Genomic DNA, 54,553 nt, shown 5'->3' with positions numbered 1-54,553 from the left:
CCAAGGCCGACGAGGCAGGGGCCTGACCATGCTCGAGGAGGCGCTGGAGCACCTCGTCACCGGCATCGTCGACCACAAGGACGACGTGGCCGTGAAGCGCAAGGAGCTCCGTCGCGGCGAGATCATCGAGGTCCGGGTCCACCCGGACGACCTTGGTCGCGTCATCGGCCGCTCCGGCCGCACGGCCAGCGCGCTGCGCACCGTGATGACCGCCCTCGCCGGCGGTCGCCCGGTCCGGATCGACATCGTCGACACCGACCGCGTGCGCTGACCGAACACCAGCACCACGTCACGCGCCGCGTCCCCCAGTGGGGCGCGGCGCGTTCGTGTGTCCGGCCTGAGAGGATCTGACCCATGGCCCGCAGCACCGACTCCCTGCTCGTCGCCCGCATCGGCAAGCCCCACGGACTGCGCGGCGAGGTGACCGTGCAGACGCACACCGACGACCCCGAGCGCCGTTACGTCCCCGGGACGGTGTTCGCGACGCGGGCCGCTGCCGGCACCGGTGTGCCGCGCGCCCTGACCTTGGCCACCGCCCGCAAGCACCGCGAGGTCTGGCTGCTCGGCTTCGACGAGATCCCGGACCGCACCGGCGCCGAGTCGCTGCGCGGCACCCAGCTCCTCCTCGACCTCGACGAGGTCGACGACGTGGAGGACGACGACGAGGGCTGGTACGAGCACGACCTCGTCGGTCTCGCCGTCCACGACCCGGCCGGAGCCGTCCTCGGTGAGGTGCGGGGACTCGTCGTCGGAGCCGTGCAGGACCTGCTCGAGGTGCGCCTGACCGACGGCCGCGAGGCGCTCGTCCCCTTCGTCGAGGCCATCGTCACCGAGGTCGACACCGAGGCCGGACACGTCGTCGTCGACGCCCCCGCCGGACTGTTCGACCTCGACGAGGCGTAGCCCGCATGAGCTCCCTGCGACTCGACGTCGTCACGATCTTCCCCGAGTACCTCTCGCCGCTCGACCTCTCGCTCATCGGCAAGGCGCGGCGCGACGGGCTGCTCGACCTGCACGTGCACGACCTGCGCGACTTCACCCACGACCGCCACCGGACCGTCGACGACTCGCCCTACGGCGGGGGCGCCGGCATGGTCATGAAGCCGGGTCCGTGGGCCGAGGCGCTGGAGCACGTCGTGGCCCAGGGCTCGGCGGGTGGGGCTGAGGGCGACGGCGACGGCGACGGCGCTGCTGCCGCCGACTCTGCGGCCGCCGGCGCGCGTGTGCCGACGCTCATCGTCCCCGGCCCCGGTGGTGAGCCCTTCACCCAGCAGATCGCCCGTGAGCTCGCGGACGAGGCGTGGCTCGCGTTCGCCTGCGGCCGCTACGAGGGCATCGACGAGCGGGTCTACGAGTGGGCCGGTGAGCGGATGCCGGTGCGCGTGCTCTCGCTCGGCGACTACGTCCTCAACGGGGGAGAGGTGGCCGTCCTCGCCATGGTCGAGGCCGTGGCCCGACTGCTGCCCGGCGTCATCGGCAACGCCGAGTCACTCGTCGAGGAGTCGCACGAGGACGGGCTGCTCGAGTACCCCGTCTACACCAAGCCCGCCGAGTGGGACGGGCGCGCCGTGCCCGACGTGCTCCTCGGCGGCAACCACCGGGCCATCGCCGAGTGGCGCCACGAGCAGCGTCTCCAGCGCACCGCCGAGCGCCGTCCGGACCTGCTGCCGCCCACGGCGGTGAGCACCGTGCTCGCCGACCTCGAGGAGCGGGTGGCCACCCCGGCCGACGCCCCGGACCTGCAGATCCTCACCCGGGCCTGCTGGGCGCCCGAGTTCGCCCGCTACGGCATGTTCAGCGCGGGCGAGGAGGACCTCGAGACGGTGCGCACCGGCATACAGGAGTGGGACACGCGGGTCTGGCGCCGCGACGGCCAGCTGCTCGCCTCGGTGCGGGTGCGACCGCACCCCACGCAGGAGTCGACGTGGCAGATCGGCCGACTCATGGTCGCGCCCTACCTCCAGGGCCGTGGCCTCGGACGCGAGCTGCTCTCGTATGCCGAGTCGCTGGCACCCGACGACGTGCGGACCCTGTGGCTCAACACCGGTGCGAAGAGCACCGAGAACCTGCGCCTCTACAAGAAGGCGGGCTACCGGGTGCGACCCGGTGAGGGCGAGTTCCCCGGCACCGTCGACCTCACCAAGCGCCGCTCCGCCGCTAGCCTGCCCGCGTGAGCACCCCGTTCGTGCAGCCGCACGCCCTGTACCCGCCCGACCTCCGTCTCGCCCACGAGGCGCAGGTCCGCCAGTTCCGGATCGGCAAGCTCGTCGCGATCCTCGGCCTCGGCGCGGTGGGCCTGCTCTGCGGGCTCGCCGTCTGGGCCGGGGTGGGTGGATGGTCTGGTTTGGCCGTCGGTGTCCTCGTGCTCGTCGGCGTGGGGCTCCTCCTCTGGATCCCCATGGCCATCTCGGCCGCCAAGGAGAGCAAGCACGCCGGGCCGGCCGGTCGGGGGCCCTCGGCGTTCGGTCAGGTGGTCACCTCCGCGCCGCCCGCGGACGTCTGGAACGCCGTGTATGCCGCCCTGGCGGCTGAGAGGTTCGGCCCACCCCGCACGACCGACCCGCAGACCGTGGTGTCGACCCGGTCCCTGTCGATGGCGAGCTGGGGCGAGACGGTGACCGTGCGCATCCAGTCCGGACCCGACGGGCGGGGTGTGGTCTCGGCGTGGTCGCGGCCGGCATACCCGCTGCAGTGGCTCGACTACGGACGCAACCGCCGCTACGCCAACGCCGTCCTCACCGCCGTCCCCGGAGCGACGCCCGTCCACTGATTCCTCGGCGCCCCGGTCCTCACAAGCGCGTGACGGGCGACGCGTTCGTGAGGACCGTGGAAGCAGCCACGCCGACGGCTGGGCGGCGCTAGCGTTCGGTCATGTCCTTCACGCTGGCTCCCGGGGGCGTGCGGCCGTGGAGGTTCGACCTCGACGCGGCCCGGGCACAGTGGGACCGCACCAACTCGCGTGCACGCTGGTTCGACTGGGCGTTCACGGCTTTGCTGATGGTGGTACAGGGCAACCTCCAGTTCATGGTCTGGGGTGGTGGGCGCAGGGGGCTGGTGGCCGGCGTCATCGCCGGCGTGATCTTCCTGCTGCTCCCGATGCTGGGCAAGGCGTTCGACCGGTGGAAGGAGCGACGACAAGGAGGGCCCGCCGCGGCCGGCCCGTCGAGCGTCACCCAGGTGCTCACGCCGGCCACGGGGCCCGACGTCTGGCAGGCGGTCATCGTGGCGGTGGGTGAGACAGGCTTCACCGGCGCGACGCTCCTCGACCCGCACACACTCCAGGCGGCCCGGATGCGGACGTTCCTGCCGTCGCACCACCTCACGGTGCGTGTCGAGGGTGCCGGCGACCAGCGGGCCCTCGTCACCCTCTGGGTCCGCCCCCACGCCACCCTGCTGGGAGAGGCGAGGGACCTGGGGAGGTCACGCCGCTACGCCAACGCCGTGCTCGCGGCGATTCCCGGGGCCACCGGGGTCCGCTGACGAGGCGGGCGAGCGGGAAGGTCCCACGGATCGCGACCCCTATGCCGCGATGTGTGGGACCTAGGGGCGGAGGCGGGCGTGCAGGTCCTCGGGCAGCAGGCGCGCAGCCGAGATGAGTCGCCCCGCCACGACCGCCGTCGTCGTCTGCGCCGCCATGATCCCGAGCAGCACGAGCACCTGCGCCGCGGCCGCCTGCGCCGGGGAGCCGCCGCCGAGCAGCACACCGATGAACGCGCCCGGCAGCGTCACGACACCGGCGGTGCGGACCTGGTCGAGGCCGGGGATGAGCGCCTCGGGCAGGCGGCGGTGGACGATCTCGTCGATCGCCTGACCGCGCGTGAGGCCGAGCGAGAGCGCGGCGTCGTACTGGCCGGTCTCCTCACGCAGTGCCGCGAAGGCGCGGCGTCCGACGAGCGTGTGCCCGTTCATCGTGTTGCCGAGGACGATGCCGACGACGGGGATGAGCGCGATGCCCTCGAGCGGGACCGTGCGGGTGAGCAGGATGATCGCGACGACCGGCAGCAGCCCGGCGAGCATCGCCAGGGTCGTCCACGGCCAGGCCGGCACCGCCTCGACGCGTCGGGTCGTCGTGACCACCGCGACCGCGAACATGAAGCACAGCAGCAGCACCGACAGCCCGAGGTTGCGCGCCACCGCCGTGATGACCAGCGCCGCGACCCCGAGCTGGACCACGGCTCGCGCGGCCGCGAACAGGGTGGAACCCGGGTTCGGGAGGCGACCCACGGCATACATGGTCAGGGTCAGGGCGAGGAGCGCGACGCATGCCAGCGCGACGGGCCAGCCGGGATCGATGCTCACGACGCACACGCTAGGCGTCGCTGCCGACGACCCGTCGGACCGGGTGCCAGAATGTCGGCGGGAGGCTGACATGGAGTGGTGGAGCGCCGCGCTCGCGTTCGTCGGGGCAGGGCTGGGGTCGACCGTGTCGTGGGTCGTGGCCCGTCGCGACATCGCCCAGCGCGAGGCCGCGGCCCGCGCCGACGTGGGCCAGCGCATCGAGCAGTCCAACCTCGAGGAGTGGGGGCGCCGCTTCACCGCCGCGCTCGCGGGCGTGAGCAGCGAGAGCACGCGGCAGCGGGCCCTCTCGCGGGTCCTCCTCGTCCAGCTCGGCCAGAGCGACCTCGCCACCGCCGAGGAGAAGCAGCTCGTCCTCGCCGTGCTCGACGCGGGTGCCCGGATCGACGGCGACGGGGAGGACGTCACCCGCTTCCGGGCCGGGATGCTGGTGGACGAGGTCGTCTACGTGGAGGACACTGAGGACGACCCCGACAGCGAGGGAGGCGCCCCGTGAAGGACAAGCACGTCGTCAAGGTGACCCGCGACCAGATCCAGTCCGCCCGCGCCCTCATCGACTTCGCCGGTGGCGAGGACAAGGTCGACCCGGTCATCGTCAAGATCGCGCACGCGCTGCGCCCGTCGGCCTCGCAGAGCCGCGCCTCCTGAGGCGGATTTCGCACGGGGGCGGGTGCTCTGGCAAACTTGCTCCTTGCGTCCGTCGACACAACGCCCCCGCCACAGGGGGAGTGCGCATCGCCCGAGTTCTGCTCGAGCCGCCGCGCATGAGGCCACGACGCACGCACCACCATCGACAGCAAGCACCACCTTCCCGTGGGTGACCTGTGGCACCGCACAAGAAAGCGAACAGTCATGCAGCGTTTCGACGAGATCGACAAGGCGTCCCTCCGCGACGACATCCCCGCGTTCCGCGCCGGTGACACCGTCAACGTGCACGTCAAGGTCATCGAAGGCACGCGCTCGCGCGTCCAGGTCTTCAAGGGCATCGTTATCCGTCGCCACGGTGGTGGCCTCGGCGAGACGTTCACCGTCCGCAAGGTCTCCTTCGGCGTCGGTGTCGAGCGCACCTTCCCGCTCCACACGCCGGTCATCGACCACATCGAGGTCGTCACCCGCGGTGACGTGCGTCGCGCGAAGCTCTACTACCTGCGCGACCTGCGCGGCAAGGCTGCCAAGATCAAGGAGAAGCGCGAGACCCCGGCCAGCTGATCCGCGGAACGCCGCACACCGGTCGGGCGGCTAGCATCATCACGATGACAGCCCCGGCCACCCACGACTCCGACCCGGTCCCCGCCTCCACGGCGGCGGCCGGGTCGCGTCGTGCCCACCCGGTGCCGGTGCTCCTGGCCGTCGGCGTGCTCGCGGTCCTCCTCGTGCGGGCCCTCCTCATGCAGCCGTATGCCGTGGCGAGCGACTCGATGTACCCGAGCCTCGCCGAAGGCGACCGGGTCCTCGTGGCGAAGGTCGGGGAAGCCGGGCGCGGCGACCTCGTCGTCGCCGACGTCACCGCTGCCTGGCCGGGCCCGGACCGGTCGACCCACGTCGACGACGGTGCCATCGGGCGGGCGCTCGGCGCCGCATCGGGCGCGTTCGGCATCGACCTCGGCGAGAAGTCCGTCCTCGGACGCGTCGTCGCCACCGGGGGAGACGAGGTCGAGTGCTGCACCGACTCGCGGGTGCGGGTCAACGGCACCGCAGTGGGACCGAGCCTGCCCGAGAACGCCGCGCCCTTCCGGCTCACCGTGGACCAGGGGCGGGTCTTCCTGCTCAGCGACAACGCCTCCACCGCCATGGACTCCCGCACCCACGTGGGTGCCGGCTCCGAGACCTCCGACGGGACGGTGCCCGCCGATGCGATCATCGGTACCGTCGTCACGCGCATCTGGCCGCTCGGCCGGCTCGGCGCCCCGACCTCTGCAGTCCACCACCCAGCCTGAGAGCACGGATACCAGTGATGACGAGCCACGAGGCCCGGTTCGACCCGGGCCAGTACGACCCTGACGCGCACCAAGGGACCGTCGACGACGACGGACTCGGTGCCGAGGGGCAGGCCTCGGCCTCGGGCGACGGCTCCGGTCCGGGCCGGGGACGCTCCGCGGCGGGTGCCGCCGGTGCGGCCATCCGCGAGTTCGTCGTCGTCGTCGCCATGGCCCTCGCGCTGTCGTTCGTCGTCAAGACATGGCTGATCCAGGCGTTCTACATCCCCTCGGGGTCGATGGAGGACACCCTCATCGTCAACGACAGGGTCGTCGTCAACAAGCTCGTCCCCGACGTCGTCGACCTCCAGCGCGGCGACATCATCGTCTTCCAGGACCCGGGCGAGTGGCTCGCGGCCGTGCCCACGGTGAGCCACGGTCCGGTGCGCGACGGCCTCGAGCGCGTCCTCACCTTCGTCGGCCTGCTGCCGGACACCTCGGACAACCACCTCATCAAGCGCGTCATCGGCCTGCCCGGTGACCACATCGTCTGCTGCGACGCCCAGGGCCGCCTCACGGTCAACGGCGTCCCGCTCACCGAGCCCTACATCAAGCCCGGCGACGTCGCGAGCTCGATCACCTTCGACATCACCGTGCCCGCCGGCAAGGTCTGGGTCATGGGTGACCACCGCAGCGACTCCGAGGACTCGCGCTTCCACGACCCTGCCGGCACGGGCGCCGAGGGGTCGGTCCCGATCGAGGACATCACCGGTCGGGCCGTCGCCAAGGTCTGGCCGTTCGACCGGGCAGGATGGTTGAGTCGTCCCGAGTCGACGTTCGTCAAGGTCCCGGCCCCGGACGCCGCGCCGTCCGGGTCCACGAGCCCCACGCCGTCGACCACCCCCTGACCAGCCCCTGACCGCCGTACCCTCCAGAGAGACGCGCACCACCCGTCATGGCACCACCTGCCCGTTCCCGCAAGCCCAACCTCCGGGTGGAGCGCGCCCTGCAGCGCGAGGGCTACCGGCTGCTCGCGGGCATGGACGAGGTCGGCCGGGGTGCGCTCGCCGGACCCGTGACGGTGGGCGTCGTCGTCATCGACGAGACCTGCCGCTCGGCGCCGCAGGGCGTGCGTGACTCCAAGCTGCTCCAGCCGCACGCGCGCGAGTCGATGGTGCCGAGGATCCGCCGCTGGTCCCTCGCCCACGCGGTGGGCCACGCCTCGCCCGCCGAGATCGACGAGATCGGCATCATCGCGGCCCTGCGCCTGGCCGGTCGCCGGGCCCTCGCCTCGCTCGACGTCGTCCCCGACCTCGTCATCCTCGACGGCAACCACGACTGGCTCACCGCACCCGACGAGGTCGGCCTGCTCGCGTTCGCGGCGGACGAGGTCCACACCCCGCCCGTGACGACGATGATCAAGGCCGACCTCAAGTGCTCGTCCGTGGCGTCGGCGAGCGTGCTCGCCAAGGTCGAGCGCGACGCGATCATGGTCGACCTCGCACCGGAGCACCCGGCATACGCGTGGGAGCTCAACAAGGGCTACTCCGCACCGGAGCACCTCGACGCCCTGCGGGAGCACGGTCCGTGCGACCTGCACCGACGCTCGTGGCGGCTGCCCGGGACGATGACCGATGATGGTGGTGCCTTCGCCGCGCTCGAGGATGCCGAGGTCGCACCCGAGCTCGTGTCGGCGAACGCCGGACCACCCGCCGCACCACATGACAACGGAGATGCACACGCATGAGCGCTGAGGACCTCGAGAAGTACGAGAGCGAGATGGAGCTCGCCCTCTACCGCGAGTACCGCGACGTCGTGGGGCTCTTCTCGCACGTCGTCGAGACGGAGCGCCGCTTCTACCTGTGCAACTCCGTCGACGTGAAGGTCCGCAGCGACGGCGGCGAGGTGTTCTTCGACGTGACGATGCAGGACGCGTGGGTCTGGGACATCTACCGGCCGGCGCGGTTCGCCAAGCAGGTGCGCGTCGTGACGTTCAAGGACGTCAACGTCGAGGAGCTCGCGAAGTCCGAGCTCCAGCTGCCGAAGGGCGACTTCTGACGCGCTGAGCACGCCGCGCCGTCCACAGGCGCGGGTGCGCCCGCGCTCCGTCCACAGGCGGGGTCGGGCACGGTGGCGCCGTCGCCTCGGGCGCACGGATGCTGCTCGGCATGGACGCACACCTGGCCTTGGGCCGCTACGGCGAGGAGCTCGCGAGCCGCTACCTGCGTGAGCGCGGGATGCAGGTTCTCGAGCGCAACTGGCGCTGCCCCGAGGGCGAGATCGACATCGTCGCCCTCGACGGCGACTGCCTCGTCGTGTGCGAGGTCAAGACCCGCGCCGGCACCGGTGCCGGGGACCCGGTCGAGGCGGTGACCTGGGAGAAGGCCAACCGCCTGCGCCGGCTCGCTGCGGCCTACCTGCGCTCGCGGCCCGGCTCGGTCGCCCGAGCGCGCATCGACGTCATCGGCGTCCTCGCCGAGCGTGGTCGGCCACCCGTCGTGCGCCACGTCGTGGCGGTGGGGTCGTGAGCGCCAAGCTGGGGCGCACCCTCGGCGTCGCCCTGAGCGGGCTCGAGGGACGCATCGTCGACGTCGAGGCGCACATCTCGGCCCAGCTCCCGCACTTCAGCGTCACCGGGCTGCCCGACAAGGCCTGCGGCCAGGCACCCGACCGGGTGCGGTCGGCCGCAGCCACGAGCGGCTTCCCCCTGCCACCCCAGCGGATCACCGTGAACCTCTCGCCCGCCTCCATCCCCAAGCAGGGGACCGGGTTCGACGTCGCCATCGCCCTGGCGGTGCTCGGCGCGGCCGGGGTGGTCGACCCGCGGCGCATCGCCGGTGTCGTGCACCTCGGCGAGCTCGGGCTCGACGGCTCCGTCCGAGGGGTGCGCGGGATCCTCCCGGCAGTCCTCGCGGCTGCACGGGCGGGGGTGCGGCACGTGGTCGTGCCCCCGTCGAACGTCGCCGAGGCGCAGCTCGTCCACGGCGTCACCGTGCACTCCGCCCCCACCCTCTCCGACCTCGTGAGCTGGTATGCCGTCCGCTCCGGTCTCGACCCGCTGCCGGTTGCCGGGCCGGTCGAGCAGGACGTCGAGGAGCGGATGCGCGACGTCGACCTCGCCGATGTCGTCGGCCAGCCCGAGGCGCGGCTCGCCCTCGAGCTGGCCGCGGTGGGGGAGCACCACCTGCTCATGAACGGTCCGCCCGGCGTCGGCAAGACCATGCTCGCGGAGAGGCTCGTGACGATCCTGCCGCCGCTGTCCCGGGAGCAGGCGCTCGAGACGCACGCGATCCGCTCGCTCACCGGCGACGCCATCCGGGCCAGTGAGCTCGACCGCACCCCACCGTTCGTGTCGCCGCACCACAGCGCGTCGATGACCTCGATCACCGGTGGCGGCTCCGGGGTCGTCCTTCCTGGGGCGATCTCCCGAGCCCACTGCGGCGTGCTCTTCCTCGACGAGGCCGGCGAGTTCAAGACCTCGGTCCTGCAGCAGCTGCGCCAGCCGCTCGAGTCGGGCGAGGTGACCATCTCGCGGGCCAAACAGCTCGTCCGCTACCCGGCGCGGTTCCAGCTCGTGCTCGCGACGAACCCGTGCCCTTGCGGACGTGCGTGGGGCAAGGGGATCGACTGCGTGTGCACCTCGTTGGAGCAGCGCAGCTATGCCAACAAGCTCTCGGGTCCGCTCATCGACCGGATCGACATCCAGGTGGTGGTGCCGCCCGTGACGCGCGCGGCGTTCGCGGAGGAGCGCGGTGAGTCCAGCGCCGTGGTCCTGCGACGGGTGCTGGCCGCGCGTGGAGCCCAGCAGGAGCGGTGGGCCGAGCGGGGCTGGTCGACCAACGCCCGCGTCCCGGGGCACGCGTTGCGCCGCGGTCCGCTGCGGCTTCCGGGCGTTGCCACCGCCTCGATCGACCGAGCCCTCGACCACGGGGACCTCACGCTGCGTGGCTACGACAGGACACTGCGGCTCGCCTGGTCGTCCGCCGACCTCGCCGGTCGCGTGTCGCCGACCGCGGAGGACGTGGGTCTGGCCTTCACGATGCGCAGCCCGGGGAGGGCGGCCGCATGATGCCGTCGGTCCTGTCCTCGATTCCGGGGGGCGCAGCGCTGTCGGAGGAGCGCTGGGCCCGGCTCGCGTGGAGCCGGATCGTCGAACCGCAGACGGTGTCGGCGAGGAACTCCATCCGCGACCATGGCCCGTCCGAGGCGCTCGAGCGCCTGCTCGCCGGCGGCGACGTCGGCGAGGGCCAGTTCGCCGAGCGAATCGAGACGCTCGACATCGACAGGGCTCGCCGGGTGCTCGACCGCCTGCGCGTGCGGGTCGTCATCCCCGGCGACGACGAGTGGCCGCTCGGGCTCGACCAGCTGCCCGCTCCTCCGATCTGCCTCTACGTGCGCGGGGAGTGCGAGCTCTCGGTCGCGGAGGGCAGCGTCGCCGTGGTCGGCTCGCGAGCAGCCACCTCCTACGGCCTCTCCGTCGCGGCCGACCTGGGGGAGGGCCTTGCCACGCGCGGGGTCCCGGTCGTCTCGGGCGCCGCCTTCGGGATCGACGCTGCCGCGCATCGTGGGTCCCTGGCAGGTGGTGGCCCCACCATCGCCGTCCTGGCACGGGGGCTCGACCGTGCCTACCCGCAGGCCCACGAGGGCCTGCTCCGTGAGATCGCCGGCCACGGCGTCGTCGTCAGCGAGCTGCCGCCGGGCTGGGCGCCCTACCGTGCGCGGTTCATCGCCCGCAACCGGCTCATCGCGGCGATGAGCGTGGGAACCGTCGTCGTGGAGGCCGGGCTGCGCTCGGGCTCGCTCAACACCGCGAAGGAGGCGCGACTCCTCGTCCGGCACGTCGCCGCCGTCCCCGGACCGGTGACGTCGGTGCAGTCGGCAGGGTGCCACCAGCTCGTGCGCGAGCACGGCGCTGCCCTGGTCACGGACACCGGTGAGGTCCTCGACCTCATGGGGAGGTTGAGCCTCGACGCGGTGGGTCCCTCCCGGGCGCCGGAGACGGCCGAGTCCGAGCTGGACCCGATCGGCCGTGCCGTCTTCTCCGCCGTGCCGGTGCGCGAGGGCGCTGACCTCGCCCGTATGCAGGCCCTCACGGCTCTCGACGGCAGGACCCTCCTGGGGGTGCTCGGACGCCTCTGCGTCCTCGGGCTCGTCGCCCGGCACGAGGAGCGCTGGCGCAAGGTCCCGGCGGCGAGGCGCCGGGTGCCGGGAGCGGGGTGAGAAAGGCACAGGACCGGGTCGGTGGTTGATCGTTCCCCCACGTGATGAGACGGTGCTGGGTGTGAGTCCCAGCCGCCAGGCCACGGTCGACGCCTTCGAGCGTCATCTGCGTGCTGAGCGCGGGCGGTCACCACACACGGTGCGGGCCTACCTCGGGGACCTGCGCGACTTCTTCGCCCATGTCGACGGTGCTGCAGCCGAGGGCGCACCCGCCGATGCCGCCCCGCCCGAGCCCACGCCGCTGCGGGACGTGCGCCTGGCCGACCTGCGTGAGTGGCTCGGGGTACTCGCCAGTGGCGGTGCCGCCCGGTCCACCCTCGCGCGCCGGTCGGCCTCGCTGAGGACGTTCTTCGGGTGGGCCGTGCGTGCGGGGCATGTGGACACCGATCCCTCCCTGCGGCTCGTGGCGCCCAAGCGGCACCGCACCCTGCCCCCGGTGCTCGCGAAGGACGACGCCGTCGGCCTGCTCGACGTCGCGGCGGTCGCGGCCGACGACGACGACCCGATGCACCTGCGCAACCGGGCCGTCCTCGAGCTCCTCTATGCCACGGGGGTGCGGGTCGGCGAGCTCACCGGGCTCGATGTCGACGACGTGGATGTCGAGGTCGACGTGATCCGGGTCATCGGCAAGGGCGACAAGGAGCGGCGGGTCCCGTTCGGGCGGCCGGCCCGAGAGGCCATCGACGCATGGTTGCAGCGAGGTCGCCCCCGGCTGGCGATGCCGGGCAGTGGCCCAGCGCTCTTCCTCGGCAGGAGGGGCGGTCGGATGGACCCGCGGCAGGTGCGTACCCTCGTCCACGACATGTTGGCCCATGTGCCCGATGCGCCCGACCTCGGACCGCACGGACTGCGCCACAGTGCGGCGACCCACCTCCTCGAGGGAGGGGCCGATCTGCGCATGGTGCAGGAGCTCCTGGGTCACGCCTCGCTCTCGACGACACAGATCTACACGCATGTATCCATCGAACGGCTCCGCACGTCCTACGCCCAGGCACACCCGCGTGCCTGAGGGCATCGACCTCCCCGACTGGGTGAGCGAGACCTCTCGGGCGCCCTCCCGTCGTGAGGGCGCTCCTCCCACCCGTCGCTCCGAGCGTCGGCGCGCCACCGAGCCGCAGAGTCGCTCGGCCACCCGGCGCGACGGGCGCACGGCGCACATCGACCCGCACACCGCGGCCGCGACCCGGGCCGAGCGACGGCGCGCGGCACAGCCCTCAGGGCGCCGCGCCGAGCCGAGCCGGGCGACACGGCCCGTCGAGATGGTTCAACCGGAGTCATCGGCCGAGGCCCGGCGACGCTCGCAGCGCTACGAGAACGCCCCCGGACGGCGCCGGGCGAGCACGTCCACACTCGCGCGCCGCCGCCTGCTTGCGACCCTCGTCGTCACGACCGTCCTCGCGCTCGTCCTGTGGGCCGTGTGGCCCAGTGCCGAGTCGAGCGGACCCGGCCGCGAGACGGCGGACCTCACGACTGCCGCGGTGACCCGATCCGGAGCCGACCCCATCCCGGCCGCCGAAGACCTGCCCCCGGACCCGACGACCTCTCCCAGCCCCGGCGCCTCCACCGTGCCGACATCGGGTTCCGGGAGGCTCGTCGGCGTCGCCCTGCCGGCGATCGCCGCGCCCACGGTCAACCCCAGCCGGACGGTCCGGGTCGGCCTCCAGGTCGAGCGGGGTGCCGGGGTGAACGCCGACGAGGTCGCCACCCTCGTCTCGAGCACGCTCGGTGACGCCCGCGGCTGGCAGACCCGCGACCGAGTGAGGTTCCGTGCTGTGAGCCCGGCGGCAACGGCCCGCGGCGAGGTCGACATCACCATCGTCCTCGCGAGCCCGACCCTCACCGACAGCCTCTGCAAGCCCCTCGAGACCAAGGGCCAGGTGTCCTGCTTCAACCTCCGCAAGGTCGTGCTCAACGCGGGCCGCTGGGCCGCAGGGGCGACCGGCTACGAGAAGGACCTCACGGCATACCGGCAGTACATGGTCAACCACGAGGTCGGCCACGGGCTCTACCACGGCCACGTCGAGTGCCCCGGCCGGAACGCCCTGGCGCCGGTGATGCTCCAGCAGACCAAGGGGCTCGACGGCTGCCGGCCGAACGCGTGGCCGACCCTGCCCTGAGACCTCAGCGGCGGCCGGGCCCCAGCGGCAGCAGGATCACCGGTCCACCACCGAGCAACGGTCTGGGGTCCACGTAGCCCGCCCCGCGCACGGCACCGAGGTGCAGGCAGCCGCCACCGCAGTGCGTCCGGCCCTCCACCGTCCCGAGGACCCCACCCCGGGCAACTGCGGCACCCACGGTCACGGAGCCACGCACGGGTTTCATAGGTGCTCCGCAGACCGCTCGGGTGGGTCACGCTCACGGTCCCGCGGCCCGCGACCACCCCGACGTGGGTGACGAGCCCGGCATCGACGGCGCGGACCTCTTGGCCCTGGCGTGCGGCGAGGTCGAGGCCGCGGTGGCCCCGGCCGTAGGTGGACCTCGGTGCCACGAACCTCGCCGTCACGGCAGGTCGGGGGTCGAGCGGCCAGGACCACGTCCGCCGGAGCGGGACCGGGTCGCGCTGCGCGGAGACAGTCCCGTGGCCGGAGTCGGGCAAGGGCAGCGCCGCACCGGGCACGAGGCTGCCCGTGACCCCGATGGCGACGACGGCCCGACGGAGTGCGCTGCGGATCGACATGCCGGCCAGCGTCCGCCCTCACCAGCCCCACCGCGAGCCGCACACCCACCACCTGTGGACGACGACGCCACGAGGCAGGGCCTGTGGACGAGCGCCCTCGCCACGTCGTGAACAGCCGCACCCGCGCATCGGCGCCTCCACGACAGGCGGCGGTGCCATGATCGCGGCCATGGCCTACCTCGTGAAGCAGCGCCACCGGGCGCCCGCGGTCACCACGCCCGTCCCCACCGACCCCTCGCTCCCTCGGGCCTGCGTCATCGGTGCCGGCTCGTCGGGCATCGCCGCGGCGAAGGCGCTCGCGGAAGCCGGCGTGCCCTTCGACTGGTTCGAGCAGGGCAGCGTCGTCGGAGGCAACTGGGTGCTCGACAACCCCAACGGGCAGTCGGCCTGCTACGAGACGCTCGAGATCAACACGTCGTGCCCACGGATGGCCTACTCGGACTTCCCGATGCCGGCCGACTACCCGGCCTACGCCCGCCACGACCAGGTCGCCGCCTACTTCGACGCCTACGTCGACCACTTCGCGCTGCGAGACCGGATCACCTTCGAGACGACGGTGGTCGAGGTCGCCCGCGAGCCCGACGGGAGCTGGACCGTGCGCACCGACGGGCCCGACGGCACACGCACCCGGACCTACGACGCGGTCCTCGTGGCCAACGGCCACCACTGGGACCCGCGCTGGCCCGACCCGGCCTACCCCGGGACGTTCGACGGCGAGCAGATCCACGCCCACGACTACCGGTCGGCCGACCAGCTGCGCGGACGCGACGTCGTCGTCGTGGGGTCGGGCAACTCCGCGCTCGACATCTCGGTGGAGGCCGGCCGGGTCGCCCGCTCCGCGGTGCTGTCGCAGCGCCGGGGGCAGTGGGTGCTGCGCAAGTACCTCCTCGGCAGGCCGTCGGACCAGGCTGCGCTCCCGGGCTGGCTCCCGTGGTGGGCGACCGCCCTGCGCCTGCGCATCGGTGCGCTGACCTCCGGCAACGTCGCCCGGCTCGGGCTGCCGCAGCCCGAGCACAAGCCGGGACAGTCCCACCCCGTGCAGTCCGAGGGCATCCGCGAGGCCCTGCGCTCCGGGGCCGTCACGCCGAAGCCGGCGATCGAGCGTCTCGAGGGAGACCGCGTGGTGTTCGTCGACGGGACGAGCGCGCCGGCCGACCTCATCGTCTGGGCGACCGGCTACAAGGTCTCCTTCCCCTTCCTCGACCCGTCGCTGCTGGCCGCGCCCGACAACGAGCTCCCGCTGTGGAAGCGCACCGTCCACCCCGACCTCCCGGGCCTGTACTTCATCGGGCTGCTCCAGCCGGTCGGTGCCGTCATGCCGCTCGCGGAGGCACAGGGGGTCTGGGTCGCCGAGACCCTGGCGGGGCGGTACACGCCACCGCCCGCCGACGAGGTGCGCCGCCAGATGGCCGCCGATCACGAGCGCAACCGTCGCCAGTTCTACGCGTCCCCGCGCCACACGATGGAGGTCGACTTCGACCACTACCTCTGGGACCTGGAGCGCGAGCGACGGCGCGGGGCGTCTCGCGCCACAACCTCCCGTATGCCGGTCGTCCCGGTCCCCGGGTCGCCGGACGACATCTCGGGGTCGCGTCCGTGAGCTCGCGCGGTGGTGCGCTCGTGACGGGTGCGGGTGGAGGGCTGGGACGCGAGATCGCCACCCGACTGGGGGCCGCGGGGTTCCACGTCCTCGTCACCGACGTCGACGGGGCCGCGGCGCACGCCGCTGCCGCCGAGATCTCGGCGGCCGGGGATGCGGCCACCGGCCTCGAGCTCGACGTGCGGGACCAGGGCGCGATGCGACGGGCTGCCCGTGCCGCGGTCGAGGCCGCGGGGTCGTTGGCGCTGTGGGTCAACAACGCGGGCATCCTCCTGACCGGGCCCGTGTGGGAGCAGGACGACGCCCAGCGCCGGCTCATGTTCGAGGTCAACGCTCTCGGCACGATGCACGGCACCGTGGCCGCCCTCGAGGTGATGCGTCCCGCGAGGACCGGGCACATCATCAACGTCGGGTCGCTCGCGGGTCTGGTCTCCGTCCCGGGTGAGGGGGTCTACGCGGCGACCAAGCACGCCGTCGTGGGGCTCAGCACCTCGACCCTGGCCGACCTGCGGGCCGCGGGGGAGCGGGAGGTCCACATCAGCTGCATCTGCCCCGACGGCATGTGGACGCCGATGCTCCACGACAAGCTCGACGACCCGCAGGCGTCGATGTCGTTCTCCGGCCAGCTCCTCCAGCCCGAGGACGTCGCCGACGCCGTGCTCCGCCTCGTCGACCGGCCGCGCCCGGTTCTCGCCCTGCCCCGCTGGCGCGGCGTCGAGGTGAGGCTCTTCGACCTCGTGCCGGGGTTGGCGATGCGGGCGGTGCCGCTCGTCGTGCGGATGAGCCGGGTGCAGCAGCGGGCCGCCGCCCGCCGGCTTCGCAACACCTGACCGATTGGTCGAAAACTGTCGCCCGTGTCGGCGCAGTTCGTGACCAAGTGGTCGAAAGATGTCGGTCCGGTCGGCGCAGTTCGTGACCAATTGGTCGAAAGATGTCGCCCGGGGCGGGGGCGGGCGCGTCAGGGGCGCAGCGCCGACAGCCTCACCGCTGCCTCGCGCAGGACGTCGTCCTGCTTGCAGAAGGCGAACCGCACGAGGGTGCGCGCCGCCTCGACGTCGTCGTGGAAGACCGACACCGGCACCCCGGCGACACCGGCCCGCGCCGGCAGGGCCCGGCAGAACTCGAGGGCGTCGGTCGCACCGAGAGGCGCCGCGTCCGCGACGACGAAGTACGTCCCGCCGGGGACCGACACGTCGAGCCCGATGTCGCCCAGCGCCGTGACGAGCAGGTCGCGCTTGGCCTGGAGCGCTCGGGAGAGACCGGCATACACGTCGTCGCCGAGACCCAGCCCCACCGCGACCGCCGGCTGGAACGGTCCGGAGCCGACGTACGTGAGGAACTGCTTCACCGTCCGCACGGCGGCCACCGCCTCGGCCGGACCGGACACCCAGCCCACCTTCCAGCCGGTCGTCGAGAAGGTCTTGCCGGCCGACGAGATGGTCAGCGTCCGCTCCGCCATGCCCGGCAGCGTCGCCACCGGCACGTGCTCGAGGTCGTCGAAGACGAGGTGCTCGTAGACCTCGTCGGTGACGACCCACGCGTCGTGCTCGCGTGCCAGTGAGCAGATGAGGTCGAGCTCGGCGCGCGTGAAGACCTTGCCCGTCGGGTTGTGCGGCGTGTTGAGCAGCACGAGCCGGGTGCGCGACGAGAACGCCGCCCGCAGCGACTCCTCGTCGACGGCGAAGTCGGGGAAGCGGAGCACCGACGTCCGGCGGACGGCTCCCGCGAGGGAGACCGACGCGGCATACGAGTCGTAGTAGGGCTCGAAGGTGACGACCTCGTCGCCGGGCTCGCACAGCGCGAGGATCGTCGCCGCGATCGCCTCGGTGGCGCCGACGGTGACGAGCACCTCGCGTCGCGGGTCGAGGTCGAGCCCGTAGAAACGCTTCTGGTGGACCGCGATCGCGTCGAGCAGCTCGGGGACGCCGGCGCCGGGCGGGTACTGGTTGCGCCCGCCGTCGATCGCGGCCTTCGCGGCGTCGAGCACCTCCTGCGGGCCGTCCGTGTCGGGGAAGCCCTGTCCGAGGTTGAGCGCGCCGTGCTCGACGGCCAGGCCCGACATCTCCGCGAAGATCGTCGAACCGAAACCCTGCATCCGGTGCACCAGAGGCGAATCCATGATTCGCAGGCTACGCGTCAGGAAGCGGGCTTACGCTCGGCGACATGACCGACGTGGGCACCGAGCTCGTCGACGCCCTGCGTGCTTCGCTCCGCACCGGCGCAGACCCCGAGCGCGCCGTCGGCCAGCAGCGCTACATGAAGAGCGCGATGCCCTTCCTCGGCCTCACGTCACCGGGGCGCCGGCAGCTCGTCCGGCCGGTCCTCGCCGACCCAGGGCTGCGCCTCGACAGCCGCGCGACCTTCGAGTCGGCGGTCCGCTCGCTCTGGGACGAGGCCGTGTTTCGCGAGGAGAGGTATGCCGCACTCGACCTCCTCCGCCACCGCGCCTACCGCTCGTGGCGCGACCCGGACGTCATGCCTCTGGTCGAGCACCTCGTCGTGACCGGGGCGTGGTGGGACCTCGTCGACGAGACCTCCGCCGTCGTGGGCGAGGTGCTCCTCGACGACCCGGAGGGGGAGGGGCTGCGCATGCGCGACTGGTCCGAGCGCGAGAACCTCTGGCTGCGGCGGTCGGCGATCATCAGCCAGCTGCGGCACAAGGACCGCACCGACACCGAGCTGCTCGAGGCGGTCATCGAGCCCAACCTCGACGACCACGAGTTCTTCATCCGCAAGGCGATCGGGTGGGCGTTGCGCCAGTACTCCCGCACCGACCCGGTGTGGGTCCAGTCGTTCGTGGACCGGCACACCCACCGGCTGTCCGGGCTGAGCCGTCGCGAGGCCCTCAAGCACCTCTGAGGCGCGCCGGTCCCGGGTGCTGTCGGGGCCATCTCGCGTCCTCGGGGTCAGATCGGGCCCCGACGACGCGGGGTTGCCCCGACGCCGGCCGCACCGGCCACCGCGACGTGCTCGACGTGGACGGCTCAGCCTCGACGGCGCCTCCGGCCGAAGTCCACCCCCGAGTCGACGAGGACGCGACGCGCCCGCGCCAGCCGCAGCACGAAGAGCACGGCCACCCCGACCACGCCCGCGTCGTCCACGAGTCCCAACGGCCCGAGGACGGCTTCGGGGACGACGTCGACGGGGACGACGAGGTAGAAGCCGGCCATCGTCAGCGCGACCGGGCCGCGCGGGGGGATCCTGTACCGCCACATGAGCAGCCCGACGACGGCGAGGAAGAGGCCGAGGAGCACGGCGAGCGCGACGAGCACGGTCCGCACGACGTCATCCATGACCCGAGTGTCCCTCACCGCCCGAGGGCGTGCCCGCGTCGTGGTCAGCCGGCCTCGGGTTCGGCCGGCACCGGGGTCAGCCGGCGTCGGGGTCGTCGTCGCCGGCGTGCGCGATGGAGTCCAGCTGGCGCCACACGAGCGCGAGGATGAGCGCGGTGCCGACGAACGCGAACCAGAACGGCGCGGTGAGCCCCCACTGCTGCGCGATCGGCCCGCCGATGGCCTGACCGACGACGAGCCCGAGGAAGAGTCCCGTCACATAGACGCTTCCGACCCGACCCTGGTATGCCGTGGGCACGGCTCGCTGGCGCACCGTCACGCTCACCGTCCCCCAGGTGAAGGCGTAGGCGCCGAAGACGGTCATGATGACGATCGCCACCCACCCGGTCGTGGCGAGGGCCAGCGCGAGGTGGGTGAGGACCTCGGCCAGCAGGCACGCCTTCATGAGCGTCGCCAGCGAGAACCGGCTCGACAGCCGGTCGAAGACCAGGGTGGCGAGGACACCGCCGACCGCGCTCGCCGTCGTGAGCAGGCCGAACCCGACCGGCCCCATGTCGAGGTGGTCGATCGAGTAGAGGACGAGCACCGACCACGCGGCGCCCCACGTGACGTTGAAGGCGAGGATGACGAGCGCCAGGGTGCGCATCGCCGCGTGGTGGCGGACCCAGCGGAGGCCGTCGCGGATGTCGGCGCGGAGGTGCGTGTCCACGCTCCCGCGCACACCGCCGCGCGGCAGCTCCATTCGGGCGATCATCCCGAGGGCCAGCACCACGAGGAGCACCTGGGTGACGAAGGGCCAGACCATGCCGGCGGCGAAGAGGAAGGCGCCGACGGGTGGTCCGACGAGCTGGTTCGCCGTGAGGAACCCGGCCTGCAGGCGCACCTGGCCGGTGCGCACGTCGTCGCGCCGCACGAGCATCGGCAGCAACGTGCTCGCCGTGGAGTCGGCGAAGACCTCGCAGACGCCGTAGGCGAACATCGTCGCCAGCACGACCACGATGGACACGTGCTCGGTGACGATGAAGCCGCACAGGACGAGGACGACCACGACACGCAGGCAGTTCGCCGTGACGATGATGCGCTTGCGGTCGAGGCGGTCGGCCACCGCACCGGCCCAGAGCCCGAGCAGCAGCCACGGCAGGCGCTGCAGGAGAGCGGCCATCGCGACGAGGGTGGGGTTGCGGGTCTGCGAGGCGACGAGAAGGGGGCCTGCGGCGAGGGCGATGCCGTCGCCGATGTTGCTCGTCCACGACGCCGACATGAGCCACCGGAACGGTCGCCCAAGGCGCGACGGCGCGAGAACCTCCCCCAGACGTGACACGAGCGGGGATCCTACGCCGGGGCCCGTCACCCGCGCCCGTCACCGATTTCTCGGCTGGCCCGCCGGAGCGTACGATGGGCCACGGTGTTCGTGTGCTCGCACCCGGACACCAAATTCGCGCGTTCCACTGCCGCTGACTGGATCACCACGAAGCGGGGACGCACCACCACGGTCCGGAGCCACACGGCATACGGCGGGGTGCGTCAGGACGTCAGGCAGGTGCCCACAATCCGTGGGTCACCGACGCAACTGAAACAAGCACAAGGAGAACACGGCATGGCCGTCGTCACCATGCGCCAGCTCCTCGAGAGCGGCGTCCACTTCGGGCACCAGACCCGTCGCTGGAACCCGAAGATGAAGCGCTTCATCATGACCGAGCGCAACGGGATCTACATCATCGACCTGCAGCAGTCGGTGACCTACATCAACAACGCGTACGAGTTCGTCCGCGAGACCGTCGCCCACGGTGGCTCGATCCTCTTCGTCGGCACCAAGAAGCAGGCCCAGGAGCCCATCGCCGAGCAGGCGACGCGCGTCGGCATGCCCTACGTCAACCACCGCTGGCTCGGTGGCATGCTCACCAACTTCCAGACGATCTCCAAGCGTCTGACCCGTCTCGTCGAGCTCGACGAGATCGACTTCGAGGACGTCGCGAGCTCGGGCCGCACCAAGAAGGAGCTCCTGCTCCTCAAGCGTGAGCGCGACAAGCTCGACAAGACCCTCGGCGGCATCCGTGGCATGGCCAAGGTCCCCTCCGCCGTGTGGATCGTCGACACCAAGAAGGAGCACCTCGCCGTCGACGAGGCGCGCAAGCTCGGCCTCCCGGTCATCGCGATCCTCGACACCAACTGCGACCCCGACGAGGTCGACTACAAGATCCCCGGCAACGATGACGCGATCCGCTCCGTCACGCTGCTGACGCGGGTCATCGCCGACGCCGTGGCCGAGGGCCTCATCTCGCGTTCGGGTGGCAACGCCGCCGCGGACACCGAGGACGCCGGCAACGAGCCGCTCGCCGAGTGGGAGCGCGAGCTCCTCGGTGGCGACGCCGAGGCTGCCGCCGAGACCGCTGAGACCGTGGCCCCCGAGGCCGGCGCGACGGCTGCCGCCGACGCGACCGAGGCCGCTCCGGCCGAGGCTGCCCCGGCCGCCGACGCCGAGGCTGCTCCCGCGCAGGACGCTCCGGCCGAGGCCGAGGCTGCTCCCGCCGAGCAGGCCTGAGCCGCACCCTTCTCCCTCCGTCTTTGACACAGAAAGAAGCGCACACACACATGGCGAACTACACCGCCGCTGACATCAAGGCGCTCCGTGAGTCCACGGGTGCCGGCATGCTCGACGTCAAGAAGGCCCTCGACGAGGCCGACGGCGACCAGGCCAAGGCCACCGAGATCCTGCGGGTCAAGGGCCTCAAGGGCGTGACCAAGCGCGAGGGTCGCACCACCTCCAACGGTCTGGTCATCGCCAAGGCCGAGGGTGGCGTGGGCACGCTCGTCGAGGTCCTCTGCGAGACCGACTTCGTCGCCAAGGGCGAGAAGTTCATCGCCCTGGCCGAGCAGGTCTTCGACCAGGCCGTCGCGGTCAAGGCCACCACCGCGGAGGAGCTCCTCGCGAGCACCCTCCCCGACGGCCAGACCGTCCAGGAGCTGCTCGACGCGTCCAACGCGACGATCGGCGAGAAGATCGAGGTCAAGCGCGTCGCACGCGTCGAGGCCCCGAACGTCGCCGCGTACCTCCACAAGACGAGCCCCGACCTGCCCGCGCAGATCGGCGTCCTCGTGGCGACCGAGGGTGGCGACGAGTCCGTCGCCCGCGACGTCGCGATGCACATCGCCGCGTTCAGCCCGACCGTCCTCACGCGTGACGAGGTCGACGCCGAGACGGTCGAGAACGAGCGTCGCGTCGCCGAGGCCACGGCCAAGGAGGAGGGCAAGCCCGAGGCTGCGCTCCCCAAGATCGTCGAGGGTCGCGTCAACGGCTTCTTCAAGGAGAACGTCCTGCTCGAGCAGCCGTTCGCCAAGGAGCCGAAGAAGACCGTCGCCAAGGTCCTCGAGGAGGCCGGCGCCACGGCGACGTCCTTCGCGCGGTTCCGCGTCGGTGGCTGACCTGCTCTGACACCCGCTGGCTCAGCACCAGCACCCGGTATGCCGTCCGCTCACCTGGAGCGGACGGCATACCTGCGTCTGGGGGTCACGACGACCCCCGACTGAGCCAGGGATGGAACAGCTTCGTCATCCTCGGGAGGATGAGGTAGGTCATGAGCGGGGTCGCGACGAGCGTCGAGAGCAGCACGCGCGCCCACGCCGGCCAGCCGCCGGTGAACGGCCCGAACAGGTAGGTCAGCGTCACCGACGTCGGGAAGAACGCGAGCCAGATGACGACCATCTGCTTCCAGCGCGGGGGAGCGGGGGCGACGGTGGGCACCAGCTCCGAGACGTCCTGCTCCTCGGGCTCGTCGAACCAGCCCTCGATGCCGGTGCGGTGCTCGATCCGGGTGTCCTCGACGAGGTTGGTGCCGGCGGTGAGCCAGCGGTTGCGCTCGTTGGACTCCTGCCAGGTCGCGAGCGAGTCACGCGAGTCGAACCGGTAGAGCATGTGCCAGTCGGTCGACTGCCGCGACGGGCGCACCCACCCGGACCCGAGGAAACCGGGGAAGTGGCTGGCCATCTGGGTTCCGGCATCGGCCCACGCACGCATGAGCAGCTCGTCCTCCGGGCGCACCCGGCGGGTGATGGCGACGGTCACGGGACCTGAGCCCGGGGGCGGCGGTGCGGGGGTGTCGGTCACGGGCCCAGTCTGCCAACCCGGAGGCGGCGACCACCCGCCCGGTGTGCGAGGATTCCGGGGCACCGCCCGCAGCGACTGCCGAGGAGGCACGGTGACCACTGACGTCCAGACGCAGCCCACTTCCACCACGACGAAGGCCGGCCCCCGACGGGTCCTGCTCAAGCTCAGCGGCGAGGTGTTCGGCGGCGGCAAGATCGGCGTCGACCCCGAGGTCGTGCGCGGCATCGCGCGTCAGATCGCCGAGGCGATCCGGCAGGGCACCCAGGTCGCCATCGTCGTCGGCGGTGGCAACTTCTTCCGCGGGGCCGAGCTCCAGCAGAAGGGCATGGAGCGCTCTCGCGCCGACTACATCGGGATGCTCGGCACGGTGATGAACTGCCTCGCCCTCCAGGACTTCCTCGAGAAGGAGGGCATCGACACCCGCGTCCAGACCGCCATCGCGATGGGGCAGGTCGCCGAGCCCTACATCCCGCGTCGTGCGATCCGCCACCTCGAGAAGGGGCGCGCCGTGATCTTCGGTGCCGGGGCGGGTATGCCGTACTTCTCCACCGACACCGTGAGCGCGCAGCGGGCGCTGGAGTGCCAGTGCGACATGGTGCTCATGTCCAAGAGCGGCGTCGACGGGGTCTACGACTCGGACCCGCGGACCAACCCGGACGCCCGCAAGCTCGACACCGTGACCTACGGCGACGCCCTGCGCCGCGGCCTCAAGGTCGTCGACGCCGCGGCGTTCAGCCTCTGCATGGAGAACGGCCTGCCGATGCGGGTCTTCGGCATGGAGGGCGAGGGCAACATCACCCGCGCGCTGCTCGGCGAGGCCCTGGGGACGCTCGTCACGGCCTGAGGGCCCACCACTGCGGCGTTGCCGCCATTGTTTGACAAACTGGACCGTGGCCGCCCCACCGGGCGGCACGGCATACCGAAGGAGACCTGCGCCCATGATCGACGACACCATGCTCGAGGCCGAGGAGAAGATGGAGAAGGCCGTCGAGGTCGCCAAGGACAACCTGTCCGGCATCCGCACGGGCCGCGCCCACCCCGGCATGTTCAACAAGGTCGTCGTCGACTACTACGGTGCGCCGACCCCGCTGCAGCAGCTCGCGTCCTTCCAGACGCCCGAGGCGCGCACGATCCTCATCAGCCCGTTCGACAAGGGCGCCATGGCCAACATCGAGAAGGCCCTGCGTGACGCCGACCTCGGCGTGAACCCCTCCAACGACGGCAACATCATCCGGTGCGTCCTGCCGCAGCTCACCGAGGAGCGGCGCAAGGAGTACATCAAGATGGCCCGCAGCCAGGGTGAGGACGCCAAGGTCGCGATCCGCAACATCCGCCGTCAGGCCAAGGAGTCCATCGAGAAGCTCGTCAAGGACGGCGACGTCGGCGAGGACGAGGGCTCGCGCGCCGAGAAGGACCTCGAGTCGACGACGAAGAAGTACGTCGACACCGTCGACGAGGTGCTCAAGAGCAAGGAGACCGAGCTGCTCGAGGTCTGACCTCGGGTGGACGTCCGTGATGAGCGACTTCTCCACGACTGAGGAGCCCACCAAGCCGAAGACCAAGGCGGGCCGGGACCTCCCGGCCGCCATCGGCGTCGGTGTCGGGCTGGCTGCCCTCGTCATCGCCTCGCTCGCCTTCCACCGGGAGCTCTTCCTCCCGGTCCTCGTCGTCGCGATCGTGCTCGGCGCGTGGGAGATGCGCCGTGCCGTCCGGCAGGCCGGCGTCGACGTGCCCTTCGTGCCCGTCGTCATCGGCGCGGTGTCGATGCTGCTGTCGGCCTACTACCGGGGGCCCGAAGCGCTCGTCCTCACCTTCGGCCTCACCTGCATCGGCATCCTCGTCTGGCGGGTCGCCGACGGGCTCGACGGTGCGATGCGCGACATCAGCGGTGCGCTGTTCGTCGCGCTGTACCCGTGCTTCCTCGGTGGGTTCGCCTCGCTGCTCCTCGCGCCCGAGGACGGGCACCTGCGGATCATCTACTTCATCCTCGTCACCGTGGCCTCCGACATCGGCGGCTACGCGTTCGGGGTGTTCCTCGGCAAGCACCCGATGGCCCCCTCGCTGTCGCCCAAGAAGTCGTGGGAGGGCTTCGCCGGGTCGGCCTTCACCTGCGCCGTCGTCGGTGCGCTGGGTCTGACCTTCCTGCTCGACGGGGTGTGGTGGCAGGGCGCCGTCATCGGTGTCGTCGTCGCGGCCGCCGCGACCATCGGCGACCTCATCGAGTCGAGCATCAAGCGCGACCTCGGGATCAAGGACATGGGGACGCTCCTGCCCGGTCACGGTGGCCTCATGGACCGCCTCGACTCGCTCGTCGTGTGCATCCCCGTGGTCTGGGCCCTGCTCCTCTGGGCCGCGCCAGTCGCCTCCGGCTCCTGAACGGGAGCCACCAGCTCCTCAACGGGAGCCTCCAGCTCCTGACCGGGAGCCTGCGCCTCAGGACCGTGCAGCCGCAGGTTGGCCTTGGGCGCAGGCGGCTGAGAGACTTGCGTTCTCATGACCACACTCCCCGAACCCACCGTCGGCCCTCCCGTGCCGGGGCAGCTCACCTTCCAGGCGCCCCGCCGCGGCAAGCCGCCGCGCCACCTCGCCGACCTCACCCCTGCCGAGCGCAAGGCGGCGGTCGAGGAGCTCGGCCACAAGGGCTTCCGGGCCAAGCAGCTGTCGACGCACTACTTCGAGCGACTCGTCGAGTCGCCCGAGGAGATGACCGACCTGCCCAAGGCCGTGCGCGACCAGCTCGTCGCCGACCTGCTGCCGCCGCTGCTCACGCCGGTGCGCACCCTCGAGGCCGACCGGGGCGCCACGCTCAAGTCCGTGTGGCGCCTGCACGACGGCGCCCTCGTCGAGTCGGTGCTCATGCGCTACCCGCGCCGCGTGACGATCTGCATCTCGAGCCAGGCGGGCTGCGGCATGAACTGCCCGTTCTGCGCCACCGGCCAGGCCGGGCTGACCCGCAACATGTCGGCCGCCGAGATCGTCGAGCAGGTGGTCGACGCCAACCGCAAGCTGCGGCACGGCGCGCTGCCGGCCATCGGTGCGACGCACCCGGCGGAGGCGGGGCTCGGTGACGAGTCCGAGGAGGACGCCGACGACGCCGACACCTCGGGCCACGGGCCGCAGCGGGTCAGCAACGTCGTCTTCATGGGCATGGGCGAGGCGCTGGCCAACTACAAGGCGGCGATCGGCGCGATCCGACGCCTCACCGACCCCTCGCCCGACGGCCTGGGCATGTCCGCCCGCGGCATCACGATGTCGACGGTCGGCCTCGTCCCCGGCATCGACAAGCTCACGGCCGAGGGCATCCCGGTCACGCTCGCGCTGTCGCTGCACGCGCCGGACGACGAGCTGCGTGACGAGCTCGTCCCGATCAACACGCGGTGGAAGGTCGACGAGGCACTCGACGCGGCCTACCGCTACTACGAGGCGACCGGCCGGCGCGTGAGCATCGAGTACGCCCTCATCAAGGACATCAACGACCACGCCTGGCGGGCCGACCTCCTCGGCGAGAAGCTCGTCTCCCGCGGCAAGGGCTGGGTCCACGTCAACCCCATCCCGCTCAACCCGACGCCGGGGTCGAAGTGGACCGCCTCGCGCCGTGGTGTCGAGCAGCAGTTCGTCGAGCGGCTGCGCGCCCACGGCATCCCCACGACGGTGCGCGACACCCGCGGCTCCGACATCGACGGGGCCTGCGGCCAGCTGGCGGCGACGACCGCGTAGGCGAGCGGGTTCGACGACCCGCGTAGGCCGGCATGCGGGCACTGCCTCCGTATGCCGGCCGCCCACCTCACGCTCACGTCGTCGGCGCGCCCCGCTGGTCGCGCAGGACGATCGGCGCGGAGAGCCCCTCGCGCGAGACGGCCCAGACATCGACCTGGGTCGGCGCCCACGTGCACATCGTGCCCTCGTCGCGCTCGACGACGAGCCGGAGGCTACCCTCCTGCGCCGTGACGTGTGATGTCGAGGCGCAGTTCGGGTAGACGCCGACGACGATCACCTCCTGCGCGAGGTCGACGGACTGGACCTTGGCGCGCTCCGCCGCCGGGATGGCCGTCGGCAGGAGGCCCAGGAGCTCGCGGCGCTGGCCCTCGTCGTTGACGAGCCGCGTCCGCAGTCCCGGGTTGTCAGGGCCCTCGTGCAGGTCGCGGTAGTTGCCCTGGCTCCACCCCGCGGCGAGCCGGGAGGCCGGCTCGGCGCCGCCCCAGCCGCAGGCCGCGAGCGACCCGAGAACGACGGCGGTGACGGCAGCGAGGGCGGCGGTCCCGCGCGTGGTGCGCAGAAGTGGGGTCACGCTCGTTGGACGCGGGGGCCGTCGCTCCGGTTCCACCGAGTCAGGCGGGAGACGGCGACTACTCTGGGGACATGCACCTGCGCCTGGCCGCGGTCGGCGTCGTCGCCGCCCTCACCCTCACCGCCTGCGGTGGCACCCTCCCCGTCAACCTGCGCGGCGAGGACTCCCACGGCGGCAGCAGCCACGCCGCCTCGGCCACTCCGCAGAAGGCCAAGGCCGAGCCCGAGGCGCCCGAGGTCGCGCTGCGCGCCGGCGAGACCTTCCAGGAGATCTCGATGGCCGCCAAGTACACGCCCAAGGCGCCCTACGGCAGTGGCACCGACGACTACCGCTGCTTCCTCGTCGACCCGAAGTTCGCGCAGGACATGATCGTCAGCGGCGTCAAGGTCGAGCCCGACAACCCCGACGCGGTGCACCACGTCATCCTCTACAAGGTCGAGCCGCAGGACGTCGCCGCTGCGGAGGCGCAGGACGCGCAGGAGCCCGGCGACGGCTGGACCTGCTTCGGTGGCACCGGCATCAAGGGTGGCCCGGCCTCGCAGATCAACAGCGCCGAGTGGGTCGCGGCGTGGGCTCCCGGCGGTGGGGAGCGCGTCATGGCCGACGACATCGGCATCCCGCTCGCCAAGGGGTCGCGGATCGTCATGCAGATGCACTACAACCTGCTCGTCGGCAACGGGGCCGACCAGAGCAGCGCCCGGCTGCGGCTCACCCCCGCGTCCGCGGGGACCAAGACCCCGCTCCAGACGATGCTGCTCCCGGCCCCCGTTGAGCTGCCGTGTCGCAAGGGCACGCCCGGCGAGCTCTGCGCGCGCACCCCGGCGGTCGCCGACATCCGCAAGCGCTTCGGCGAGCAGGTCGCCACCGCGGACCTGCTGCACCTGCTCTGTGGGCCGCTCAAGCCCGGGCCGACGCAGTCCTGCACGCGTCCCGTCACCGAGCCCGGGCAGATCCGGGCGGTCGCCGGGCACATGCACCTGCTGGGCCGGTCGATCACGGTCGACGTCAACAAGGGCACCCCGCAGGCCAGGCGCGTGCTCGACCTGCCCGTGTGGAACTTCGACGACCAGGACGCCGTGGCGCTGCCCAAGCCGGTCGCGGTGAAGAAGGGCGACACGCTCACCGTGACGTGCACCCACGACCAGGCGCTGCGCGACGTCCTGCCCGCCTACAAGGGCACCAAGGAGCGCTACGTCGCGTGGGGCGAGGGCACGACCGACGAGATGTGCCTCGGCATCGTCCTGCTCACCCGCGGCTGAGCACGATGTCGGCGGCCTCGTCGATGTCGTCGACGAGGTGGACCACCCGGCCGAGCCCCCGGTCGCGCCCGAGCGCCTCGATCGCTGGCCACACCGGGACGTCGCGCGACCAGTGGTCGACGCCGACGAGCACCAGCGGCGGCAGCACCCCGCCCTCCGTCGCGTAGTAGAGCGGCGTGATCGACTGGAAGATCTCCTGCACCGTGCCAGCGGCGCCGTGCAGGACGATGAGCCCGGCGGTCGAGCGGGCGAGCAGCCCGTCCTCGCGGATCGCGTTGCTGAAGTACTTCGCGATGCCGTTGCAGAAGACGTTGGGCGGCTCGTGCCCGTAGAACCAGGTCGGGATGCCGACGCTGCGAATGCGGCTGTCCGGCAACGGGACTCGCACGAGCTCGTCATAGGTCTCGAGTGCGACCGTGGCCCAGTCGCGGATCGACGGACGGAACGAGGGTATGCCGGCCAGTCGCCCGAGCGCCGTCGTCACCGCCTCGGGTGACGGGCTGAGGGCGCCGAGGTTCGCGGCCTCCATCGCGCCCGGCCCGCCGCCCGTGGCGACGACGAGCCCAGCGGAGGCGAGCCGGTGTCCGAGACGGGCGGCACCGGCATACGCCTCGCTGTCGCGCGTCAGCGCGTGACCGCCCATGACGCCGACGACCGGTGCGGCGCCGAGGAACTCGCTCAGGGCGTCGCTCACCGAGTCGTCGTGGATGGCGCGCAGCAGAGTGGCGAAGACGTCGTGGTGCAGGTCGGCGTCGCGCGCCCAGGTGTAGGCCCGTGCGTCGGGGGTGCTCTCGTAGCCGTAGCGGGCGAGGCCGGCATACAGGTCGTGCGGCTGGTAGAGGCTCGCGCGGTAGGGGTTGACGGGGGCGTGCGGGTCGGTGGGGAAGACGAGGGCGCCGTGCAGGCGCAGGTGCTCGTCGAGCTCGGGGGAGAGGCGGCCTCCGAGGACGACGAGACCGTCGAGGTCGGTCCGCGAGAGGAGCCGCTCCTCGTGGCGGGTGAGGTCGAGGTCCTGGATCCGCAGGCCTCGCAGGGAGGCCCCGCTCGCGAGTGCCGCGTCGAGGTCGCGCAGCGTCTCGATCTCGTTCTCTCGCATGGCCCCGACTCTAGGTCGCGGGGCGGCGTCAGTGACCGGTGAGGGCCGAGAGCGCGCGCCCGAGGACCGCCGGTCGCCGGGTGATCGACTCCTCTCGGTCCGCGGCGTTCGCGAGGAGCAGCCCCGCGTTGATGCCGAGCCACCGCAGAGGCTCGGGCTCCCACCGTGGGCTGCGGTGGCCGACCCAGGGCAGCTCGGTGAGTGGGGTGCGGCGACCCAGGACGAGGTCGGTCAGGGTGCGGCCGGCGAGGTTCGTCGCGGCGACACCGTCCCCGACGTAGCCACCGGCCCAGCCCAGGCCCGTCCCGGCGTCGTACCCCACGCTGGGGTGCCAGTCGCGGGCGATGCCGAGCGGGCCACCCCATGCGTGCGTGAAACCCACGTCACCCAGCTGGGGCAGCAGGTCGCGCAGCGCGTGACGGAGCCCGGTGAAGACCCGGTCGTCGTGGTCCTGGGCCGGGGTGATGCGCGACCCGAAGTGGTAGGGCGCCCCGCGGCCACCGAAGACCAGCCGGCCGTCGACGGTGCGCTGCCCGTAGGTGATGACGTGGCGGTGCTCGCTGAACACCTCGCCGTCGCGCAGCCCGATGGCGTCCCACATCGGCGCGCTGAGCGGCTCTGTGGCCACGACGAGGGAGTAGACCGGGGCGACGGTGCGTCGCTCGGTGGGGAGTGCGGCGGTCCAGGCCTCGGTGCCCCGCAGGACGTGTCGTGCCTCGACGACCTGCCCCTGGGTGGTGGTGACCCGGCCGGGCTCGATCCGCGCCACCCGCACGCCCTGGTGGATTCGTGCGCCCTGCCGCGTGACGCCGCGCGCGAGACCGTCCACGAGCCGGCGCGGGTGCACCCGGGCGCAGTGGGGGTTGAACGTGGCGCCGTGGAGCTGCGTCGCGGCCAGGTGCTCACGGGTCTCTGCCGCACCGAGCCACCGCGTGCCCGTGCCCCACTCCTGCGACAGCATGACCTCGGCCCGGGCGCGCCGGGCCTGTGCTGCCGTCCGGGCCAGGACGAGCGCGCCACCCTTGCGGAAGCCACAGTCGATCCCGAGCGAGTCGGCAGCCCGTCCGACCTCGTCGACCGTGTCCCGCAGGGCGGCCAGCATCGCCAGCGTCGCCGTCCGCCCGCTGCGTCGGGCCAGAGTCTCGGGGCCGACCGGCCACAGCGCCGACACCCAGCCACCGTTGCGGCCACTGGCACCGAACCCCACGTGCTCGGCCTCGAGCACGACGACGTCCAGGCTCGGCGCGGCGCTCAGCAGGTAGTGCGCCGTCCACAGCCCGGTGAAGCCGGCGCCGACGATGACGACGTCGGCGGACGTGGGCACGCCGGACACGTGGGCGAGAAGCGGGTCCTGCTGTGCGGCATACGATCTCGGCGTCGCGGGGTCCCACCACAACGGGTCTGTGCCCATGGTCACGCGCTGGTCAGAGGTGCTTCTCGGCGTCCTTGAGGACCGAGCGCAACCGGCTCTCGATGTCGTCGAACTCGGTCTGCCCGATGATGAGCGGCGGGGCGAGCTGGATCACGGGGTCCCCCCGGTCGTCGGCGCGGCAGTAGAGCCCGGCCTCGAAGAGCGCCTTGGAGAGGTAGCCGCGCAGCAGCCGTTCGGACTCGGCGTCGTCGAACGTCTCCCGGGTCTCCTTGTCCTTGACCAGCTCGATGCCGTAGAAGTAGCCGGCGCCACGCACGTCACCCACGATCGGCAGGTCGAGCAGCCGGTCCAGTGTGGCCCGGAAGCGAGGGGCGTTCTCCCTCACGTGGTCGTTGAGACCCTCCCGGTCGAAGATGTCGAGGTTGGCCATCGCGACCGCCGCGGAGACGGGGTGCCCACCGAAGGTGTAGCCGTGGGGGAAGGTCGTCGTCCCGGTCTTGAACGGCTCGAAGAGGCGGTCGCTGGCGATCATCGCGCCGATGGGGGAGTAGCCCGAGGTCATGCCCTTGGCGCAGGTGATGATGTCGGGCACGTAGGTGAAGTCGTCGCAGGCGAACATCGAGCCGATGCGGCCGAACGAGCAGATGACCTCGTCGGAGACGAGCAGCACGTCGTACTGGTCGCAGATCTCGCGCACCCGCTCGAAGTAGCCGGGGGGCGGGGGGAAGCAGCCGCCGGAGTTCTGCACCGGCTCGAGGAACACGGCGGCCACGGTGTCGGGGCCCTCGAACTCGATGGCCTCGGCGATGCGGTCGGCGGCCCAGCGACCGAACGCCTTGTCGTCGTCGCGAAGGTGCTCGGGAGCGCGGTACTGGTTGGTGTTCGGGACCTTGAACGCGCCCGGCACCAGAGGCTCGAACATCTCCTTGGCGCCCGGGATCCCGGTGATCGACAGGGCTCCCTGGGGCGTGCCGTGGTAGGCGATGGCCCTGCTGATGACCTTGTGCTTGGACGGCTTGCCGGTGAGCTTGAAGTACTGCTTGGCGAGCTTCCAGGCGGTCTCGACCGCCTCGCCACCGCCCGTGGTGAAGAAGACGCGGTTGAGGTCACCGGGCGCGCCGGCCGCGAGCCTCTCGGCGAGCTCGATGGCCTTGGGGTGCGCGTAGGACCACAGCGGGAAGAACGCGAGCTCCTTGGCCTGCCGGGCCGCGGCCTCGGCCAGCTCGTCGCGCCCGTGGCCGACCTGGACGACGAACAGGCCGGCGAGGCCGTCGATGTACTCGCGGCCCTTGTCGTCCCAGATCCGGTGTCCCTCACCGCGAACGATGATGGGCACCGGGCTCGAGTCGTAGAGCGGGGAGTGCCGCGTGAAGTGCATCCACAGGTGGTCGCGTGCCGCATCGGCGTATGCCGTGCCGGCGGGCGTCCTCGCGGTCTCGGGCGGGGACGTGGTCCCGGAGCCGTGGGTCGAGCTGGGCGTGGAGCTGGTCGTGGTCATCGCGTACCCCAGTTGTAGTGCTGCTTGTTGAGTTTGAGATAGACGAGCGTCTCGGTGGTGCGGACGCCGGGAACGACGCGGATCCGGCGGGTGACGATCTCGAGCAGCTGCTCGTCGTCCTCGCAGACGACCTCGGCGAGCAGGTCGAAGGACCCGGCGGTGGTCACGAGGTAGGACACCTCGGGCATCTCGCTGATGGCGTCCGCCACCGGGAAGACGTCGCCGTCGACCCGGATGCCGATCATCGCCTGCCGCCGGAACCCGACCTGGAGGGGGTCGGTGACGGCGACGATCTGCATGACCTCCTGGTCCAGGAGTCGCTGAACCCGTTGTCGCACAGCGGCTTCGGACAGGCCGACCTTCTTGGCGATGGCCGAGTACGCGCGTCTTCCGTCCTCCTGCAGCTGCTCGATGATCGCCTTCGCGATGTCATCGAGCCGCGTGTCGGTCGGGGTGCTCGCAGTGGGGGCCACGCGGCCATGGTGCCGCTCCGTCCCCACAGATGCAAGCAGGTGGCGACGGATTCCGTTGATTCTGGGCGTACAACCTTCGGATCCATGACAAATCTTCGGAAGAAGCGGTTGAAATCTGCTGTCGCGGGCCTACAGTGCAGGAACGCACCTGCATCGGCACCCAGCCGACGTCCTGCATTGGAGTGTCTGTGACCGCCATGACCACCAGTCCTCGCGTCCTCCGCAACTTCATCGGAGGCGAGCACGTCGACGCGCAGACCGATGCCCGGTCCGAGCTCGTCAGCCCCGTCACGGCCCAGGTCGTGGCCACGGCCCCGGTCTCGGGGGAGGCCGACGTCGACGCGGCCTACACCGCCGCGAGCAAGGCCTTCGAGGAGTGGGGTCAGACCACTCCGAGCGAGCGGCAGCAGGCGCTGCTCAGGCTCGCCGACGCCATCGAGCGACGGTCCGACGAGTTCGTCCGGCTCGAGGCAGAGAACACCGGCAAGCCGTGGGCGCTCACCGCGAGCGAGGAGCTGCCCCCGGCCATCGACCAGATCCGCTTCTTCGCCGGTGCCGCCCGTGTCCTCGAGGGCAAGTCGGCCGGTGAGTACCTCAAGGGTCACACCAGCTGGATCCGGCGCGAGCCCATCGGCGTCGTCGGGCAGGTCACGCCGTGGAACTACCCGCTGATGATGGCGGTCTGGAAGATCGCGCCGGCGCTGGCCGCGGGCAACACCATCGTCCTCAAGCCCTCGGACACGACACCCGAGACCACGCTCCTCCTCGCCGAGATCGCCTCGGAGTTCCTCCCGCCGGGCACGTTCAACGTCGTCACCGGCGACCGCGACACGGGCCGGGCCCTCGTCGAGCACCCGACGCCGTCCCTCGTCGCGATCACCGGGTCCGTCCGCGCGGGCACGCAGGTGGCGGGCAGCGCCTCGCACCAGGTCAAGCGGGTGCACCTCGAGCTCGGGGGCAAGGCGCCGGTGGTCGTGTTCGACGACGCCGACATCGAGGCGGCCGTCGAGGGCATCGCAGTCGCCGGCTACTTCAACGCCGGCCAGGACTGCACCGCCGCGACCCGGGTGCTCGTCGCCCCGCGGATCCACGACGACTTCGTCGCCGCCCTCGCGGAGTACGCGCGCTCCTCGGCCAAGGTCGGCCTGCCCGACGACGAGGACGCCCTCCTCGGACCGGTCAACAACGTCAGCCAGCTCGAGCGGGTGCAGGGGTTCATCGACCGGCTCCCCGGACATGCCAGCGTCGCGGCCGGGGGCAACCGCCGCAGCGACCTCGGCGACGGCTACTTCCTCGAGCCGACGGTCCTGTCCGGGCTCCGACAGGACGACGAGGCGATCCAGGACGAGATCTTCGGGCCGGTCATCACCGTCCAGCAGTTCAGCGACGAGGCCGAGGCGATCCGGTGGGCCAACGGGGTCGACTACGGGCTGGCGTCGAGCGTGTGGACCAAGGACTTCGGCCGGGCCATGCGGATGACCAAGGCGCTGGACTTCGGCTGCGTCTGGGTCAACACCCACATCCCGATCGCCGCCGAGATGCCCCACGGGGGGTTCAAGCGCTCCGGCTACGGCAAGGACCTCTCGCTCTACGGCCTCGAGGACTACACCCGCATCAAGCACGTCATGGCCAACATCGAGTCCTGAACCCGACCCGACAACCCACCCTGAGGGACACGCCGATGAAGCCCCTGCCTCCACCCGCCGACCCCGCCACCCGGCACCTCGTCGACGCCGCGCGGCGCACGGCGCGCGGCTCGCTGTCGCGACGCGGTCTGCTCGGCGGCGCGCTGCTGGGGGCGGGAGCCACCGCGCTCAGCGCCTGCGCCCCGCCCGCGCCACCGGCTGCCGGCGGGTCCACCGCGCCCGCGCTGCCCGAGGACCTGTCGGCGACAGAGAAGACGGTCGACTTCGCCAACTGGACGGCATACCTCGACTACGACGAGGACACGAAGAAGTACCCGACGCTGGAAGCCTTCATCGCCGCCACCGGCATCACGGCGACGTACTCCGAGGACATCGACGACAACGACACCTACTTCAACAAGATCGCCCCCCAGCTGCGGGCCAAGCAGGACATCGGCAAGGACATCTTCGTGTTCACCGACTGGATGGCCAACCGGGTCATCCGCGACCAGCTGTGCCAGCCGCTCGAGCTCATCCGGATGCCGCACGCCGCGAACCTGCTCGACTCGCTCAAGGACGTCTCGTTCGACCCCGGCCGGCAGCACAGCCTCACCTGGCAGAGCGGCTTCGGTGGCATCGGCTACGACCGCAGCAAGGTCGGGCGCGACCTCAAGTCCATCGACGACCTGTGGGCCGACGACCTCAAGGGCAAGGTCGTCGTGCTCAGCGAGTTCCGCGACACCCTCGGGCTCATCATGATGAGCCAGGGCGTCGACATCTCGCGGGACTTCGGCAAGGCGCAGTTCGAGGCCGCCGTCGCCGAGATCGACAAGCGCATCAGCGACGGCTACATCCGGCGGGTCAAGGGCAACTCCTACATCGAGGACCTCAAGTCGGGCAACGCCATCGCCGGGATCGTCTGGAGCGGCGACCTCTTCGTGCTGCGCGCCGAGACCGAGAACGACAGCTGGCAGTTCCAGATCCCCGAGAGCGGCGGCACCCTGTGGAGCGACAACATGATGATCCCGATCACGTCGCGCCACCGTCGCAACGCGATGGCGCTCATGGACTACTACTACCAACCTGAGGTGGCGGCGCAGGTCGCGGCGTACGTCAACTACGTCTGTCCCGTCCAGGGCGCCCAGGCCGAGATGGAGAAGATCGACCCCGAGCTCGCCAAGAGCCCGTTCATCTTCCCGAGCGAGTCCTACATCAAGGACAACAACATCCTGGGCTTCAGGGCTCTCAAGCCCCAGGAGGACGCCGACTACGGCGCCGCCTGGGCGAAGGTGGTGGGCAACTGATGGGCCTCTTCTCCGGCGCACAGGGCAAGGCCGCCAGGGGCTTCCGCGAGGCCCAGGGCGACCTCCACATCGACGGCGTCACCAAGGTCTTCACCGACTTCACCGCCGTCGACGACCTCACCCTCGACGTGCCCCGCGGCTCGTTCTTCGCGCTCCTCGGGCCCTCCGGCTGCGGCAAGACGACGACCCTGCGCATGGTCGCCGGTCTCGAGCAGCCCACGAGCGGGCGGATCCTCATCGGTGACACCGACCTCACCGGGTCACGACCCTACGAGCGCCCCGTCAACACGGTGTTCCAGAGCTATGCCCTCTTCCCCCACCTCACCGTGCGCGACAACGTCGCCTTCGGGCCCAAGCGCCGGGGCGAGTCCGACGCGCTCAGGCTCGCCGACGAGGCGCTCGAGCTCGTGGAGATGACCCGCTTCGCCGGCCGCAAGCCCGGTCAGCTCTCGGGTGGCCAGCAGCAGCGCGTCGCCGTGGCGCGGGCCCTCGTCAACCGTCCGGAGGTGCTCCTGCTCGACGAGCCGCTCGGTGCCCTCGACCTCAAGCTGCGGCGCCAGATGCAGGTCGAGCTCAAGGGCATCCAGACCGAGGTGGGTCTGACCTTCATCCACGTCACCCACGACCAGGAGGAGGCCATGACGATGGCCGACACCGTCGCGGTGATGAACCTCGGACGGGTCGAGCAGATGGGGCACCCCGAGGTCCTCTACGACCTGCCCCGGACGACGTTCGTGGCCAACTTCCTCGGGCAGTCCAACCTCGGCAACGGCCGCGTCGTCGACACCGACGGTGACGACCTCGTCGTCGAGGTCGCCGGCACGACGGCGCGGATCCCGAAGGCCCGCAGCACGGTCAGCAGTGGGGCGGTCACCTTCGGCGTGCGCCCCGAGAAGGTGCGGATCTCCGACGAGCGCCCCCGGGACGCCGGCAACGACGTGCGGGCCACCGTGGTCGACGTGAGCTTCACCGGGGTCGCCACCCAGTACCTCGTGACGGTCCCGTCGGGCAGCACGTGGATGGTCTACGAGCAGAACCTCGACGTCGAGCGCAACCACCTGCGCCCGGGTGACGAGGTCTGGCTCGAGTGGAGCTCCGGGCACGCCTTCGGGGTTGCCACGGACGACGACGCGGCCGCCTCGGGCACCGCGGCGGCGGCTCCCGACGACGCGGACGCTCCCGACGACACGGACGCTCCCGACGACGCGGACGCTCCCGGGGACCCCACCGCGCGACCCGCCGCGAGCGTGGACGCGCCGTGACCGCGGGGGTCGCTCACGTCGCCGGGGCCGGGCCGGACCTGCCCGACCCGGTGCCGAGCGCGGGACGCACACGGTCGCTCACGGCATACCTGCTTCTCCTCCCGGGTGCGCTGTGGCTCATCGTCTTCTTCGTCGTGCCGCTCGCCCAGCTCTTCACCGTGTCGCTGCAGTCGGGCTTCCCGGGCTATCCCGGCTACTACTACCGCGACGTGAACTTCGGCACCTACGCGAGTGCGCTCACCGAGTTCGCCGGCCACTTCGGGCGTTCCCTGCTGTATGCCGGCCTGGCCACGCTGTTCGCGTTCGTCCTCGCCTACCCGCTGGCCTACGCGATGGCGTTCCGGGCCGGTCGGTGGCGCAACTTCATGATGATCTGCGTCATCGCGCCGTTCTTCACCTCGTTCATCCTGCGGACCATCGCGTGGCGCCAGATCCTCGCCGACAACGGGCCGGTGGCGGACACGCTCACCTTCCTGCACCTGCTGCCCGGGGGGCGGATCACCGAGACGTGGATGGCCGTCGTCGCCGGTCTGACCTACAACTTCCTGCCGTTCATGGTGCTCCCGATCTACGCCTCGCTGGAGCGGGCCGACGCGCGGGTCATCGAGGCGGGGGGAGACCTCTACGCCAACGGCTTCACGACCTTCCGCACGGTCACGCTGCCCATGTCGATGCCGGGCGTCATCGCCGGCACGCTGCTCACCTTCATCCCGGCCGCCGGGGACTACGTCAACGCCGAGCTGCTCGGGTCCGACCGCAGCACCAAGATGGTCGGCAACGTCATCGAGAGCCAGTTCTTCAAGGTGCTCGGCGGGTTCCCGACGGCGGCCGCCCTCTCGTTCACCCTCATGGCGATCATCCTCGCGATGGTCTTCCTCTACATCCGGCGCTTCGGGACGGAGGAGCTGCTGTGAGCACCGTCAAGGACTGGGTGCGCACGCGGTTCGCGATGATCTCCGCGATCCTCGTCCTGCTCTACCTCTTCGTCCCCGTCGCCTACACGTTCGTGTTCTCCTTCAACGACTACCGCAAGTCCAACATCGTGTGGAACTCGGCGGCGGGCCCGACGCTCAAGCACTGGAAGGACCCGTGCGGCGCGCCCGGCGTGTGCGACGCCCTGCTCACCTCGATCCAGATCGGGGCCATCGCGACGGTGGTGGCGACGGTCCTCGGCACCATGCTCGCCTTCGCCCTCGTACGGCACCGCTTCCGGGGCCGGGCGACGAGCAACGTGCTCATCTTCATCCCGATGGCCACGCCCGAGATCGTGCTCGGCGCAAGCCTGCTCACGATCTTCGTCCAGGGGTTCTCGCGGTTCGGGCTGCGACTGGGGTTCTGGACCATCGTCATCGCGCACATCATGTTCTGCATCAGCTTCGTGGTGGTGACGGTCAAGGCGCGCCTGCAGAGCCTCGACCCTCGCCTCGAGGAGGCGGGACAGGACCTGTATGCCGGTCCCGGGGGGACGTTCTGGCGGGTCACCTTCCCGCTCGTGCTGCCCGGCATCGTGGGTGCGGCGATGCTCGCGTTCTCGCTCTCCTTCGACGACTTCATCATCACGAACTTCGTGTCCGGGGACGAGACGACGTTCCCGAAGTTCGTCTATGTGTCCTACCTGCGCGGAATCCCCGCTCAGGCCAACGTGATCGGCTTCTCGATGTTCGTCATTGCCGTGGCCCTCGTGGTCGCCGGGCAGACCATCGGCAACGCCCGTCGGAAGTAGGAGCGGTATGCGCATCCTCATGGTCGGTGCCGGTGGTGTGGGCGACGCAGCGGCGCGCATCGCCGTCGCCCGGGACTTCTTCGAGCTGTTCGTCGTCGCCGACTACGACCTCGCCCGTGCCGAGGCGACCGTCGCGGCAGCCGTCGCCCGTCGCGAGGGTGAGTCGCGGTTCGTGGCGGCCCGGGTCGACGCGTCGGACGAGGCCGCCGTGACCGCGTTGGCGCGTGAGCACGACGCCACCCACGTCTTCAACGCCGTGGACCCACGCTTCGTCATGCCGATCTTCCGAGGGGCCCTGGCCGCCGGCGCGGGCTACCTCGACATGGCGATGAGCCTGTCCCGGCGGCACGCCACCGAGCCCTATGCGCGCACCCACGTCAAGCTCGGTGACGAGCAGTTCGCGATGGCAGGGGAGTGGGAGGCGTCCGGACAGCTGGCGCTGCTCGGGATCGGGGTAGAGCCCGGTCTGTCGGACGTCTTCGCGCGCTATGCCGCCGACCACCTGTTCTCGCGCATCGACGAGATCGGGACCCGGGACGGCGCCAACCTCGCGGTCCACGACGACGACGGCAACGAGACCTTCGCTCCCGGCTTCTCGATGTGGACGATCATCGAGGAGTGCCTCAACCCACCCGTGGTGTGGGAGCGCGAGCGGGCGGTCGCGGCCGACGGCACCTTCGACCGCGACGCCGGCTTCTTCACGCTGCCGGCCTTCAGCGAGCCGGAGGTCTTCGACTTCCCCGAAGGCATCGGGCCGGTGGAGTGCGTGCACGTCGAGCACGAGGAGGTGCTGCTCATGCCGCGCTGGCTCGACGCCGGGCGCGTGACGTTCAAGTACGGCCTGGGTGACGAGCTCATCACCATCCTCCGGACGCTGCACACCCTCGGCCTCGACCGCACCGACCCGGTCGACGTCAAGGGGGTGGCGGTGTCACCGCGAGACGTCGTCGCAGCGGTCCTGCCCGACCCGTCGAAGATCGGCCCCCGGATGAAGGGCAAGACGTGTGCCGGGGTGTGGGTCACCGGGCTCGGCAAGGACGGCCAGCCGCGGAGCACCTACCTCTACCACGTGTCGGACAACGAGGAGACGATGCGCGACTACGGCGCCCAGTGCGTCGTGTGGCAGACCGCCGTCAACCCGGTGGTGGCGCTCGAGCTCATCGCCGACGGCACCTGGTCCGGCGCCGGGGTGCTCGGGCCGGAGGCGTTCGACGCGGTGCCCTTCCTCGACCTGCTCAAGGCTCCCCAGCCGGAGGGCTACGGCTCTCCCTGGGGCATCCAGGAACGTGCCTGACCAGGGCGATGGCTAGAGTCGGGTCATGGCGGCAGTGACGCAGAAGTCGGTCCTCTCCTCGGTCCCCACCCAGCTGTTCATCGGCGGGCAGTGGCGGAGCTCGCTCAGCGAGACCACGTTCCCCGTGCACGACCCGGCCACCGGGAGCGTCCTCGTCGAGGTCGCCAACGGCACCGTGGCCGACGGCACGGCCGCTCTCGACGCAGCCGTTGCGGCACAGGCGGACTGGGCCGCGACCGCACCACGTGACCGCGGTGAGATCCTGCGCCGAGCGTTCGAGCTGCTCACGTCGCGCGCCGACGAGTTCGCGATGCTCATGACCCTCGAGATGGGCAAGCCGCTCGCCGAGTCACGGGGCGAGGTGGCCTACGCGGCGGAGTTCTTCCGGTGGTTCAGCGAGGAGGCCGTGCGCATCCACGGCCGGTATGCCGTGAACCCTGCGGGTGGTTCGCGTCTCCTCACGATGCAACGACCGGTCGGCCCGACGTTCATGATCACGCCGTGGAACTTCCCGCTCGCCATGGGCACCCGCAAGATCGGCCCGGCGGTCGCCGCCGGCTGCACGATGGTGGTCAAGCCCGCGCACGAGACACCCCTGTCGATGCTCGCCCTCGCCGCACTGCTCGAGGAGGCAGGCCTGCCGGCGGGCGTGCTCAACGTCGTGACGACCTCGGACACCGCCGTCGTCTCCGAGCCGATCATCCGTGACCCCCGGCTGCGCAAGCTCACCTTCACCGGGTCCACGGCCGTGGGCAAGCGCCTCGTCGAGCAGTCCGCCGAGCAGCTGCTGCGCGTCTCGATGGAGCTCGGCGGCAACGCCCCCTTCCTCGTCTTCGAGGACGCCGACCTCGACGCCGCCGTCGAGGGAGCGATGCTCGCCAAGATGCGCAACATCGGCGAGGCCTGCACGTCGGCCAACCGGTTCCTCGTCCACGAGTCGGTGGCGCAGGACTTCGGCCAACGGCTCGCTCGCCGCATGGGCGCGCTCACCGTCGGCAAGGGCACCAAGGCCGGCGTCCAGGTCGGGCCGCTCATCACCGACAAGGCGCGAGAGGGTGTCCACGAGCTCGTGCAGGACGCGGTCGACCGCGGCGCGCGGCTGCTCACCGGTGGCGACCGGGTCGCCGGCCGCGGGCACTTCTACGCGCCCACCGTGCTCGTCGACGTGCCCGCGGGAGCGCGCGTGCTCGGCGAGGAGATCTTCGGACCGGTCGCCCCCATCACGACCTTCTCCGACGACGCCGACGCCGTGCGCCAGGCCAACGCCACCGAGTACGGCCTCGTCGCCTACGCCTACACCCGCGACCACGCCCGGGTGCTCCGGGTGAGCGAGGCGCTCGAGTTCGGCATGGTCGGGATCAACACCGGCATCGTGTCCAACGCGGCCGCCCCCTTCGGTGGGGTGAAGCACTCCGGGTTCGGGCGCGAGGGCGGGTTCGAGGGCATCTCCGAGTACCTCGAGACCACCTACGTCTCCCTCAACCCCTGACGCCAGCCACACCGCCACAGGCCGAGGTCCGGCCGGACCTCCCTCCCGCAACTGATTGCCCCACCGCGCGCGCGGTGGGGCAATCAGTTGGGGAGGGGCCCGCGCGGTGGGGCAATCAGTCGTGGGTCGGGTGCGTCAGGTGTCGATGCGCAGGGCCTCGACGGGAGCGACAGCCACGGCCCGACGGGCCGGACCCTGCGAGGCGACGAGGACGAGCACGACGCCGGCCGCGGCGACGACGAGAAGGACCGCGAACGGCATACCCCAGACCAGGCCCTCGGTCGGTGCGCCGATGAGTGCCTGGGCGCCCGCGGAGCCGTAGACGAGACCGAGCACGATCCCGAAGAGCACCGCCGACGCCGACAGGGCGACCGACTCCTTGGTGATCATCGTCCGGACCTGGCGCCGGGTGAACCCGAGGCAGCGCAGCAGGCCGATCTCGCGGTGACGCCGGATGACGCTCAGCGACATCGTGCTGACGAAGCCGACGGCGGCGATGACCGACGAGATGACGATGATGCACACGAGCACCGTCCCTGTCACCGCCAGGGCACGCTCGGCCTCGTCCCGCTGGCCGGGGTCGAGCTCCCACGACGCCACGCTGGCCTGCAGGGCCGACATCCCCGAGGCGAAGGTCGTCACGAGGGTGACGCCGATGACGAGCCCCATCGTCGAGCGGGTGGTCCGCAGCGGATCGAGGAGCGCGTTGCGCCGGGCGACGACGCTCGCGGGGTCGGCGCCGAGGGTGCGGCTGAAGGTCGCGACGACCCTCGGGATGACGAACCGCGCACCGACGAGGAACCCGGTGCCGGAGCCGGCCGCACCGAGGAACGCGAGCACGAAGCCCGCACCCGGGTTCGACTCGCCGAGCACGGCGCCGAGCGCCAGCACGAGCAGTCCGCCGACGATGCCGACCACGGCCGTCAGCGCACGCAGGACAGAGGACCGGAGCGTCGCGGGGGTGTGCGCCGCGGTCCCGGCGAGGGCGACCGCGGGGGAGACCCGCAGGACACCTCGCGAGCCCACCCACCCGGCGACCGTCGCCGACGCGCTGATCGCCGCGAACGCCACGAGCAGCTGCGGGCTGAACCACGCGTATGCCGCGTGGGGCAGGGTGCCACGTGACACGAGCACGGCCCGCACGGCGTGCGTGAGGCCGGTGCCGAGGAGCAGTCCGACGAGCGCACCACCGGCCCCGACACCGGCCGTGCCGCGCATCACCGACGAGCGCAGCTCCCGGCCGCGCGCCCCGAGCAGGCGGAGCAGGGCGATGTGGCGCAACCGTCCGGAGACGACCGTGTCGACCGCGCCGACGATGACGATCGCGCCGACGTAGAGCGCGATGAGGACGAACACGCCCGCGACGATGCCGAGGAGGAGCCCGACCGAGCCGCCCGACTCCTCGCTCATCGTCGTGAGGATCGACGACGTCGTGATGAGCGTCGCGGCGTAGGCGCCGCACAGCCCGGCGACGAGGGCGACCGTGCCCAGCTCGCGCAGGCTGCCGAGGACGAGGTTGCGCCTCATGCCGCACCGACCTCGAATCCGATGAGCAGGTCCGAGATCTCCTGTGGTGTCAGGGACCCGTGGTCACCGACGAGCCGGCCGTCGGCGATGACGAGGATCCGGTCGGCGTACGACGCCGCCACCGGGTCGTGGCTCACCATGGCGATCGTCTGGCCGTACTCACGGGCGGCGGTGCGCAGCAGCGTGAGCACCTCGCGCGAGGAGCGCGAGTCGAGGTTCCCGGTGGGCTCGTCCGCGAAGATCACCGCGGGGCGCGAGGCGAGGGCACGGGCGATGGCGACCCGCTGCTGCTGGCCGCCGGAGAGCTCGCTCGGGCGGTGCTCGATGCGTTCGCGCAGGCCGAGCGTGTGGACGAGGTGGTCGATCCACTGCTGCTGCTCGGCGTCGACCCGGCGTCCGGCGAGCTCGAACGGCAGGAGGATGTTCTCCCGGGCCGAGAGCGTCGGCACGAGGTTGAAGGCCTGGAACACGAAGCCGATCTCGTTGCGCCGCAGCGTCGTCCGGGCATCGTCGTCGAGGTGGGTCATCGGCGCGCCGGCGAGGGTCACCTCGCCGCTGGTGGCGTCGTCGAGTCCGGCGGCGACGTTCATGAGGGTCGACTTGCCCGAGCCCGACGGACCCATGATCGCGGTGAACCCTCCGCGGTGGATGTCGACGGTGACCTCGTCGAGGGCGGCCACCCTGCCGACGCCCTCGCCATAGATTCGGGACACGCGCCGCAACGACACGACCGGCTGAGTTCTGCTGTGCTGCACTGCTCCTGATGTCATGCCGTCGATTCTTCGCGCAGGGACGTCTTGGCACATCGGCCTCCGGGGCGATCCTGCGTCCGTCGAGCGATGTATGCCGGAGAGTCCGTACGCTGACCGTCATGAGTGACGCCACGGGTACCCCGTCCATCGACTCCCTCGCGGAGGTCGTCCGGACCTCGGGCGCCGACGTCGACGCCCAGAGCGCGCTCTGGGGTGCGATGTTCGGGCTCGACAAGTGGTGGTTCATCGCGCGCGGGACCCTGCCGGACGTCTCGCCGGTCGTCGGGGTCGTCGACGGTGTGCCCTCCCTGCTCGCGTTCACGTCGGGCGCCCGTGCGCGCGAGTGCGCCCTCACCATGGGGTTCGCCGAGGAGAAGGCCGGTCAGGCGCTCGCCGTCGCGCCGCAGAGCGTGCTCGAGACCACCGACCACCTCATGTCGCAGGGAGTGCAGCGGCTCGTCGTGGACCAAGGGGTGCTCGGGTTCTTCGCGCCGCTGGGACAGCTCCGCCCGATCGCCGAGTTCGTCGCGCAGTCGCGCGGCTAGAGCAGCCCGTGCTCGTACGCGTAGACGACGAGCTGGACCCGGTCGCGCAGCGCGAGCTTGGTGAGGATGCGTGACACGTGCGTCTTCACCGTGGCCTCCGACAGGAACTCGGCGGCGGCGATCTCGGCGTTCGACAGGCCCTGGGCGGCCCGGAGCAGGATCTCGCGCTCGCGTGGCGTGAGCCGCTCGTAGTCGGCGCCGGTCGCGTTCGTCGCGCGCCGGCGGAACCTCTCGAAGACGGCCCGGGTCGCGCCCGCCGCGACCACCTGGGTGCCCTCGGCCACGGTGCGGATCGCTGCGAGCAGCAGCTCGGGCCGGGTGTCCTTGAGGATGAAGCCGGACGCGCCGGCCTCGATGGCGTCGGCAGCGAGCTCGTCGAGGTCGAAGGTCGTGAGCACGAGCACCTTGGGGGCGTCCGCGCCGAAGCGGGCGAGGATCCGGCGGGTGGCCTCGACCCCGTCCACGCGCGGCATCCGAACGTCCATGAGGACGACGTCGGGACCGACGTCCTCGACGAGGGCGACCGCCTCGTCGCCGTCACCTGCCTCGCCCACGACCTCGAGGTCGTCCTGGCTCGCGACGACCATGGCGATGCCGGCGCGGAAGAGCGACTGGTCGTCGACGAGGGCGACCCGGATCGTCATGCGCGGGCCGTCCCGTCGTGCGCCGACGTCGAGGACGACGAGGACGACGAGGACGTCGGGAGGTGCGCCTCGACGCGCCAGACGTCGCCGTCGCGGCCGGCCGAGAACGTCCCGCCGGCCACGTGCGCCCGCTCGGACATGCCGACCAGCCCGTGCCCGCCTGCGCGAGGCTCCTCGGGAGCGGGTCCGATCGAGTTGGTCACGGTGAGACGGTAGCCGTCGGTCCAGTCGACCTGGACGTCGACGGGCCGGCTCAGGTCACCGTGCTTGAGCGCGTTGGTCAGCGCCTCTCCGAGGAGCCGGTATGCCGTGAGCGCGACGAGCGGGGACCCGTCCGGGGTGCCGTGCTCGGCCAGGCGGAGGTCCATCCCGGAGGCATGCATCCGTTCGACGAGCGCCGTCTGCTGGGCGGAGCCGGGAGTGCTCGGCTGGAGGGCGGGGTCGCGCAGCTGGGCGACGATCGTGCGCAGGTCCCCCATGGCGGCCCGGGCCGTCTCACCGATGACCTCGAGCGCACGCGCGGCGTCAGCAGGGCTGTCCTGCAACGCATAGCGCGCGCCGTCGCTCTGTGCGGCGACCACGGCCCAGGAGTGCGCGACGACGTCGTGCATGTCGGCCGCGATCCGCAGCCGCTCCTGTTCGATGTCGTAGAGCTCGGTCACCCGGCGGCGCTCCACGGCCTCGATCCGGGCGTCGATGCGTGCCTGGACGGACTGCCGCTGCTGCCAGCGCAGGTAGCCCCAGGCCCACCCGCCGAAGCAGAACACCGCGGCCGTCGAGCCGAGCGCCACGGCCATGACGACGCGGCGCCCGGTCCCGAACTCGCTCGCCCCACCGAGCGCCCCGTAGGTCGCCGCACCGACGACTGCGACGGCCGCGGCGACCAGCCCGAACCGCCGGGCCGCAAGGTCGCGGTGCGAGCCGAGCGTCGCGAAGAGGACGGCATACGCGGTCGTGGCGAGGTAGGCGATCCCGGGTGCGATCACCTGGGCGAGGGACCCGGCGACCGCGAACGCCGACATGAGCTGCCACGAGACACGACGCACGCCAAGCGCGACCGCGAGCAGGACCGTCGCCGCGGCGGCGCCGGCGCCGATGCTCACGTGGATCGCGAACATCACGAGGCCGAACAGGAGGGCGACGGCGACGTCGAAGAGGAGCTGGCGTCGCGTCGGCCTCTCGTCCCCCCACACGTCGCTCACCCGTCAAGGGTAGGTCGACCGCGGTGCGGGGTCGTCCGCCGCACGAGTGACCGGCATACCTCTCAAGAGGTATGCCGGTCGGTCGCCTCACGCGTAGGCGTTGTAGACCTGCTGGGCGTAGCGCACGCGGGTGGCGTGTTGGCAGTCGCCGCAGATCTCGAACTTCGACTCGAACGCCCGGACCGCGGCATCGATGGTCGTCGCAGCCCTGAGCGTGGACTTGCCGTAGCCGGGGAAGGTGTTGAGCTCGTAGGTGATGAACTTCAGCTGGAGGCTGAGGGACCACACCGACTGGCCCTGCTGGGCGGCGTACCAGACCGCGTTGTCGTTGGCGTAGCGGTCCCACCGACCGCCGACGCTCCACTGTGCGATGCCGCGACCGGCGCCCCCGGGCTGGCTGGCCCTCGGGTCGATGCTGCTGCCGGACTCCTGCATGAGGTTCCCGACGATGCCGGCGGCCTGCACCTTGGTGTAGCCCCCGCTGACGAAGTGGTTGAACGCCGCCTGCTGGTTGTTGAGCGAGAAGCCGTGCGAGGCGTTGTTGTTCTTGAGCGCCGCGATGAGGTTCGCCCGCCCCCCGGCGGGGATGGTCTGCGAGGTGCCCTGGTAGTCGCTGTTGTAGTAGACGGTGACGGGCTTGCTGGAGCGGTTGTAGACGGACGCGGCGTTGTTCTTGACGCAGATCCCCTTGCCGTTGCCGGCGCCCTTGAACTCGTAGCAGCTCGGCTGGGTGGCGCCGTAGTCGCCGATCGACCCGGTGAAGTCGGAGACCGACCCGGCCTGGTCGCTGTTGTAGTAGTAGCAGAACTCGCCGTCGTTGCAGACGCCGTCGCGTCCGGCGGCCTGGGCGGCCGAGGGCAGGGCGATGCCGGACAGGATCATGACGAGGGCGGCTAGCGGTGCGAGGAGGAACGACGTGCGACGGACGGGACGGCGGGTGCTCATGGACTCTCCTGAGGACGGACTGCGACGTGGATGAGTGGCGGGGGGCGGCCGACCCGGTGGGGGCCTAGGCCCGGTTGCGGAGGTACTGCTCCCAGGTGACCTTGGTGACCTGCGGCCCGTCGTCGGCGGCGTTGTTCGCCAGGCCGTTGCGGCCCTCGTAGTACGCGCCGACCTGCTTCTGCGCGGCCAGTGAGAGGTCGGTGTCGTTGGTGGCGACCGCGTGGATGTGCCAGGGCCAGCTGCCCTGGCTCGGGCTGCGCAGCCACGCGGCGAACCCGACCCGGCGCAGCGCCGTGACGGCTGCCGTGCGCTGCTGGGCGGTCAGGGCCTCGGCGTCGAGGTCGGCGGTGCCGCCACCGTCGTGGGTCCCGCTGGAGGTCGGGTCGACGCCGGGGGAGTAGGAGCCCTGCTCGACGACGAACGCCTTGCCGGCGAGGACGCGTGCCTCGGCGAGCATCGCGACCGTCCGAGAGTTGAACGGGAAGCCCTGGAACGTCGTCCGCGACCCGGGCGTGACCGGGCGGCTCACCGAGAACCGCTGGGCGCCGAGGGACGTGAGCGACGCCTTGCCGGGCAGGCCCGTGGCACCCAGCCCGGTGTAACCCAGCGACCGCTGCCACGAGGCGTATGCCGTGCGGGTCACGGTCCCGAAGTGGCCGTCGACGTACTGCCCGTCGAGGAAACCCCGTGCGACGAGCGCCTGCTCGACGAGGGTCACGCTCGGCCCGGCCCCGGCGGTGATGCCGGTGCCGCTCTTCACCGGATCCCAATGGGCGGCGAGGAGGACCTCCTCCATGTCGACCGCGGGCAGGGCCGCGCTCGCGGGCCGGGCCCCGACCGCCGCGAGCACCGCGGCCCCCGAACCGGCGAGGAAGACCCGCCGCCCGAGTGGTGCTCGTGGGCTGCCGGACCTCGTCACATCGATCATGCGGACCTCATCACTCGTGGGCTGCGGGGATGACTGGGAGCGTGCGAGGCGGTGCTGCGATTCCACTGCGAAAGCGCTGCGGGTGCGTGGCGCCGCCGTCGAGCCGCCGTCGAGCCGCCGTCGAGCCGCCGTGGCGCCCTCCGTGACGGGGACGCCGGACCGGGCACAATGGCGGGCGTGACCCCACCCGTGGCCGGACGCCGCTCGAGCCTCACGTGGCTCGTGCCGCTCTTCGTCGCGGTGCTCGTCGTCGGGCTGTGGTGGGCCGCGAACCGCAACGGGTCGGGCGCGACGGACGGTGACCAGGGCGCGCGGGCGACGGCGACGGCGCGACCCAGCCCCACGGCATACCCCTCGGTCCTCGGGACGCCCGACTCGGGACTGGACACGGTCGCGGAGTCGCGCCTGCCCCGGGAGGCCCGGGCGACGCTCGAGCTCGTCCGCGCGGGAGGGCCCTACCCGTACGACCAGGACGACAAGACCTTCCAGAACCGCGAGGGCATCCTGCCCGAGCAGAGACGCGGCTACTACCGCGAGTACACCGTCCTGACACCGGGATCGGACGACCGCGGCGCCCGCCGGATCATCAGTGGCAGCGCGGGCGACCGCTATTGGACCGACGACCACTACGACAGCTTCCGGCAGATCAAGGAGGGCCAGTGATGCGCGTGCTCGGTGCGCAGGTCGACCTCGACGGACTCGTCGCCGACGCCGTCGAGGAGGGCCGGCAGGTCCAGGTCGTGCGCGGCCGGGCGACGAAGTCCGAGACGCTCGAGGCCTTCTCGGAGGCGCTCAACTTCCCCGAGTGGTTCGGCATGAACCTCGACGCCCTCGCGGACTGCCTCGACACCCTCGCCCGTGAGAGCGAGGGGGAGTGGGAGATCGTCTGGGACGAGGCGGCCGCCCTGCGCCGGGAGGACCCGCGCGCGGCGACCGGCATCGAGTCGGTCCTCGCCGAGCTCGACGAGGAGCACCCGAGCGTCCACGTCACCATCATCGAGCGCTGACGACGAGCGGGATGTCGCACGCCTGTGGGACGGTGACGGGCATGGAGACACCGGCGAACCTCCCCGACCTGGCATCGGCCGCGCAGCGGCTCAGCGACGTCGTCCGCGACGTCCACGACTCCCAGCTCGACGACCTCACGCCCTGCGAGGGTCGCACCGTCTCGCAGCTCCTCGCGCACCTGCACGGCCTGACCCAGGCGTTCCGGGCCAGCGCCGACAAGGAGCTCGGGCCGCTCACCGACACCAACCCGGACCAGCAGGGATGGCCGCAGGCCTCTCCCGGGTGGCGCGAGGAGGTCCCCCGGCACGCGGGCCGGCTCGCCACGGCATGGCAGCGACCCGAGGCGTGGACCGGCATGACCCGGGCCGGTGGGTTCGACGCACCCGCCGAGGTCATGGGCGTGGTGGCGCTGAGCGAGATCGTCCTGCACGGCTGGGACCTCGCCCGGGCGACCGGGCAGGAGTTCGTGCCCGACGACCCGAGCGTCGCGGTGCTCACCTCCTACGTCGAGGGGTTCGACCCGAGCGGGACACCCGGCATGTTCGGCCCTGCGGTCGACGTGAGGTGGGCGACCGACTTCGACCGGGTGCTGGCCCGCACCGGTCGCGACCCGGGCTGGCAGGCGCCCGGGCCGGGCTGAGCACGCTGGCAGGATGGGGGGTGTGACGACACCCAGCGAGACCCGCGTCAACCTCTCCCAGATCATGAGCACGACCGAGGCCAACCTCCTCGGCAACATCCACGGCGGAGTCCTCATGAAGGCGGTCGACAGCACCGCCGGCGTGGTCGCGAACCGCTATGCGGGTGGGCCCGCGGTCACCGCGGCGCTCGACGAGATGACCTTCCTCACCCCGGTGCGCGTCGGCGACATCCTGCACACCAGCGCCCAGCTCAACTGGGCCGGACGCTCGTCGATGGAGGTCGGAGTGCGCGTCGAGGTCGACCGGTGGGACGCCATCACCGAGCGCACCCACGTCGCCAGCGCCTATCTCGTATTCGTCGCGCTTGACGAGCAGGGCCGGACCAAGCCGGTCCCGGGGCTCGACCTCGAGACGGCGGAGGAGCGACGTCGCTTCCGCGAGGCCCAGATCCGCCGCGAGCACCGGCTGTCGCGCCGTGCTGCGATCGAGGCCTCGCGAGAGGTCGGCGCCGTCGGCACCGCGGGCGCCCCGGGCACCGCCGGGGGTGGCGCATGAGCGCCCGCACCGTCTCGCTCATCGGCTCGACCGGCTCGATCGGCACGCAGGCCCTCGACGTCATCGGCCGCAACCGTGACCGCTTCACCGTCACCGCGATCAGCGCCGGCGCCAACATCGACCTCGTCGCCCGCCAGGCCGTCGACTTCGAGGTGCCCCTCGTCGCCGTGGCCTCCGGCACGGTCGAGGACGTGCGCTCCGCGATCGGTGCGTATGCCGCGAGGCTGGGGCTCACGGCATACGCGCCCGAGATCGTGGTCGGGGACGAGGCCGCCGTGACCGCCGCCGGCAACGGTGCCGACGTCGTCCTCAACGGCATCACCGGCTCGATCGGGCTGCGGCCCACGCTCGCCGCGCTCGCCGCGGGCTCGACGCTGGCGCTGGCCAACAAGGAGTCGCTCATCATCGGCGGCGACCTCGTGAAGCGGGCCGCGAAGCCCGACCAGATCGTGCCGGTCGACTCGGAGCACTCGGCGATCGCCCAGTCGCTGCGTGGCGGTCGCGCCGAGGAGGTGCGGCGGCTCGTCGTCACCGCGAGCGGCGGCCCGTTCCGGGGTCGCACGCGCGCCGAGCTCGCGGACGTCACCCCCGAGCAGGCCCTCGCGCACCCGAACTTCTCGATGGGCCGGGTCATCACGACGAACTCGGCGACCCTGGTCAACAAGGGGCTCGAGGTCATCGAGGCGCACCTGCTCTTCGACATCCCCTTCGACCGGATCGACGTCGTCGTCCACCCGCAGCAGCAGATCCACTCGATGGTCGAGTTCCGCGACGGCTCCACGATCGCCCAGCTCGGCCCGCCGCGGATGCTCGTGCCGATCGCCCTCGGGCTGTCCTGGCCCGAGCGGCTCGACGACGTCGACGAGCCGTGCGACTGGTCGAGGGTGCAGTCGTGGGACTTCGCGCCGCTCGACGACGAGGCGTTCCCCGCCGTGCGGCTGGCGCGACAGGTGGGCGAGGCCGGCGGGACGTTCCCGGCCGTCTACAACGCCGCCAACGAGGTCGCGGTCGACGCCTTCCACGAGGGCCGGATCGGCTTCGTCGACATCGTCGACGCCGTCGAGCGGGTCGTCGACGCGCATGCCGGAGCGCATACTGGGAGTGATTTCGACGCGTCGACCGTTGAGGGAGTGCTCAGCGCAGACGTCTGGGCCCGGGGGCAGGCCGCCACCGAGCTCGGCATCTGAGCCCGCTCGCACCGCCACGCACCGGTTGGCACCGCACCACCCGCACCGCCGCACCACCCGCACCCTGCTGGAAGGCACGCAGACTCCATGACCGTTCTCGCTTACATCGTGGGCGTCCTCGTCCTCGCCGTCGGGGTGGGCGCCTCGATCGGCCTGCACGAGATCGGCCACCTCGTGCCGGCGAAGAAGTTCGGTGTGCGCGTGACCCAGTACATGGTGGGCTTCGGGCCGACCGTGTGGTCGCGCCGCCGCGGTGAGACCGAGTACGGCATCAAGGCGATCCCGCTCGGCGGCTACATCCGGATGATCGGCATGTTCCCGCCGCGGCCGGGCGAGGACCCGACCAAGGTCCGCGTCTCCTCGACCGGCCGGTTCAGCCAGCTCGCCGACGAGGCGCGCAAGGCCTCGCTCGAGGAGCTGCGCCCCGGTGACGCCGACCGCGTCTTCTACCGGCTGCCGGTGCACCGCAAGATCATCATCATGCTCGGCGGGCCGTTCATGAACCTCGTCATCGGCACCGTGCTCCTCACGACCCTCGTCACCGCCCACGGCATGCTCGCCGTGCAGGACGGCGCCCGGGTCGCCGCCGTCGCCCAGTGCGTCAAGAGCGCCGACGCGGCCCAGACCGACCCGAGCTGCGCGGGCGCGCCCGACACCCCGGCCAACGCCGCGGGCATCCTCCCGGGCGACGAGATCCGCACGATCAACGGCGTCTCGGTCAAGACCTCGGCCGACGTGGGCCGCATCGTGCGCCCGCGCGTGGACCAGCCGACCGAGGTCGTCGTCGTCCGTGACGGCGCCGAGCGCACCCTGTCGGTCACCCCGATCCTCAACACGCTCCCCGCCTACGACGACCAGGGCCAGCCGATCCTCGGCGCCGACGGCAAGCAGAAGGTCATCGAGACCGGCTACCTCGGCATCAGCTCGTCGGCGGTCCTCGACTACGAGACGCAGCCGGTCACCGCCGTGCCCGGGATCATCGGCGAGAACCTCTGGCGCACCGCCAGCGCCATCGTCCGCATCCCGCAGAAGATGGTCGGTGTCTGGAACGCCGCCTTCTCTGGCAAGGAGCGCGACGTCGAGAGCCCGATCTCGGTCGTCGGTGTCGGCCGGGTCGCCGGTGACGTCTCGGCGGGCAAGCTCGACAACATCGTGGGGGAGTCGTGGGGTGACAAGGCCTGGTTCCTCGTCATGCTCATCGCCTCGCTCAACTTCATGCTCTTCGTCTTCAACCTCATCCCCCTGCTGCCCCTCGACGGCGGCCACGTCGCGGGCGCGATCTGGGAGGGCCTCAAGAAGGGCTGGGCGCGGATGCGCGGCAACCCCGACCCCGGTCACGTCGACGTCGCGAAGGCCCTTCCCGTCGCGTATGCCGTCTCGCTGGGCCTGCTCGTCATGTCGGCGCTGCTCATCTACGCCGACATCGTCAACCCCATCGACCTCGGCGGCTGACGCCATGGCGCGGCCAGCATTATCGGGTGACCCGATAATGCTGTGCTCGACCCGAGGTGCCGACGCGGGTCCAGCGACACGAACTCGGGTCGAGTGGCGTCCCGAGCGCTCGGTGAGGGTGCGCGGACACGGGACGTCACGGCATACCGGATAATGGGTGACATGACTGTTGGTCTCGGTATGCCGTCCCTGCCAGCCCCCGTGCTCGCGCCGCGTCGCAAGACCCGCAAGATCAAGGTCGGCAAGGTCGAGGTCGGCGGTGACGCCCCCATCTCGGTGCAGTCGATGTGCACGACCCCGACGACCGACATCAACGCCACGCTCCAGCAGATCGCCGAGCTCACCGCCGCCGGCTGCGACATCGTGCGCGTCGCGTGCCCGAGCCAGGACGACGCCGAGGCGCTGCCGGCCATCGCGCGCAAGTCGCAGATCCCGGTGATCGCCGACATCCACTTCCAGCCCAAGTACGTCTACGCCGCGATCGACGCGGGCTGCGCCGCCGTGCGCGTCAACCCGGGCAACATCCGCCAGTTCGACGACCAGGTCGGCGAGATCGCCAAGCGGGCCAAGGCCGCCGGTGTCTCGATCCGGATCGGCGTCAACGCGGGCTCGCTCGACAAGCGGCTCCTCGAGAAGTACGGCAAGCCCACCGCCGAGGCTCTCGTCGAGTCGGCCGTCTGGGAGGCGAGCCTGTTCGAGGAGCACGACTTCCACGACTTCAAGATCTCGGTCAAGCACAACGACCCGGTCGTCATGGTCAAGGCCTACGAGCTGCTCTCCGAGCGCGGCGACTGGCCGCTGCACCTCGGTGTGACCGAGGCCGGGCCGGCGTTCCAGGGCACGATCAAGTCGGCGACCGCGTTCGGGGCGCTGCTCTCCAAGGGCATCGGCGACACCATCCGCGTCTCCCTGTCGGCTCCGCCGGTCGAGGAGGTCAAGGTCGGCAACCAGATCCTGCAGTCGCTCAACCTCAAGCCGCGCAAGCTCGAGATCGTCTCGTGCCCCTCGTGCGGCCGCGCGCAGGTCGACGTCTACACGCTGGCCGAGCAGGTCACCGCCGGGCTCGAGGGCATGACCGTCCCGCTGCGCGTGGCCGTCATGGGCTGCGTCGTCAACGGTCCCGGTGAGGCGCGTGAGGCCGACCTCGGTGTCGCGTCCGGCAACGGCAAGGGCCAGATCTTCGTCAAGGGCGAGGTCATCAAGACCGTGCCCGAGAGCCAGATCGTCGAGACCCTCATCGAGGAGGCCATGCGCATCGCCGAGGAGATGGGCGAGCCGGTCGACGAGGAGTCCGCGGGCGCCCCGAGCGTCACCGTCAGCTGACCCGTCGCCCCGGCGGGTGACGGCGTCCTGACCCGGTCGGGGCCCGCCGGCGGG

At 71.5% G+C, this 54,553-nt stretch carries 60 protein-coding genes (1 of these 60 cut by a window edge); 43 read left to right on the top strand and 17 right to left on the bottom strand.

Translation table 11 applies throughout. The annotated features are described in order from the left end of the window. The 6 genes from rpsP to KLO01_RS00655 form a co-directional block, all read left to right on the top strand. Positions 1-26 carry the 3' end of a 30S ribosomal protein S16 gene (gene rpsP / locus KLO01_RS00680; RefSeq protein ID WP_147061632.1) on the top strand. 505 nt of this gene lie to the left of the window's left edge, so the window shows 26 of its 531 coding nt (coding positions 506-531); the start codon falls outside the window, past its left edge; it ends in the stop codon at positions 24-26. 2 nt (positions 27-28) lie between these two features. Next, positions 29-271, top strand: a complete 243-nt coding sequence (locus KLO01_RS00675; RefSeq protein ID WP_147061631.1) for an RNA-binding protein — start codon at positions 29-31, stop codon at positions 269-271. Positions 272-354: 83 nt separating this feature from the next. Next, positions 355-903 (top strand): ribosome maturation factor RimM, encoded by a 549-nt coding sequence (gene rimM / locus KLO01_RS00670; RefSeq protein WP_147061630.1) that lies wholly within the window; start codon positions 355-357, stop codon positions 901-903. Between the two features lie 5 nt (positions 904-908). Further along, the gene (trmD, locus tag KLO01_RS00665; RefSeq protein WP_147061629.1) at positions 909-2,174 is read left to right on the top strand and encodes a tRNA (guanosine(37)-N1)-methyltransferase TrmD; all 1,266 of its coding nucleotides are present in this window, start codon (positions 909-911) and stop codon (positions 2,172-2,174) included. Continuing rightward, positions 2,171-2,770: a hypothetical protein gene (locus tag KLO01_RS00660; protein ID WP_147061628.1), complete on the top strand. Its 600-nt coding sequence runs from the start codon at positions 2,171-2,173 to the stop codon at positions 2,768-2,770. Before trmD ends, KLO01_RS00660 begins: the two co-directional genes overlap by 4 nt. A gap of 101 nt (positions 2,771-2,871) precedes the next feature. Further along, positions 2,872-3,480, top strand: coding sequence for a hypothetical protein (locus tag KLO01_RS00655; protein WP_147061627.1), 609 nt, complete (start codon positions 2,872-2,874; stop codon positions 3,478-3,480). Between the two features lie 60 nt (positions 3,481-3,540). Here the strand turns inward: KLO01_RS00655 and KLO01_RS00650 are convergent, their stop codons facing one another. Continuing rightward, positions 3,541-4,299 carry an ABC transporter permease gene (locus tag KLO01_RS00650; RefSeq protein WP_147061626.1) on the bottom strand — a complete coding sequence of 253 codons (759 nt, stop codon included), beginning with the start codon at positions 4,297-4,299 and terminating at the stop codon, positions 3,541-3,543. A 70-nt stretch (positions 4,300-4,369) separates the two neighbouring features. On the opposite strand from KLO01_RS00650, the gene KLO01_RS00645 reads away from it, so the two are divergent. The 12 genes from KLO01_RS00645 (at position 4,370) to KLO01_RS00595 (ending at position 13,549) form a co-directional block, all read left to right on the top strand. Further along, entirely contained in the window at positions 4,370-4,792 is a 423-nt protein-coding gene (locus tag KLO01_RS00645; protein ID WP_147061625.1) for a hypothetical protein, read from the top strand. Next, a complete protein-coding gene (locus KLO01_RS17005; protein ID WP_186827865.1) occupies positions 4,789-4,944 on the top strand; it encodes a hypothetical protein in 156 nt (51 codons plus the stop codon). Before KLO01_RS00645 ends, KLO01_RS17005 begins: the two co-directional genes overlap by 4 nt. A 204-nt stretch (positions 4,945-5,148) precedes the next feature. Next, complete coding sequence (gene rplS, locus KLO01_RS00640) at positions 5,149-5,505, top strand: 50S ribosomal protein L19 (RefSeq protein ID WP_147061624.1); 357 nt, start codon at positions 5,149-5,151, stop codon at positions 5,503-5,505. Between the two features lie 44 nt (positions 5,506-5,549). After that, positions 5,550-6,233, top strand: a complete 684-nt coding sequence (gene lepB / locus KLO01_RS00635) for a signal peptidase I (protein WP_147061623.1) — start codon at positions 5,550-5,552, stop codon at positions 6,231-6,233. Positions 6,234-6,250: 17 nt separating this feature from the next. After that, the gene (gene lepB / locus KLO01_RS00630; protein WP_147061622.1) at positions 6,251-7,120 is read left to right on the top strand and encodes a signal peptidase I; all 870 of its coding nucleotides are present in this window, start codon (positions 6,251-6,253) and stop codon (positions 7,118-7,120) included. Positions 7,121-7,167: 47 nt separating this feature from the next. Next, positions 7,168-7,959, top strand: a complete 792-nt coding sequence (gene rnhB / locus KLO01_RS00625) for a ribonuclease HII (RefSeq protein ID WP_147061621.1) — start codon at positions 7,168-7,170, stop codon at positions 7,957-7,959. Next, positions 7,956-8,270, top strand: coding sequence for a DUF2469 domain-containing protein (locus KLO01_RS00620; protein ID WP_035906130.1), 315 nt, complete (start codon positions 7,956-7,958; stop codon positions 8,268-8,270). The genes rnhB and KLO01_RS00620 overlap by 4 nt, the downstream gene beginning before the upstream one ends. A 110-nt stretch (positions 8,271-8,380) precedes the next feature. Then, positions 8,381-8,740: a YraN family protein gene (locus KLO01_RS00615; protein WP_147061620.1), complete on the top strand. Its 360-nt coding sequence runs from the start codon at positions 8,381-8,383 to the stop codon at positions 8,738-8,740. Then, positions 8,737-10,281 carry a YifB family Mg chelatase-like AAA ATPase gene (locus KLO01_RS00610; RefSeq protein WP_147061619.1) on the top strand — a complete coding sequence of 515 codons (1,545 nt, stop codon included), beginning with the start codon at positions 8,737-8,739 and terminating at the stop codon, positions 10,279-10,281. The genes KLO01_RS00615 and KLO01_RS00610 overlap by 4 nt, the downstream gene beginning before the upstream one ends. Beyond that, positions 10,278-11,432: a DNA-processing protein DprA gene (gene dprA, locus KLO01_RS00605; RefSeq protein ID WP_147061618.1), complete on the top strand. Its 1,155-nt coding sequence runs from the start codon at positions 10,278-10,280 to the stop codon at positions 11,430-11,432. Before KLO01_RS00610 ends, dprA begins: the two co-directional genes overlap by 4 nt. Before the next feature lie 61 nt (positions 11,433-11,493). Beyond that, positions 11,494-12,441 carry a tyrosine recombinase XerC gene (locus tag KLO01_RS00600; protein ID WP_147061617.1) on the top strand — a complete coding sequence of 316 codons (948 nt, stop codon included), beginning with the start codon at positions 11,494-11,496 and terminating at the stop codon, positions 12,439-12,441. Then, entirely contained in the window at positions 12,434-13,549 is a 1,116-nt protein-coding gene (locus tag KLO01_RS00595; RefSeq protein ID WP_186827864.1) for a DUF3152 domain-containing protein, read from the top strand. Before KLO01_RS00600 ends, KLO01_RS00595 begins: the two co-directional genes overlap by 8 nt. A gap of 4 nt (positions 13,550-13,553) precedes the next feature. Here the strand turns inward: KLO01_RS00595 and KLO01_RS17325 are convergent, their stop codons facing one another. Further along, positions 13,554-13,754 (bottom strand): hypothetical protein, encoded by a 201-nt coding sequence (locus KLO01_RS17325; RefSeq protein ID WP_246135979.1) that lies wholly within the window; start codon positions 13,752-13,754, stop codon positions 13,554-13,556. A gap of 524 nt (positions 13,755-14,278) precedes the next feature. On the opposite strand from KLO01_RS17325, the gene KLO01_RS00585 reads away from it, so the two are divergent. Next, entirely contained in the window at positions 14,279-15,709 is a 1,431-nt protein-coding gene (locus KLO01_RS00585) for a flavin-containing monooxygenase (RefSeq protein WP_147061615.1), read from the top strand. Next, positions 15,706-16,539, top strand: a complete 834-nt coding sequence (locus KLO01_RS00580; protein WP_147061614.1) for an SDR family NAD(P)-dependent oxidoreductase — start codon at positions 15,706-15,708, stop codon at positions 16,537-16,539. The genes KLO01_RS00585 and KLO01_RS00580 overlap by 4 nt, the downstream gene beginning before the upstream one ends. 128 nt (positions 16,540-16,667) lie before the next feature. On the opposite strand, the gene KLO01_RS00575 is transcribed toward KLO01_RS00580, so the two are convergent. Continuing rightward, positions 16,668-17,828 carry a pyridoxal phosphate-dependent aminotransferase gene (locus KLO01_RS00575; protein ID WP_147061613.1) on the bottom strand — a complete coding sequence of 387 codons (1,161 nt, stop codon included), beginning with the start codon at positions 17,826-17,828 and terminating at the stop codon, positions 16,668-16,670. A 44-nt stretch (positions 17,829-17,872) separates the two neighbouring features. Between KLO01_RS00575 and KLO01_RS00570 the strand changes: the two genes are divergently transcribed. Continuing rightward, positions 17,873-18,568 (top strand): DNA alkylation repair protein, encoded by a 696-nt coding sequence (locus KLO01_RS00570; protein ID WP_147061612.1) that lies wholly within the window; start codon positions 17,873-17,875, stop codon positions 18,566-18,568. A 125-nt stretch (positions 18,569-18,693) separates the two neighbouring features. On the opposite strand, the gene KLO01_RS00565 is transcribed toward KLO01_RS00570, so the two are convergent. Both KLO01_RS00565 and KLO01_RS00560 read right to left on the bottom strand, forming a co-directional pair. After that, positions 18,694-19,002 carry a DUF1232 domain-containing protein gene (locus KLO01_RS00565; protein ID WP_147061611.1) on the bottom strand — a complete coding sequence of 103 codons (309 nt, stop codon included), beginning with the start codon at positions 19,000-19,002 and terminating at the stop codon, positions 18,694-18,696. Between the two features lie 76 nt (positions 19,003-19,078). After that, on the bottom strand, positions 19,079-20,323 hold the full coding sequence (locus tag KLO01_RS00560) for an MFS transporter (RefSeq protein WP_222611900.1): 1,245 nt from the start codon (positions 20,321-20,323) through the stop codon (positions 19,079-19,081). A 276-nt stretch (positions 20,324-20,599) separates the two neighbouring features. Between KLO01_RS00560 and rpsB the strand changes: the two genes are divergently transcribed. After that, a complete protein-coding gene (gene rpsB, locus KLO01_RS00555) occupies positions 20,600-21,544 on the top strand; it encodes a 30S ribosomal protein S2 (protein ID WP_147061610.1) in 945 nt (314 codons plus the stop codon). Between the two features lie 50 nt (positions 21,545-21,594). Beyond that, entirely contained in the window at positions 21,595-22,425 is an 831-nt protein-coding gene (gene tsf, locus KLO01_RS00550) for a translation elongation factor Ts (protein ID WP_147061609.1), read from the top strand. A gap of 85 nt (positions 22,426-22,510) precedes the next feature. Here the strand turns inward: tsf and KLO01_RS00545 are convergent, their stop codons facing one another. Continuing rightward, positions 22,511-23,107: an antibiotic biosynthesis monooxygenase gene (locus KLO01_RS00545; RefSeq protein ID WP_147061608.1), complete on the bottom strand. Its 597-nt coding sequence runs from the start codon at positions 23,105-23,107 to the stop codon at positions 22,511-22,513. A 91-nt stretch (positions 23,108-23,198) separates the two neighbouring features. Here KLO01_RS00545 and pyrH point away from each other — a divergent pair, with 91 nt between their 5' ends. From pyrH to rlmN, 4 genes are all read left to right on the top strand, one after another. Then, complete coding sequence (gene pyrH, locus KLO01_RS00540; RefSeq protein WP_147061607.1) at positions 23,199-23,951, top strand: UMP kinase; 753 nt, start codon at positions 23,199-23,201, stop codon at positions 23,949-23,951. A 94-nt stretch (positions 23,952-24,045) separates the two neighbouring features. Beyond that, positions 24,046-24,603, top strand: coding sequence for a ribosome recycling factor (gene frr / locus KLO01_RS00535; RefSeq protein WP_147061606.1), 558 nt, complete (start codon positions 24,046-24,048; stop codon positions 24,601-24,603). A 19-nt stretch (positions 24,604-24,622) separates the two neighbouring features. Beyond that, positions 24,623-25,483 (top strand): phosphatidate cytidylyltransferase, encoded by an 861-nt coding sequence (locus KLO01_RS00530; protein ID WP_147061605.1) that lies wholly within the window; start codon positions 24,623-24,625, stop codon positions 25,481-25,483. A 117-nt stretch (positions 25,484-25,600) separates the two neighbouring features. Next, positions 25,601-26,824, top strand: coding sequence for a 23S rRNA (adenine(2503)-C(2))-methyltransferase RlmN (gene rlmN, locus KLO01_RS00525; protein WP_147061604.1), 1,224 nt, complete (start codon positions 25,601-25,603; stop codon positions 26,822-26,824). 73 nt (positions 26,825-26,897) lie between these two features. Here the strand turns inward: rlmN and KLO01_RS00520 are convergent, their stop codons facing one another. Then, positions 26,898-27,395 (bottom strand): hypothetical protein, encoded by a 498-nt coding sequence (locus tag KLO01_RS00520; RefSeq protein ID WP_147061603.1) that lies wholly within the window; start codon positions 27,393-27,395, stop codon positions 26,898-26,900. A 71-nt stretch (positions 27,396-27,466) separates the two neighbouring features. Between KLO01_RS00520 and KLO01_RS00515 the strand changes: the two genes are divergently transcribed. Next, the gene (locus tag KLO01_RS00515) at positions 27,467-28,654 is read left to right on the top strand and encodes a monooxygenase (protein WP_147061602.1); all 1,188 of its coding nucleotides are present in this window, start codon (positions 27,467-27,469) and stop codon (positions 28,652-28,654) included. Here the strand turns inward: KLO01_RS00515 and KLO01_RS00510 are convergent. From KLO01_RS00510 to KLO01_RS00495, 4 genes are read right to left on the bottom strand one after another with little or no spacing between them, the layout of a single operon-like run. Then, positions 28,641-29,750, bottom strand: a complete 1,110-nt coding sequence (locus KLO01_RS00510) for an LOG family protein (RefSeq protein ID WP_147061601.1) — start codon at positions 29,748-29,750, stop codon at positions 28,641-28,643. The genes KLO01_RS00515 and KLO01_RS00510 overlap by 14 nt on opposite strands. Before the next feature lie 28 nt (positions 29,751-29,778). Further along, positions 29,779-31,161, bottom strand: coding sequence for an NAD(P)/FAD-dependent oxidoreductase (locus KLO01_RS00505; RefSeq protein WP_147061783.1), 1,383 nt, complete (start codon positions 31,159-31,161; stop codon positions 29,779-29,781). Between the two features lie 13 nt (positions 31,162-31,174). Further along, entirely contained in the window at positions 31,175-32,620 is a 1,446-nt protein-coding gene (locus KLO01_RS00500; protein ID WP_147061600.1) for an aspartate aminotransferase family protein, read from the bottom strand. After that, on the bottom strand, positions 32,617-33,093 hold the full coding sequence (locus KLO01_RS00495) for an Lrp/AsnC family transcriptional regulator (protein ID WP_147061599.1): 477 nt from the start codon (positions 33,091-33,093) through the stop codon (positions 32,617-32,619). Before KLO01_RS00495 ends, KLO01_RS00500 begins: the two co-directional genes overlap by 4 nt. A 197-nt stretch (positions 33,094-33,290) precedes the next feature. On the opposite strand from KLO01_RS00495, the gene KLO01_RS00490 reads away from it, so the two are divergent. The 7 genes from KLO01_RS00490 to KLO01_RS00460 are packed head-to-tail and all read left to right on the top strand — an operon-like array spanning position 33,291 to position 41,790. Then, positions 33,291-34,739 (top strand): gamma-aminobutyraldehyde dehydrogenase, encoded by a 1,449-nt coding sequence (locus KLO01_RS00490; RefSeq protein WP_147061598.1) that lies wholly within the window; start codon positions 33,291-33,293, stop codon positions 34,737-34,739. A 35-nt stretch (positions 34,740-34,774) separates the two neighbouring features. Beyond that, positions 34,775-36,022 carry an ABC transporter substrate-binding protein gene (locus KLO01_RS00485; RefSeq protein ID WP_147061597.1) on the top strand — a complete coding sequence of 416 codons (1,248 nt, stop codon included), beginning with the start codon at positions 34,775-34,777 and terminating at the stop codon, positions 36,020-36,022. Beyond that, entirely contained in the window at positions 36,022-37,284 is a 1,263-nt protein-coding gene (locus KLO01_RS00480; RefSeq protein WP_147061596.1) for an ABC transporter ATP-binding protein, read from the top strand. Before KLO01_RS00485 ends, KLO01_RS00480 begins: the two co-directional genes overlap by 1 nt. Further along, on the top strand, positions 37,281-38,198 hold the full coding sequence (locus KLO01_RS00475; protein ID WP_147061595.1) for an ABC transporter permease: 918 nt from the start codon (positions 37,281-37,283) through the stop codon (positions 38,196-38,198). The genes KLO01_RS00480 and KLO01_RS00475 overlap by 4 nt, the downstream gene beginning before the upstream one ends. Further along, a complete protein-coding gene (locus tag KLO01_RS00470) occupies positions 38,195-39,007 on the top strand; it encodes an ABC transporter permease (protein ID WP_147061594.1) in 813 nt (270 codons plus the stop codon). The genes KLO01_RS00475 and KLO01_RS00470 overlap by 4 nt, the downstream gene beginning before the upstream one ends. 7 nt (positions 39,008-39,014) lie before the next feature. Further along, complete coding sequence (locus KLO01_RS00465) at positions 39,015-40,301, top strand: saccharopine dehydrogenase family protein (protein WP_147061593.1); 1,287 nt, start codon at positions 39,015-39,017, stop codon at positions 40,299-40,301. Between the two features lie 25 nt (positions 40,302-40,326). After that, positions 40,327-41,790, top strand: coding sequence for an NAD-dependent succinate-semialdehyde dehydrogenase (locus tag KLO01_RS00460; protein WP_147061592.1), 1,464 nt, complete (start codon positions 40,327-40,329; stop codon positions 41,788-41,790). Positions 41,791-41,925: 135 nt separating this feature from the next. Here KLO01_RS00460 and KLO01_RS00455 read toward each other — a convergent pair whose 3' ends face one another. Both KLO01_RS00455 and KLO01_RS00450 read right to left on the bottom strand, forming a co-directional pair. Continuing rightward, positions 41,926-43,317: an ABC transporter permease gene (locus tag KLO01_RS00455; RefSeq protein WP_147061591.1), complete on the bottom strand. Its 1,392-nt coding sequence runs from the start codon at positions 43,315-43,317 to the stop codon at positions 41,926-41,928. Further along, positions 43,314-44,087 carry an ABC transporter ATP-binding protein gene (locus KLO01_RS00450; protein ID WP_147061590.1) on the bottom strand — a complete coding sequence of 258 codons (774 nt, stop codon included), beginning with the start codon at positions 44,085-44,087 and terminating at the stop codon, positions 43,314-43,316. Before KLO01_RS00450 ends, KLO01_RS00455 begins: the two co-directional genes overlap by 4 nt. 101 nt (positions 44,088-44,188) lie before the next feature. Between KLO01_RS00450 and KLO01_RS00445 the strand changes: the two genes are divergently transcribed. After that, positions 44,189-44,614, top strand: a complete 426-nt coding sequence (locus KLO01_RS00445; RefSeq protein WP_147061589.1) for a hypothetical protein — start codon at positions 44,189-44,191, stop codon at positions 44,612-44,614. Here the strand turns inward: KLO01_RS00445 and KLO01_RS00440 are convergent. The 4 genes from KLO01_RS00440 to KLO01_RS00425 all read right to left on the bottom strand — a co-directional run bounded on the left by KLO01_RS00440 (position 44,611) and on the right by KLO01_RS00425 (position 48,333). Further along, on the bottom strand, positions 44,611-45,258 hold the full coding sequence (locus KLO01_RS00440) for a response regulator (protein ID WP_147061588.1): 648 nt from the start codon (positions 45,256-45,258) through the stop codon (positions 44,611-44,613). The genes KLO01_RS00445 and KLO01_RS00440 overlap by 4 nt on opposite strands. Continuing rightward, entirely contained in the window at positions 45,255-46,460 is a 1,206-nt protein-coding gene (locus KLO01_RS00435) for a sensor histidine kinase (protein ID WP_147061587.1), read from the bottom strand. The genes KLO01_RS00440 and KLO01_RS00435 overlap by 4 nt, the downstream gene beginning before the upstream one ends. An 87-nt stretch (positions 46,461-46,547) precedes the next feature. Beyond that, positions 46,548-47,405, bottom strand: a complete 858-nt coding sequence (locus KLO01_RS00430; protein WP_246135978.1) for a phage tail tip lysozyme — start codon at positions 47,403-47,405, stop codon at positions 46,548-46,550. A gap of 64 nt (positions 47,406-47,469) precedes the next feature. Next, on the bottom strand, positions 47,470-48,333 hold the full coding sequence (locus tag KLO01_RS00425; protein ID WP_147061586.1) for a peptidoglycan-binding protein: 864 nt from the start codon (positions 48,331-48,333) through the stop codon (positions 47,470-47,472). Positions 48,334-48,501: 168 nt separating this feature from the next. Between KLO01_RS00425 and KLO01_RS00420 the strand changes: the two genes are divergently transcribed. From KLO01_RS00420 to ispG, 7 genes are all read left to right on the top strand, one after another. Continuing rightward, complete coding sequence (locus tag KLO01_RS00420) at positions 48,502-48,996, top strand: guanyl-specific ribonuclease (RefSeq protein ID WP_147061585.1); 495 nt, start codon at positions 48,502-48,504, stop codon at positions 48,994-48,996. Beyond that, positions 48,996-49,340: a barstar family protein gene (locus KLO01_RS00415; RefSeq protein ID WP_147061781.1), complete on the top strand. Its 345-nt coding sequence runs from the start codon at positions 48,996-48,998 to the stop codon at positions 49,338-49,340. The genes KLO01_RS00420 and KLO01_RS00415 overlap by 1 nt, the downstream gene beginning before the upstream one ends. A gap of 41 nt (positions 49,341-49,381) precedes the next feature. Further along, positions 49,382-49,981, top strand: a complete 600-nt coding sequence (locus tag KLO01_RS00410) for a TIGR03086 family metal-binding protein (RefSeq protein ID WP_147061584.1) — start codon at positions 49,382-49,384, stop codon at positions 49,979-49,981. A gap of 22 nt (positions 49,982-50,003) precedes the next feature. Then, the gene (locus tag KLO01_RS00405) at positions 50,004-50,537 is read left to right on the top strand and encodes an acyl-CoA thioesterase (protein ID WP_222611899.1); all 534 of its coding nucleotides are present in this window, start codon (positions 50,004-50,006) and stop codon (positions 50,535-50,537) included. Next, positions 50,534-51,724 carry a 1-deoxy-D-xylulose-5-phosphate reductoisomerase gene (gene dxr, locus KLO01_RS00400; RefSeq protein ID WP_147061582.1) on the top strand — a complete coding sequence of 397 codons (1,191 nt, stop codon included), beginning with the start codon at positions 50,534-50,536 and terminating at the stop codon, positions 51,722-51,724. The genes KLO01_RS00405 and dxr overlap by 4 nt, the downstream gene beginning before the upstream one ends. An 87-nt stretch (positions 51,725-51,811) precedes the next feature. Further along, positions 51,812-53,176: a M50 family metallopeptidase gene (locus KLO01_RS00395; protein WP_147061581.1), complete on the top strand. Its 1,365-nt coding sequence runs from the start codon at positions 51,812-51,814 to the stop codon at positions 53,174-53,176. 162 nt (positions 53,177-53,338) lie between these two features. After that, positions 53,339-54,499 carry a flavodoxin-dependent (E)-4-hydroxy-3-methylbut-2-enyl-diphosphate synthase gene (gene ispG, locus KLO01_RS00390; protein WP_147061580.1) on the top strand — a complete coding sequence of 387 codons (1,161 nt, stop codon included), beginning with the start codon at positions 53,339-53,341 and terminating at the stop codon, positions 54,497-54,499. The last annotated feature ends 54 nt before the right edge of the window (positions 54,500-54,553 follow it).

The organism is Knoellia locipacati, from assembly GCF_007992835.1.
Classification (GTDB): Bacteria; Actinomycetota; Actinomycetes; order Actinomycetales; family Dermatophilaceae; genus Knoellia; species Knoellia locipacati.
Note: the sequence above shows the minus strand (reverse complement) of the source record. Positions and strands in the feature narration are given on the sequence as shown.

What these genes read in the sequence shown, in the direction of transcription:
- KLO01_RS00530 (WP_147061605.1), top strand. Translation starts at nt 24,623, where the DNA reads ATGAGCGACTTCTCCACGACTGAGGAGCCCACCAAGCCGAAGACCAAG.
- rlmN (WP_147061604.1), top strand. Translation starts at nt 25,601, where the DNA reads ATGACCACACTCCCCGAACCCACCGTCGGCCCTCCCGTGCCGGGGCAG.
- KLO01_RS00570 (WP_147061612.1), top strand. Translation starts at nt 17,873, where the DNA reads ATGACCGACGTGGGCACCGAGCTCGTCGACGCCCTGCGTGCTTCGCTC.
- rpsB (WP_147061610.1), top strand. Translation starts at nt 20,600, where the DNA reads ATGGCCGTCGTCACCATGCGCCAGCTCCTCGAGAGCGGCGTCCACTTC.
- KLO01_RS00415 (WP_147061781.1), top strand. Translation starts at nt 48,996, where the DNA reads ATGCGCGTGCTCGGTGCGCAGGTCGACCTCGACGGACTCGTCGCCGAC.
- KLO01_RS00655 (WP_147061627.1), top strand. Translation starts at nt 2,872, where the DNA reads ATGTCCTTCACGCTGGCTCCCGGGGGCGTGCGGCCGTGGAGGTTCGAC.
- KLO01_RS00675 (WP_147061631.1), top strand. Translation starts at nt 29, where the DNA reads ATGCTCGAGGAGGCGCTGGAGCACCTCGTCACCGGCATCGTCGACCAC.
- KLO01_RS00425 (WP_147061586.1), bottom strand. Translation starts at nt 48,333, where the DNA reads ATGATCGATGTGACGAGGTCCGGCAGCCCACGAGCACCACTCGGGCGG.
- KLO01_RS00620 (WP_035906130.1), top strand. Translation starts at nt 7,956, where the DNA reads ATGAGCGCTGAGGACCTCGAGAAGTACGAGAGCGAGATGGAGCTCGCC.
- KLO01_RS00440 (WP_147061588.1), bottom strand. Translation starts at nt 45,258, where the DNA reads ATGACGATCCGGGTCGCCCTCGTCGACGACCAGTCGCTCTTCCGCGCC.
- ispG (WP_147061580.1), top strand. Translation starts at nt 53,339, where the DNA reads ATGACTGTTGGTCTCGGTATGCCGTCCCTGCCAGCCCCCGTGCTCGCG.
- dxr (WP_147061582.1), top strand. Translation starts at nt 50,534, where the DNA reads ATGAGCGCCCGCACCGTCTCGCTCATCGGCTCGACCGGCTCGATCGGC.
- KLO01_RS00420 (WP_147061585.1), top strand. Translation starts at nt 48,502, where the DNA reads ATGGCGGGCGTGACCCCACCCGTGGCCGGACGCCGCTCGAGCCTCACG.
- KLO01_RS00465 (WP_147061593.1), top strand. Translation starts at nt 39,015, where the DNA reads ATGCGCATCCTCATGGTCGGTGCCGGTGGTGTGGGCGACGCAGCGGCG.
- lepB (WP_147061623.1), top strand. Translation starts at nt 5,550, where the DNA reads ATGACAGCCCCGGCCACCCACGACTCCGACCCGGTCCCCGCCTCCACG.
- KLO01_RS00490 (WP_147061598.1), top strand. Translation starts at nt 33,291, where the DNA reads ATGACCACCAGTCCTCGCGTCCTCCGCAACTTCATCGGAGGCGAGCAC.
- KLO01_RS00500 (WP_147061600.1), bottom strand. Translation starts at nt 32,620, where the DNA reads ATGACCACGACCAGCTCCACGCCCAGCTCGACCCACGGCTCCGGGACC.
- frr (WP_147061606.1), top strand. Translation starts at nt 24,046, where the DNA reads ATGATCGACGACACCATGCTCGAGGCCGAGGAGAAGATGGAGAAGGCC.
- KLO01_RS00575 (WP_147061613.1), bottom strand. Translation starts at nt 17,828, where the DNA reads ATGGATTCGCCTCTGGTGCACCGGATGCAGGGTTTCGGTTCGACGATC.
- tsf (WP_147061609.1), top strand. Translation starts at nt 21,595, where the DNA reads ATGGCGAACTACACCGCCGCTGACATCAAGGCGCTCCGTGAGTCCACG.
- KLO01_RS00410 (WP_147061584.1), top strand. Translation starts at nt 49,382, where the DNA reads ATGGAGACACCGGCGAACCTCCCCGACCTGGCATCGGCCGCGCAGCGG.
- KLO01_RS00645 (WP_147061625.1), top strand. Translation starts at nt 4,370, where the DNA reads ATGGAGTGGTGGAGCGCCGCGCTCGCGTTCGTCGGGGCAGGGCTGGGG.
- lepB (WP_147061622.1), top strand. Translation starts at nt 6,251, where the DNA reads ATGACGAGCCACGAGGCCCGGTTCGACCCGGGCCAGTACGACCCTGAC.
- KLO01_RS00455 (WP_147061591.1), bottom strand. Translation starts at nt 43,317, where the DNA reads ATGAGGCGCAACCTCGTCCTCGGCAGCCTGCGCGAGCTGGGCACGGTC.
- dprA (WP_147061618.1), top strand. Translation starts at nt 10,278, where the DNA reads ATGATGCCGTCGGTCCTGTCCTCGATTCCGGGGGGCGCAGCGCTGTCG.
- KLO01_RS00485 (WP_147061597.1), top strand. Translation starts at nt 34,775, where the DNA reads ATGAAGCCCCTGCCTCCACCCGCCGACCCCGCCACCCGGCACCTCGTC.
- KLO01_RS00565 (WP_147061611.1), bottom strand. Translation starts at nt 19,002, where the DNA reads ATGGATGACGTCGTGCGGACCGTGCTCGTCGCGCTCGCCGTGCTCCTC.
- rimM (WP_147061630.1), top strand. Translation starts at nt 355, where the DNA reads ATGGCCCGCAGCACCGACTCCCTGCTCGTCGCCCGCATCGGCAAGCCC.
- KLO01_RS00515 (WP_147061602.1), top strand. Translation starts at nt 27,467, where the DNA reads ATGCACCTGCGCCTGGCCGCGGTCGGCGTCGTCGCCGCCCTCACCCTC.
- rplS (WP_147061624.1), top strand. Translation starts at nt 5,149, where the DNA reads ATGCAGCGTTTCGACGAGATCGACAAGGCGTCCCTCCGCGACGACATC.
- KLO01_RS17325 (WP_246135979.1), bottom strand. Translation starts at nt 13,754, where the DNA reads ATGAAACCCGTGCGTGGCTCCGTGACCGTGGGTGCCGCAGTTGCCCGG.
- KLO01_RS00585 (WP_147061615.1), top strand. Translation starts at nt 14,279, where the DNA reads ATGGCCTACCTCGTGAAGCAGCGCCACCGGGCGCCCGCGGTCACCACG.
- KLO01_RS00445 (WP_147061589.1), top strand. Translation starts at nt 44,189, where the DNA reads ATGAGTGACGCCACGGGTACCCCGTCCATCGACTCCCTCGCGGAGGTC.
- KLO01_RS00480 (WP_147061596.1), top strand. Translation starts at nt 36,022, where the DNA reads ATGGGCCTCTTCTCCGGCGCACAGGGCAAGGCCGCCAGGGGCTTCCGC.
- KLO01_RS00430 (WP_246135978.1), bottom strand. Translation starts at nt 47,405, where the DNA reads ATGAGCACCCGCCGTCCCGTCCGTCGCACGTCGTTCCTCCTCGCACCG.
- KLO01_RS00395 (WP_147061581.1), top strand. Translation starts at nt 51,812, where the DNA reads ATGACCGTTCTCGCTTACATCGTGGGCGTCCTCGTCCTCGCCGTCGGG.
- KLO01_RS00615 (WP_147061620.1), top strand. Translation starts at nt 8,381, where the DNA reads ATGGACGCACACCTGGCCTTGGGCCGCTACGGCGAGGAGCTCGCGAGC.
- KLO01_RS00510 (WP_147061601.1), bottom strand. Translation starts at nt 29,750, where the DNA reads ATGCGAGAGAACGAGATCGAGACGCTGCGCGACCTCGACGCGGCACTC.
- KLO01_RS00505 (WP_147061783.1), bottom strand. Translation starts at nt 31,161, where the DNA reads ATGGGCACAGACCCGTTGTGGTGGGACCCCGCGACGCCGAGATCGTAT.
- KLO01_RS00450 (WP_147061590.1), bottom strand. Translation starts at nt 44,087, where the DNA reads ATGACATCAGGAGCAGTGCAGCACAGCAGAACTCAGCCGGTCGTGTCG.
- trmD (WP_147061629.1), top strand. Translation starts at nt 909, where the DNA reads ATGAGCTCCCTGCGACTCGACGTCGTCACGATCTTCCCCGAGTACCTC.
- KLO01_RS00460 (WP_147061592.1), top strand. Translation starts at nt 40,327, where the DNA reads ATGGCGGCAGTGACGCAGAAGTCGGTCCTCTCCTCGGTCCCCACCCAG.
- rnhB (WP_147061621.1), top strand. Translation starts at nt 7,168, where the DNA reads ATGGCACCACCTGCCCGTTCCCGCAAGCCCAACCTCCGGGTGGAGCGC.